Source organism: Streptomyces sp. NBC_00448 (genome assembly GCF_036014115.1).
Taxonomy (GTDB): domain Bacteria; phylum Actinomycetota; class Actinomycetes; order Streptomycetales; family Streptomycetaceae; genus Actinacidiphila.
Genome location: NZ_CP107913.1, coordinates 4165770 through 4223440, shown reverse-complemented (window position 1 = coordinate 4223440; position 57671 = coordinate 4165770). Strand labels below are relative to the sequence as shown.

At 73.9% G+C, this 57671-nt stretch carries 46 protein-coding genes and 2 pseudogenes (2 of these 48 cut by a window edge); 24 read left to right on the top strand and 24 right to left on the bottom strand.

Annotated elements, in window-relative coordinates:
- Window positions 1-1419, bottom strand: the 5' portion of a protein-coding gene (locus OG370_RS17860) for a phosphocholine-specific phospholipase C (RefSeq protein ID WP_328465430.1). The gene continues 987 nt to the left of window position 1, outside the view; the window shows 1419 of its 2406 coding nt (coding positions 1-1419); its start codon is at window positions 1417-1419; its stop codon lies off the left edge, out of view.
- 349 nt (window positions 1420-1768) lie between these two features.
- Here OG370_RS17860 and OG370_RS17855 point away from each other — a divergent pair, with 349 nt between their 5' ends.
- The gene (locus OG370_RS17855) at window positions 1769-2827 is read left to right on the top strand and encodes a zinc-binding dehydrogenase (protein ID WP_328465428.1); all 1059 of its coding nucleotides are present in this window, start codon (window positions 1769-1771) and stop codon (window positions 2825-2827) included.
- 60 nt (window positions 2828-2887) lie between these two features.
- On the opposite strand, the gene OG370_RS17850 is transcribed toward OG370_RS17855, so the two are convergent.
- Complete coding sequence (locus OG370_RS17850) at window positions 2888-3616, bottom strand: GntR family transcriptional regulator (protein ID WP_328465426.1); 729 nt, start codon at window positions 3614-3616, stop codon at window positions 2888-2890.
- A 433-nt stretch (window positions 3617-4049) separates the two neighbouring features.
- Between OG370_RS17850 and OG370_RS17845 the strand changes: the two genes are divergently transcribed.
- Complete coding sequence (locus OG370_RS17845) at window positions 4050-5465, top strand: MFS transporter (RefSeq protein WP_328465424.1); 1416 nt, start codon at window positions 4050-4052, stop codon at window positions 5463-5465.
- Window positions 5466-5484: 19 nt separating this feature from the next.
- On the opposite strand, the gene OG370_RS17840 is transcribed toward OG370_RS17845, so the two are convergent.
- The 3 genes from OG370_RS17840 to OG370_RS17830 form a co-directional block, all read right to left on the bottom strand.
- The gene (locus OG370_RS17840; RefSeq protein WP_328465422.1) at window positions 5485-6162 is read right to left on the bottom strand and encodes a GOLPH3/VPS74 family protein; all 678 of its coding nucleotides are present in this window, start codon (window positions 6160-6162) and stop codon (window positions 5485-5487) included.
- Between the two features lie 155 nt (window positions 6163-6317).
- Complete coding sequence (locus OG370_RS17835; protein ID WP_328465420.1) at window positions 6318-8882, bottom strand: ABC transporter permease; 2565 nt, start codon at window positions 8880-8882, stop codon at window positions 6318-6320.
- Window positions 8876-9610, bottom strand: coding sequence for an ABC transporter ATP-binding protein (locus tag OG370_RS17830; RefSeq protein WP_328465418.1), 735 nt, complete (start codon window positions 9608-9610; stop codon window positions 8876-8878). The genes OG370_RS17835 and OG370_RS17830 overlap by 7 nt, the downstream gene beginning before the upstream one ends.
- 264 nt (window positions 9611-9874) lie before the next feature.
- On the opposite strand from OG370_RS17830, the gene OG370_RS17825 reads away from it, so the two are divergent.
- Window positions 9875-11173 (top strand): sensor histidine kinase, encoded by a 1299-nt coding sequence (locus OG370_RS17825; RefSeq protein WP_328465416.1) that lies wholly within the window; start codon window positions 9875-9877, stop codon window positions 11171-11173.
- A complete protein-coding gene (locus tag OG370_RS17820; RefSeq protein ID WP_328474207.1) occupies window positions 11173-11805 on the top strand; it encodes a response regulator transcription factor in 633 nt (210 codons plus the stop codon). The genes OG370_RS17825 and OG370_RS17820 overlap by 1 nt, the downstream gene beginning before the upstream one ends.
- Before the next feature lie 62 nt (window positions 11806-11867).
- Here OG370_RS17820 and OG370_RS17815 read toward each other — a convergent pair whose 3' ends face one another.
- Both OG370_RS17815 and OG370_RS41500 read right to left on the bottom strand, forming a co-directional pair.
- Entirely contained in the window at window positions 11868-12938 is a 1071-nt protein-coding gene (locus OG370_RS17815) for an LLM class flavin-dependent oxidoreductase (RefSeq protein WP_328465414.1), read from the bottom strand.
- Between the two features lie 223 nt (window positions 12939-13161).
- Window positions 13162-13404: a putative leader peptide gene (locus tag OG370_RS41500; RefSeq protein WP_443060696.1), complete on the bottom strand. Its 243-nt coding sequence runs from the start codon at window positions 13402-13404 to the stop codon at window positions 13162-13164.
- A 91-nt stretch (window positions 13405-13495) separates the two neighbouring features.
- On the opposite strand from OG370_RS41500, the gene OG370_RS17810 reads away from it, so the two are divergent.
- On the top strand, window positions 13496-14140 hold the full coding sequence (locus tag OG370_RS17810) for an RDD family protein (RefSeq protein ID WP_328465412.1): 645 nt from the start codon (window positions 13496-13498) through the stop codon (window positions 14138-14140).
- A gap of 55 nt (window positions 14141-14195) precedes the next feature.
- Here the strand turns inward: OG370_RS17810 and OG370_RS17805 are convergent, their stop codons facing one another.
- Window positions 14196-14849, bottom strand: a complete 654-nt coding sequence (locus OG370_RS17805) for a TMEM175 family protein (RefSeq protein WP_328465410.1) — start codon at window positions 14847-14849, stop codon at window positions 14196-14198.
- Window positions 14850-15039: 190 nt separating this feature from the next.
- On the opposite strand from OG370_RS17805, the gene OG370_RS17800 reads away from it, so the two are divergent.
- Both OG370_RS17800 and OG370_RS17795 read left to right on the top strand, forming a co-directional pair.
- Window positions 15040-15564 (top strand): hypothetical protein, encoded by a 525-nt coding sequence (locus OG370_RS17800; protein ID WP_328465408.1) that lies wholly within the window; start codon window positions 15040-15042, stop codon window positions 15562-15564.
- A gap of 200 nt (window positions 15565-15764) precedes the next feature.
- Window positions 15765-16550, top strand: a complete 786-nt coding sequence (locus OG370_RS17795) for a COG4705 family protein (protein WP_328465406.1) — start codon at window positions 15765-15767, stop codon at window positions 16548-16550.
- A 71-nt stretch (window positions 16551-16621) separates the two neighbouring features.
- Here OG370_RS17795 and OG370_RS17790 read toward each other — a convergent pair whose 3' ends face one another.
- From OG370_RS17790 to OG370_RS17765, 6 genes and pseudogenes are all read right to left on the bottom strand, one after another.
- Entirely contained in the window at window positions 16622-17449 is an 828-nt protein-coding gene (locus tag OG370_RS17790; protein ID WP_328465405.1) for an SDR family NAD(P)-dependent oxidoreductase, read from the bottom strand.
- A gap of 185 nt (window positions 17450-17634) precedes the next feature.
- Window positions 17635-19323 (bottom strand): MDR family MFS transporter, encoded by a 1689-nt coding sequence (locus tag OG370_RS17785; protein WP_443060695.1) that lies wholly within the window; start codon window positions 19321-19323, stop codon window positions 17635-17637.
- Complete coding sequence (locus tag OG370_RS17780; RefSeq protein ID WP_328465404.1) at window positions 19324-19956, bottom strand: MarR family winged helix-turn-helix transcriptional regulator; 633 nt, start codon at window positions 19954-19956, stop codon at window positions 19324-19326.
- A gap of 241 nt (window positions 19957-20197) precedes the next feature.
- Window positions 20198-20917: an MgtC/SapB family protein gene (locus tag OG370_RS17775; RefSeq protein WP_328465403.1), complete on the bottom strand. Its 720-nt coding sequence runs from the start codon at window positions 20915-20917 to the stop codon at window positions 20198-20200.
- Between the two features lie 37 nt (window positions 20918-20954).
- Window positions 20955-21887, bottom strand: coding sequence for a non-homologous end-joining DNA ligase (gene ligD, locus OG370_RS17770; RefSeq protein WP_328474203.1), 933 nt, complete (start codon window positions 21885-21887; stop codon window positions 20955-20957).
- A 185-nt stretch (window positions 21888-22072) separates the two neighbouring features.
- Window positions 22073-22870: pseudogene (locus OG370_RS17765) on the bottom strand (DNA polymerase ligase N-terminal domain-containing protein); the annotation flags it as partial.
- 336 nt (window positions 22871-23206) lie between these two features.
- Here OG370_RS17765 and OG370_RS17760 point away from each other — a divergent pair.
- The 3 genes from OG370_RS17760 (at window position 23207) to OG370_RS17750 (ending at window position 25982) form a co-directional block, all read left to right on the top strand.
- Entirely contained in the window at window positions 23207-24532 is a 1326-nt protein-coding gene (locus OG370_RS17760) for an MFS transporter (protein ID WP_328465402.1), read from the top strand.
- A gap of 105 nt (window positions 24533-24637) precedes the next feature.
- A complete protein-coding gene (locus OG370_RS17755) occupies window positions 24638-25354 on the top strand; it encodes a TetR/AcrR family transcriptional regulator (RefSeq protein WP_328465401.1) in 717 nt (238 codons plus the stop codon).
- A 163-nt stretch (window positions 25355-25517) separates the two neighbouring features.
- A complete protein-coding gene (locus OG370_RS17750; protein ID WP_328465400.1) occupies window positions 25518-25982 on the top strand; it encodes an SPW repeat protein in 465 nt (154 codons plus the stop codon).
- A 192-nt stretch (window positions 25983-26174) separates the two neighbouring features.
- Here OG370_RS17750 and OG370_RS17745 read toward each other — a convergent pair whose 3' ends face one another.
- The 3 genes from OG370_RS17745 to OG370_RS17735 all read right to left on the bottom strand — a co-directional run bounded on the left by OG370_RS17745 (window position 26175) and on the right by OG370_RS17735 (window position 29007).
- Window positions 26175-26915 carry a response regulator transcription factor gene (locus OG370_RS17745; RefSeq protein WP_328465398.1) on the bottom strand — a complete coding sequence of 247 codons (741 nt, stop codon included), beginning with the start codon at window positions 26913-26915 and terminating at the stop codon, window positions 26175-26177.
- On the bottom strand, window positions 26912-28141 hold the full coding sequence (locus OG370_RS17740) for a sensor histidine kinase (RefSeq protein ID WP_328465396.1): 1230 nt from the start codon (window positions 28139-28141) through the stop codon (window positions 26912-26914). Before OG370_RS17740 ends, OG370_RS17745 begins: the two co-directional genes overlap by 4 nt.
- A gap of 110 nt (window positions 28142-28251) precedes the next feature.
- Complete coding sequence (locus tag OG370_RS17735) at window positions 28252-29007, bottom strand: hypothetical protein (protein WP_328465394.1); 756 nt, start codon at window positions 29005-29007, stop codon at window positions 28252-28254.
- A 348-nt stretch (window positions 29008-29355) separates the two neighbouring features.
- Between OG370_RS17735 and OG370_RS17730 the strand changes: the two genes are divergently transcribed.
- Window positions 29356-29892: a hypothetical protein gene (locus OG370_RS17730; protein WP_328465392.1), complete on the top strand. Its 537-nt coding sequence runs from the start codon at window positions 29356-29358 to the stop codon at window positions 29890-29892.
- 183 nt (window positions 29893-30075) lie between these two features.
- Window positions 30076-30972 carry a sigma-70 family RNA polymerase sigma factor gene (locus OG370_RS17725; RefSeq protein ID WP_328465390.1) on the top strand — a complete coding sequence of 299 codons (897 nt, stop codon included), beginning with the start codon at window positions 30076-30078 and terminating at the stop codon, window positions 30970-30972.
- 76 nt (window positions 30973-31048) lie between these two features.
- Here the strand turns inward: OG370_RS17725 and OG370_RS17720 are convergent, their stop codons facing one another.
- Window positions 31049-32713, bottom strand: a complete 1665-nt coding sequence (locus OG370_RS17720) for an MFS transporter (protein ID WP_328465388.1) — start codon at window positions 32711-32713, stop codon at window positions 31049-31051.
- 175 nt (window positions 32714-32888) lie between these two features.
- The gene (locus OG370_RS17715; RefSeq protein ID WP_328465386.1) at window positions 32889-33443 is read right to left on the bottom strand and encodes a MarR family winged helix-turn-helix transcriptional regulator; all 555 of its coding nucleotides are present in this window, start codon (window positions 33441-33443) and stop codon (window positions 32889-32891) included.
- A gap of 50 nt (window positions 33444-33493) precedes the next feature.
- Here OG370_RS17715 and OG370_RS17710 point away from each other — a divergent pair, with 50 nt between their 5' ends.
- The 3 genes from OG370_RS17710 (at window position 33494) to OG370_RS17700 (ending at window position 35507) form a co-directional block, all read left to right on the top strand.
- A complete protein-coding gene (locus OG370_RS17710; RefSeq protein ID WP_328465384.1) occupies window positions 33494-34273 on the top strand; it encodes a dienelactone hydrolase family protein in 780 nt (259 codons plus the stop codon).
- Between the two features lie 7 nt (window positions 34274-34280).
- Window positions 34281-34547 carry a DUF6295 family protein gene (locus OG370_RS17705; RefSeq protein WP_328465382.1) on the top strand — a complete coding sequence of 89 codons (267 nt, stop codon included), beginning with the start codon at window positions 34281-34283 and terminating at the stop codon, window positions 34545-34547.
- 297 nt (window positions 34548-34844) lie between these two features.
- Complete coding sequence (locus tag OG370_RS17700) at window positions 34845-35507, top strand: hypothetical protein (RefSeq protein ID WP_328465380.1); 663 nt, start codon at window positions 34845-34847, stop codon at window positions 35505-35507.
- A 16-nt stretch (window positions 35508-35523) separates the two neighbouring features.
- On the opposite strand, the gene OG370_RS17695 is transcribed toward OG370_RS17700, so the two are convergent.
- A complete protein-coding gene (locus OG370_RS17695; RefSeq protein ID WP_328465379.1) occupies window positions 35524-38889 on the bottom strand; it encodes an AfsR/SARP family transcriptional regulator in 3366 nt (1121 codons plus the stop codon).
- Window positions 38890-39373: 484 nt separating this feature from the next.
- Here OG370_RS17695 and OG370_RS17690 point away from each other — a divergent pair, with 484 nt between their 5' ends.
- From OG370_RS17690 to OG370_RS17680, 3 genes are all read left to right on the top strand, one after another.
- Window positions 39374-39706, top strand: a complete 333-nt coding sequence (locus OG370_RS17690; protein WP_328465378.1) for a cupin domain-containing protein — start codon at window positions 39374-39376, stop codon at window positions 39704-39706.
- Window positions 39707-40168: 462 nt separating this feature from the next.
- Window positions 40169-40450, top strand: a complete 282-nt coding sequence (gene tatA, locus OG370_RS17685) for a Sec-independent protein translocase subunit TatA (protein WP_328465377.1) — start codon at window positions 40169-40171, stop codon at window positions 40448-40450.
- A 311-nt stretch (window positions 40451-40761) separates the two neighbouring features.
- A complete protein-coding gene (locus tag OG370_RS17680) occupies window positions 40762-41820 on the top strand; it encodes a PucR family transcriptional regulator (RefSeq protein ID WP_328465376.1) in 1059 nt (352 codons plus the stop codon).
- Between the two features lie 740 nt (window positions 41821-42560).
- Here OG370_RS17680 and OG370_RS17675 read toward each other — a convergent pair.
- Window positions 42561-43112, bottom strand: coding sequence for a MarR family winged helix-turn-helix transcriptional regulator (locus tag OG370_RS17675; protein WP_328465374.1), 552 nt, complete (start codon window positions 43110-43112; stop codon window positions 42561-42563).
- A 106-nt stretch (window positions 43113-43218) separates the two neighbouring features.
- Here OG370_RS17675 and OG370_RS17670 point away from each other — a divergent pair, with 106 nt between their 5' ends.
- The 4 genes from OG370_RS17670 (at window position 43219) to OG370_RS17655 (ending at window position 52097) form a co-directional block, all read left to right on the top strand.
- Complete coding sequence (locus OG370_RS17670; protein ID WP_328465372.1) at window positions 43219-43770, top strand: YceI family protein; 552 nt, start codon at window positions 43219-43221, stop codon at window positions 43768-43770.
- A gap of 333 nt (window positions 43771-44103) precedes the next feature.
- Window positions 44104-44889: a hypothetical protein gene (locus OG370_RS17665; protein ID WP_328465370.1), complete on the top strand. Its 786-nt coding sequence runs from the start codon at window positions 44104-44106 to the stop codon at window positions 44887-44889.
- Between the two features lie 99 nt (window positions 44890-44988).
- Complete coding sequence (locus tag OG370_RS17660; protein WP_328465368.1) at window positions 44989-47184, top strand: SPFH domain-containing protein; 2196 nt, start codon at window positions 44989-44991, stop codon at window positions 47182-47184.
- The gene (locus tag OG370_RS17655) at window positions 47181-52097 is read left to right on the top strand and encodes a DNA repair ATPase (RefSeq protein WP_328465366.1); all 4917 of its coding nucleotides are present in this window, start codon (window positions 47181-47183) and stop codon (window positions 52095-52097) included. Before OG370_RS17660 ends, OG370_RS17655 begins: the two co-directional genes overlap by 4 nt.
- A gap of 438 nt (window positions 52098-52535) precedes the next feature.
- Here OG370_RS17655 and OG370_RS17650 read toward each other — a convergent pair whose 3' ends face one another.
- Together OG370_RS17650 and OG370_RS17645 are read right to left on the bottom strand one after the other, a co-directional pair.
- Window positions 52536-53132 carry a phosphatase PAP2 family protein gene (locus OG370_RS17650; RefSeq protein ID WP_328465364.1) on the bottom strand — a complete coding sequence of 199 codons (597 nt, stop codon included), beginning with the start codon at window positions 53130-53132 and terminating at the stop codon, window positions 52536-52538.
- Window positions 53129-53842 (bottom strand): DedA family protein, encoded by a 714-nt coding sequence (locus OG370_RS17645; protein WP_328465362.1) that lies wholly within the window; start codon window positions 53840-53842, stop codon window positions 53129-53131. The genes OG370_RS17650 and OG370_RS17645 overlap by 4 nt, the downstream gene beginning before the upstream one ends.
- 117 nt (window positions 53843-53959) lie before the next feature.
- Here OG370_RS17645 and OG370_RS17640 point away from each other — a divergent pair.
- Window positions 53960-54337, top strand: a pseudogene (locus OG370_RS17640) (BlaI/MecI/CopY family transcriptional regulator); the annotation flags it as partial.
- A gap of 104 nt (window positions 54338-54441) precedes the next feature.
- Window positions 54442-55362, top strand: coding sequence for a M56 family metallopeptidase (locus OG370_RS17635; RefSeq protein ID WP_328465358.1), 921 nt, complete (start codon window positions 54442-54444; stop codon window positions 55360-55362).
- 198 nt (window positions 55363-55560) lie between these two features.
- Here the strand turns inward: OG370_RS17635 and OG370_RS17630 are convergent, their stop codons facing one another.
- Window positions 55561-57671: the 3' portion of an AfsR/SARP family transcriptional regulator gene (locus OG370_RS17630; protein WP_328465356.1), read on the bottom strand. The gene runs 811 nt beyond the window's last position; only the last 2111 of its 2922 coding nucleotides appear in the window; its start codon lies beyond the right edge, outside the window; its stop codon occupies window positions 55561-55563.

Genomic DNA, 57671 nt, shown 5'->3' with positions numbered 1-57671 from the left:
GAAGACGTAGCCCAGCGGCTGCGCGGGGCGGTCGCCGGACTCCTGCGCGGGCAGCGCGCCGGTGGCGGGCAGCGCGGGGGCCGGCAGCGACTTCTGCCGGTCGGCCGCCGCGACCAGGGCCGCGGTGTCGGGCAGGCCCGTCGGGAACGCGACGGGACCGGTGCCGAAGGTGAAGGCGCTGGTGAGGTCGCCGCTGACCGCGCGCCGCCAGTCGGAGATGTTGACGCAGCGCACGCCGGTGACCAGTTCGGCGAACCGCACGGGGGAGGTGTGGTCGAACACCTGGGAGCAGACCCGGCCGCCGGTGGACCAGGGGGAGATGACGGTCATCGGGACGCGCGGGCCCATGCCGATCGGGGTGCTGCCGACGAACTCCGCGGCGGTGCCGGGGGCGGGGACGGGTGGCGCGACGTGGTCGAAGAAGCCGTCGTTCTCGTCGTAGTTGTAGAAGACGACGGTGGAGTCCCAGGTGGCCTGGTCGGCGGCGATGGCGGAGAGCACGCCGCTGACGAAGTCGGCGCCGTCGGCCGGGCGGTAGGCCGGGTGTTCGGACTTGGCGGTGGGGGCGACCACCCAGGAGACGGTGGGGAAGGTGCCGGCCGCGATGTCGGCGCTGATCGCCGAGGTGATGCTCGCGACCCGGGCCATGCCGCGGGTGTACAGCGGGGAGGTGGTGGGGGCGTTCACGAACTGGGTGAACCAGGCGAGCGGGTTGCAGTCGTAGTTGTCCGCCTCCTGGTAGACCCGCCAGGAGACGCCGGCGTCCTGGAGCATCTCCGGGTAGGTGGTCCAGGAGCAGCCGCTCTCGACGTTGACGGTGACCGGGCCGCCGGCCGTGCCCGCCGGGTCGATCATCCCGGTCCACAGGTAGAGCCGGTTGGGGTGGGTGGGGCCCTGGACCGAGCAGAAGTACTGGTCGCAGATGGTGAAGGCGTCGGCCAGCGCGTGGTGGAAGGGCACGTCGGCGCGGGTGTAGTAGCCCATGGCGTAACCGGACTTGTTCGGGACCCAGTTGTTGTTCAGGCCGTTGTTCCAGGCCGCGTGGGTGCCGGACCAGGAGTGGTCGAGGTCCTTGACCTGCTGGGCGTCGCAGACCGAGGTGTCGAGGTGCCAGGGCTGGAGGATGCCGCCGCCGCCCGCCGAGCCCTTGGTGTCCTGGTTCCAGACGTTCGAGCCGCTCGGGAAGCGCAGCGGCGAGGTGTCGCCGAAGCCGCGTACGCCTCGGAGGGTTCCGTAGTAGTGGTCGAACGAGCGGTTCTCCTGCATCAGGATCACGACGTGCTTGACCGAGGAGAGCGAACCCGATCCGGTGGAGGCCGCCATGGCCTTCTGGACGCCGAGGGGCAGCCCGCCCAGCGCGGTGCCCGCGCCGACGGCGGCGGCCGAGCCGAGCAGGGTTCTGCGGGTGATCGGGGACATGGACAGACCTTTCGTCGGGCAGCGCGGGGTGGGGTCCCGCGGCTGCTGGGATCTGGCTATGCAGAACTTGGCGCATCACACCGTCACCTGTCATGACACATCTGTTGTCCGGCAGGTGAACGGCTGTCGACGGGATGGCCGCCACGAGCGACGTCAATTCCGTTGCTGGGCACGGTTTACCACCATTGGTCATGGTGTGGCGGGGCTCGGCGGTGCGTGGCGGCGCATGGCGGGCGAGCGGGGGATTGAGGCGGTCCGGTGCTGACAGGGTGAACAATAAGCCAAGCTGTAGCTATAGGTCTTTGATTTCTACCTCCCGTCATGACAAGTTCAGTCCATGACGTCTTCGATGGATACCGTCCCGGTCCGCTATGCCCGCTGGGACGGGGTGGGGAGCCCGTTCTCCGTGGTCTCGGACCGCACCTCCGTCGTTCCGGGGTCCGGAGAGCTGCTGGTGCGGATCGACCTGGCCACGGTCTGCGGCAGCGACCTCCATACGGTGTCGGGCCGGCGTCCCTCCCCGGTGCCCGCGCTGCTCGGCCACGAGCAGGTCGGCACGGTGCTCGGGGTGGGCGCGGGAGGCGTGCGCTGCGTGGACGGGTCGCCGGTGACGCCCGGCATGCGGGTGGTCTGGTCGGTCACCGCGTCCTGCGGCGGCTGCGAACGCTGCGCGCGGGGACTGCCGCACAAGTGCCTGAGCCTGCGGAAGTACGGGCACGAACCGCTGGTCGAGAGCGCGCCGTTGACCGGCGGGTTCGCCACCCACTGCGTCGTCCTGCCGGGCACGGCGGTCGTCGCGGTGCCCGCCGACCTGCCGGACGAGGTGGCCAGTCCGGCGTCCTGCGCGACCGCGACCGTCGCCGCGGCGATCGCCGCCGCGGGCCCGCTGGGGGGCCGGCGGGTGCTGGTGACGGGAGCCGGGATGCTCGGTCTGACGGCGGTGGCCATGGCCACCACGGCGGGCGCGCGGGTGGCCGCGGTGGACCCCGATCCGGCCCGGCGCGACCAGGCCCTCACCTTCGGTGCGGCCGAGGTGCACGACGGCGCGTCCACCCCGGGGGAGGCCGACGTCGCGATGGAGTTCTCCGGGCATTCGACCGCGGTGCAGCGGTGTTTGGACGCCCTCGCGGTGGGCGGTACGGCGGTGCTGGTCGGTTCGGTGTCACCGGGCGCGACCGTGGCGCTCGACCCCGAGCGGGTGGTCCGCGGGCTGCACACCGTGGTCGGCGTGCACAACTACCGCCCGGTGGACCTCGCGGACGCCGTACGGTTCCTCGCCGCACACCACCGCGGCTATCCGTTCGCCGACCTGGTCGGGGGAACGTACGGGCTGGACCGGATGGACGCCGCGCTCGCGGCCGCCCGCGGAGCCGCGGCGCCGCGGCAGGCCGTGGCGCCGCGCCTTTGAGGTGGTTCGCGCCCTACCCGTGGACGGGGGCCCCGGCGCCGAAGCCGGGGACCCGCGCGGTCAGAGCCTCGCGGTGCGCGTACTACGGGTGTTGGTCACCGTCACGGTGGCCACGTCCGGCCGGTAGCGGTCGTCGGACCACTCGATCGGCACGCCCTGGGAGTCGGTGGTCAGACGCCGCTCCCGCAGCAGCGCCGACCCCGGTGCCACGTCGAGCAGTTCGGCGTCGGTGGCGTCGGCGGCCACCGCGTCGAAGGTGTGCCGGGCCGAGGCGAGATCCGTACCCAGCTCGGTGAGCAGCGCGTAGATCGAGCCCGCGTCGAGATCCGCGCTCATCAGCGGCCGTCCGACCGACTCGGTGTAGGTCATCCGCTCCAGCATGGCCGGCCGGCCGTTGAGCAGGCGCAGCCGCAGGAGTTGGACCACCAGCTCGTCGGCGCCGATCTGGAGGGCGGCGGCCACCGCCCGGTCGGGGCGGCGCAGGGCGATCTCCTGGAGACGCTGGCCCGGGACGTGTCCGGTGAGCTCGGCGCGCATGGTGAAGGACAGGAACGACCCGAACGGCTGGGACGGCACGGCGTCCAGGACCATGGAGCGCTTCCCCTGGCCGCCGCTGATCAGGCCCTCCTCGCGCAGCGTCGCCAGCGCCTGCCGTACCGGGGTGCGCGAGGCTGAGAACTCCTCGCAGAGGTCGGCCTCCGAGGGCAGCGACTCCCCGACCCCGATCTCGCCGCTTCGGATGCGCCGACGCAACTCGGCTGCCATGGCGCTGTGCAGAGACTCCTTCACACGCCTGACCCTACAGGCGGGCGAATTCTCCCGATCCGTGGCCCCGGAGCGCCAGCGTAACCGATCTTGTCATCATAGGGCGAAGCGTCGCGCGCGATCGGTGTGATCCACGTGGCCGATGGGGTCGATTGGTCCGGATTCATCGAGTCGGTTCCAGGTGAACAGTCGATGACTTGTAAGTACAAGCCGTTGACGCCCTTCTGGGCCGCTGCGACAGTCCTACTCAACCGCGAGCCGGCGCACCCCGTGACCGTCCCCGCCCGCAGTCCGCGGCCTCCGCACGCGAAACCACCACCTCGCGCACACCACCACGAAGGACGACTGTGCGAACTCCGCTCCCACCGGCCTGCCCCGACCGCACCCGCACCCACCTCCGCGACAGCGTGGCGGACCTGCCCGCGCTCATGGACGCTCATGACCAGGGGGACACGCTGTGACCTCCGCCGCCACCACGACCGTCGCCCGCCCCGCCGGCGTCCAGAAGACCCTGGACGACGCCCCGCTCAGCACGTTCCACCTGAAGGCCGCCGTGGTCGCCGGCGCCGGCTTCTTCACCGACTCCTACGACCTGAACGTGATCGGCACCGTGATGCTGCTGGTCAAGCCGCAGTTCGGGCTCGACTCCGGCCAGGTCTCGCTGGTCACCAGCTCCACCCTGCTGGCGGTCGCGGTCGGCGCCCTCGTCTTCGGCCGCCTCGGCGACCTCCTCGGCCGGCGCCGGATCTACGGGCTCGAAGCGGTGCTGATGATCGTCGGCGCCCTGGTGTCCGCGTTCGCCCCGAACTTCGCGATCCTGCTGGCCGGACGGCTGATCCTCGGCCTGGGCATCGGCGGCGACTACCCCGCGAGCGGCGTGATCATGACCGAGTTCGCCAACCGCCGCAACCGGGGCCGGCTGGTCGGCACGACCTTCCTGTTCTACGTGCTCGGCCAGGTCGCCGCCTATCTGGTGGCGCTGCTGATCGTCGCGGTCGGCACTCCCGACCACATGGCCTGGCGGATCGTGCTGGGGCTGGGCGCGCTGCCCTCGCTCTTCGTCCTGTGGAACCGCAGGCACATGCCCGAGTCGCCCCGCTGGACGCTGAACGTGGCCGGCGACGCGGCGCAGGCGGCCGACGACCTCGCCGACTACTCCGGGCACACCGTGGCCCGCGAGACCCGGGACTCCGGCACGCCGCGCCCGTCCCTGACCTCGGTACTGCGCGGCCGGCGCTTCCTGCTCGCCCTGCTCGGCACCGCCGGCGCCTGGTTCTTCTTCAACGTCGCCGTCTACGGCAACTCGGTCAGCCAGCCGCTGCTGATCGCCAGCATCACGCCGCAGGCCACCACCATCCGCAACATCGCCATCAACGCGGTCCTCGTGGTCTGCTTCAGCCTCACCGCCGCGATCGTCGGCCTCGCGCTGCTCGACCGGATACCCCGGCGCCGGCTCCAGATCATCGGTTTCGGATGCAGCGCCCTGTCGATGCTGCTGATCTCCGCCATCGGCGGGCTCACCCACACCGTCGTCCCGTTCGCCCTTGTCTTCGGGATCTCCCTGTTCGGCATCGCGCTCGGCCCGAACTACACCACCATGCTGCTCGCCGCCGAGAGCTACCCCACCGCCGTCCGCTCCACCGGCCACGGCCTGTCCGCGGGCATCGCCAAGATCGGCGCGTTCCTGGGCGCGCTCATCACCCCGATCGCACTCGACCACTACGGGCTGCGGGTGGTCACCCTGATCGCCGGCATCTGCTTCGTCCTCGGGATCGCGACCACCCTGGTGCTGCGCGAATCGAAGGACCTGGCCCTCAGCGACCTCGACGAGACGCCGGCGGGCCGTCCCGAACCCGAGCCCGTACCGAGCTGAGCCGGGCGGCCGGCGCACGTCAGTTGTTCGCCGCCTGGGCGGCGCGGGCCGAGGAGAGGGCGCCGGTGACGCCCTTCGTGACCGCCCGGACGGCCTCCCCGACCGGTTCGCTCGCCCAGGGACCCGCGGCGAACTTCCGCAACCGGTCCTTGCGGGTGCGCCGGTCGATCCGCGGGAAGACCCGCGCGGACAGTTCGGAGGCGTCGACGAGCAGGACGAGGGCGACGGTGCGTTCGTCGGCGTCGCCACCGCTCACCGCCCGGGCGACGCGGTCGCGGATCTCGACGGCCGGCACAGGGTCCGCCTCGGTCCAGCGCGTGGCGGGGAACAGGCCGAGGACACGGCGGCGTTCGGCGTGCACGATGCCGCGGTCGCGGAGCCCGGTCCGCACTTTCTGGTACGCCTTGTCGTTCCTGGCGGAGCCCACCCACCGTGCGGCCCGCCGCGGGCGCCGCTGCTCGCGGATGCGCTTCCACAACTCCTCCGCCGGCGGCCCGGCCTGGCGTACGGCGAGCGCGCCGGACCCACCGTCGAGCGCGACCACCCGGTTGTCGCGCACCCCGATCCGCCCGTCCAGCGCCAGTTCCATCAGCACTGCCCCCGCCACGCCGAACGACACCGCCTCGCTGGCGGCGAGCCGACCGGACTGCTCGTTCCTGGAGAGGAGCAACAGCTCTTCCGCCAAGGTCAGTTCCATCTGTTCCGCCTCCCCTGGAATAGCTTGGACGCCTTCCGAGGGGCGCCCGGTTCGCCGCGCACGGCACCCGTTTCGCCGTACCCGCCGTACCCGGCACCGGCACCCGGTACACCGCACCCGCGTCGCCCCGCGAGGGCCCGCGGACCCGCTCCGGATCACTCGCGGGTCCCGGCCGCCCCGACCGCGCCGCGGCGCAGCAGGACCGCCGCCGGGACCAGCGCGGACACCACGGTGAGCACCGCGCACGCCCCGGCCACCGCCCCGACCGTGCCCCACGGCACTACCACGGCGGACCGTACCGACAGCAGCGCGAGGGCCACCCGGACGCCGGCCAGGTCCAGGCCCGTCACCAGGCCGCCCAGCAGCACGCCGGCGGCGACCACCAGCAGCGACTCCGCGGCCAGAAGCCACAGCACCTGCCGTACGGTCGCGCCCGCGAGCCGCAGCGCCGCGAGGTCGCGGAAACGGTCGGCGGTCGCCATCACCGTCGTGTTCGCCAGCGCGATGCCGGTGTAGAGCAGGGCGATGCCGAGCACCAGCCAGAAGCCGATCAGGGTCTGCCGGCCGGTCCGCGGGTACCGCGCCGACGTCCACCGGTCCGCCGTCCGTACCAGCCCGCCGGCCGGCGCCACCGCGTCCCGCAGCGCCGTCACGACGGTGGCGCGGTCCGCGCCGGGCCGCAGCCGCACGTCGATCCGCCGCACAGCGGAGCCCGCACCGTTCGCGGGCGTGACGTACACGCCGTTGTCGCCGGTGCCCTGCCGCAGCACCGCCGCGATCCGCAGCGACCTGCGCGTGCCGTCGCCCAGCCACACCCGCACGCGGTGACCCACCGTGTGGTCGGCCCACTCCTGGTTGACGACGATCGAGCCGTCGTCGAGCGCCGCCAACCGGCCCGCGACGACGGGCGGACGCGCCACCGCCGCCAGCCCCGCCGGGGAGACCGCCTCGGCCCGGTCCGCGACGAGGGCCACCCCGTCCTCCAGGGTGTGCACGGTGGACGGGGCGAACGCGGCCGTGTCGGCGCCGGGCACCGCGGCGACCCGGGCGACGGTCGCCGGGGCGAACCCCGCGCCGTCGGCGGCGGTGACCACGAAGCCGGCGGCGCTCTGCCCGCGCGCCTCCGCCGCCTTGGCCGCGTCGACGGTCGCGGCCGCGCCCAGCAGCGACCCGGCCAGCGCCACCGACATCAGCACCGGCGCCGCGAGGGCCGCGCTGCGGCGGACGGCCGCCGCGGCGCTCTCCCCGGCGAGCATCCAGGTCGCGCCGGGCAGCCTGGCCGGCAGCCACGCCAGCAGCCGGACCAGCGGTCGCACCACCGCCGGCGCGAGCAGCGCGACCGCGGTGATCAGCACCATCGGCTGCACGGTGTACGCCTTGCGGTGCAGCGCCCCACCCGGGTCGGACACCAGACCCGACACCAGGAGCCAGCCGCCGCCCAGCAGCAGCGCGCCGCCCGCCACCAGGCGGCCGGGCGCCATGACCCGGTGGTCGAGGGCCGCGTCCCGCAGCGCCTCGGTGGGCGCGACCCGTCCCGCCCGCCGCCCGGCCGCCCACACCCCCGCCATGACGACCAGCAGGCCGGTGCCGAACGCCGCCCCGTACGGCCAGGCCGCCCCGCCGATCGCGAACCACCCCGGCGCGACCCGCTGCCGCACCAGGGTCCGGGCCAGCCACGGAGCGCCGTATCCGCCGAGCACGCAGCCCGCCGCCGACGCCGGCACCCCGACCGCGAACGCCTCGGCGAACACCATCCGCCGGACCTGCCGCGGGGTTGCCCCCGCGGTCCGCAGCAGGCCGAACTCCCGCCTGCGCAGGGCGACGGAGAACGCGAACGTCGACGCCACCACGAACACCGACACGAAGCCGGTGACCCCGCCCGCGGTGCCGAGCAGGGCGTAGACGGCGACCATCGCCTCGTGGTCGCCGTCCCGGTCGGGGTCGGCCAGTCGCCGCCGGTCGCCGGTCAGCACCTGGACGCCGGCGGCCGCCGGGTCCGCGGCGACCGCCGAGACCACCGCGCGGGCGGGCGCCGCCACCACCACGTCGTGGACGCGCGGCGAGAGCCGGGCCGCCTCGGCGCCGGTGAAGAACACCGCCCGCTCGAAGGGAAGAGCGGCGACCGTGCCGACCACGGTCCTGGTCCGTACGCTCCCGGCCGCGCGCATCGCGATCCGCTGCCCCGGGCGGGCCCAGGCGCCGGAGACGACGACCTCGTCCGGCGCGGCCGGCGCGCGGCCCGCGGTGAGCCGGTAACCGGCGAAGCCGGCGGAGGCCCAGGGGTGGCCGGTCAGTTCGGTCGGGCCGGTCGGGTCGTCAGCGCCGTCAGTTCTGTCGGGGCTGCCGGAGTCGTCGGGGAGGCCGGGGTGGTCGGCGCCGGCCCGGCCGCGCGCGGCGCTCACCGCGAACGACCGGTCCGCGGTGACCGTGCCGAGCTTCGCCAGCGCGGTGATCAGGCCGGCCGGCACCGGCCGGGGCTGCGACAGTTCCGCGGTCCGCACCCCGATCGGCGTCGGCACCCGCAGGGTGTCGGCGCCGTGCACGACCACCGGCGCCGAGGGGGACGCGAACCGCTCCGGGCCGCGGTGCGGGGCGTGCGCACCGGACGCGAGCGCCAGGCCCGTCGTCGTGATCAGGCCCACCCCGAGGGCGAGGGCGACGAAACTGCCGGCGAAGGTGACCCAGCGGGCCCGCAGGGTCCGCAGCGCGGTGCTCAACACGCCGCCGCCTCCAGCCGGGCCATGCGGGCGGCGACCGACTCGGCGGTGGGGGAGGCCAGTTCGCCGCTCGGCCGGCCGTCGGTGAGGAACAGCACCCGGTCCGCGAAGGAGGCCGCGACCGGGTCGTGGGTGACCATGACGACGGTCCGGCCGTCGTCGACCATGGCCCGCAGCATGGCCAGCACCTGGCGGCTCGCCGCGGAGTCCAGCGCGCCGGTCGGCTCGTCGCCGAACAGTACCTCGGGCCGGGTGATCAACGCCCTTGCCAGCGCGACCCGTTGCTGCTGGCCGCCGGACAGCTCGGCCGGGCGGTGCCGGGCCCGCTCGGCGAGGCCGACCCGGGCCAGCGCCTCCAGCACGGCGCCCTTCGCCGGGCGCCGCCCGGAAAGCCGCAGCGGCAGCGCGACGTTCTGCTCCGCGGTCAGCGCGGGCAGCAGGTTGAACGACTGGAAGACGAAGCCGACCCGCCGGCGGCGCAGCAGCGTCAACTCCGTCTCGCCCAGCCCGGTCAGGTCGGTACCGCCGAGCAGCACCGCCCCGGACGTCGGCCGGTCGAGCCCCGCCGCGCACTGCAGCAGCGTCGACTTGCCCGACCCCGACGCGCCCATCACCGCGGTGAAGGTTCCCGCCGGAAAGCCCAGTGTCACGTCGTCGAGCGCGGTGACCCGCGCGTCCCTCGACCCGTATGTCCTGCTCACCGCGCGCAGTTGGACCGCCTCGTTCGCCATGCCCTCACCCAAGCGCCGGGCGCGGCCGGGCGCAGGAGGGCAGGACCGAGTCCTGGGGTGGGCCCAGACCCACCGGACAAGGCCATACGGCTGGTAGTACGGCTGGTCGGGGTGGGCCGGACAGACCCTGAACGGAGGGGAGTCGACGGCCAAGGGCGGTCGCACGGCGCGTGGGCGGGCCGGGTCCGGGGTAGTGCAGGCACTACCCCGGAGTTCGGTCCAGCGGGATCGCCTGGCCATGAACCGCTCTTCTACGGTGGGCGGATGCGCTCCCGCAACGTCTGGCAGGCCCTGGCCCGGCCCGACTACCTGCTGACCTCGTGGCCCTGGCGGGCGGCCGGCTACCTGCTGAGCAGCGCTCCGGTGGGGCTGGCCGCGCTGGTGGTGATCGCCGGGTACGCGGTGGTCGCCGGCGGGCTGACCCTGGTGCTGGTCGGTCTGCCGCTGCTGGCCCTGCTCGGCCTGGTGGGCATTCCGGTGGCGGCCGTCGAACGGTGGCGGCTGCGGCTGATCGACGCCGACCCGGCGCCGAGCGGCCACCGGCCGCCGGGCCGGCCGGGCGTCGTAGCGCTGCTGCGCACCCGGTACCGGGAGCAGGCGACCTGGCGGGAGTTGGCGTACACGCTGCTGTTCGCGGTCGTGCTGTGGCCGCTGGACCTGCTGGCCGCGGGCGTCGCGCTGGCCGTGGCGCTGGGCCTGATCGCCACCCCCGTCCTGATGGCGACGGTCGGCCACGGACGCCAGTACAGGGTGCTCAAGACGTGGAGCGTGTCGTCGTATCCCGAGGCGCTCGGGGCGGCGCTGCTGGGGGTGGTGCTGCTCGGCGTCGTCGGATACGTGCTCGGCCCGCTGGCCGGCGCACGTGCCGGGCTCACCCGGCTGCTCACGTCGCCGCGTGACGACGCGCTGGGCCGCCGGATCGTGGAACTCGCCAGCTCCCGGGGCCGGTTGATGGACGCCTTCGAGGCGGAGCGGCGCCGCATCGAGCGCGATCTGCACGACGGCGCCCAGCAGCGGCTGGTGGCGCTGACCATGACCCTGGGCCTCGCCCGCCTGGACGCCCCGCCGGGCCCGGTCGCGGACCTGATCGCGAAGGCGCACGACGAGGCCGGCGAGGTCCTCCTCGCGCTGCGGGAGTTGATCCGCGGCATCCACCCCAAGGTGCTGGCCGACTACGGCCTGCCGGCCGCGATCCCGGATGTCGCCGACCGGTCGGCGGTGCCGGTGGACGTCTCCCTCGACCTGCCGGGCCGGCTGCCCGACGCGGTCGAGGCCACCGCGTACTTCGTGGTGTGCGAGGCGCTCACGAACATCGCCCGGCACAGCGGCGCGACCCGGGCCGGCGTGGTGGGCAGGTACGCCGCGGGCCGCCTCACGGTCGAGGTCGGCGACAACGGGCGCGGCGGCGCCTCGGCCGGCCGGGGTTCGGGTCTGATCGGCCTCGCCGACCGGGTATCGGTGCTGGATGGAAGACTCGAACTGTCCAGCCCTCCCGGCGGACCGACCCTGCTGCGAGTGGAGCTGCCGTGCGAGATGACGCCGTCGACCGTCCGCTCCGGGTAGTGCTGGCCGAGGACAGCGTGCTGCTGCGCGAGGGGCTGACCGGGCTGCTGGCGCGCTTCGGCCACGAGGTGGTCGCCGCGGTCGGCGACGGCGACGCGCTGCGCTCCGCCGTCGCCGCGCACCGCCCGGACGTCGTGGTGACCGACGTCCGCATGCCGCCCGGCTTCACCGACGAGGGGCTGCGCGCCGCCGTCGCCCTGCGCCGCGCGACGCCCGCGCTCCCGGTCCTCGTGCTCAGCCAGTACGTCCAACGCACCTACGTCACCGAGCTGCTGGAGACCGGCGACGGCACCGGCGTCGGTTACCTGCTCAAGGACCGGGTCGGCCGGGTCGAGGAGTTCGTGGCCGCCCTCCACCAGGTCGCCGATGGCGGCACCGTGGTGGACCCCGAGGTGGTCCGTCAACTGCTGCGCCACCGCCGCGATCCCCTGGAACGCCTCACCCCGCGCGAACGGGAGGTCCTCGCGTTGGTCGCCGAGGGCCGCTCCAACGCCGCGATCGCCCGCGGGCTCGTGGTCTCCGAGGCCGCGGTCGGCAAGCACATCGGCAACATCCTCGCCAAGCTCGACCTGCCCCCGGCCGAGGAGACCCACCGCCGTGTCCTGGCGGTCCTGGCGTTCCTCCAGTCCTGACGGCCTTCCCGCTCACCGTCCTGACGGCCTGCCGCTCGTCCGCCGAACCGGAGCGGGCCGGCTCAGACCGCGCTGGGCTGCCGGAGCCGGCCGAGCAACCGGTCCCCGATACGGGACACTTCCGAGCGGTACGGAGTGTCGGACAACACGAAGTGGGTGATGCCGAGTTCGCCGTACCTGCGCAGCGCCGCGGCCACGTCGTCGGGCGAGCCGACCAGCCAGCTGCTGCCCGCGCCGACGCCGCCGGCGCGGCCGGGCGCGGTGTACAGGCAGGAGTCCAACACCTCGCCTCGCTCGGTGAGTTCGCGCAGCCGGCGCTGCCCGACAGCGCTGTGCCAGTGGGCGGTCGTGGTGTCGGGCCGGTCCGCCATCGCGGCGACCTTCGCCTCGGCGTCGTGCCACGCCTGCTCGGTCGTGTCCCGGATCAGCGTGGTGATCCGCAGCCCGAACTCCAGCGGGGCGTGCCGCCGTTCGAGCGAGGCGCTCAGTGCCTTGAGCCGGTCGATCCGCTCGGCCAGGCCGTCGAGCGGCTCGCCCCAGAAGAGCTGGACGTCGGCCTCGGCGGCCGAGACCCGCTCGGCCGCCGCGGAGGCGCCGCCGAAGTACAGCCGCGGGGTCCTGCCGTCCTCGGCACCGTACGGCGGCGGGCTCACCGTGGAGTCCTCGACGCCGAAGAATTCGCCGCGGAAGGTGACGTTCTCCTCGGTCCACAGCCGGCGTACGAGCCGCAGGAACTCGCGGGTGCGGTCGTAGCGGCGGGCCGGGTCGCTCTCGCCGTCGCCGTACGCGGCGGCGCTGTCCAGGCCGCTGACGATGTTGACCAGCAGCCGCCCGCCGCTGAGCCGGTCCAGGGTGGCCGCGGAACTCGCGAAGTGCGCGGGCTGCCAGTAGCCGGGGCGCACCGCCACCAGCGGTTTGAACGTGGTGGTGCGGGCGGCCAGCGCGGTGGCCACGGTGAAGGTGTCCGGCCGTCCCCACCCCGCGCCGATGAGGGCGCCGCCCCAGCCGTGCTCCTCGGCGGCGAGGGCGAGTTCGGTGGAGAACTCGAGCGTGCCCCAGCCGGTCGTGGTGTCGTCGCCGCGGTGGCCGGGTTCGACGGTGTTGGGGATGTACCAGAGGAATTCCGAACTCACGGCGGGACTCCGATTCATTGCGTCATCGTGCGTTTCCGCGCGCTTCTATGTGGAGCGGCGACGGGGCCGGCGGGATTCCGGGAAAGTCCTTACGGGGCACCGGAATCGGCCCGGGCGCGGGTGGGTGCGTTCTGCAGCCGGGGCGCCGCGGCTGCCGGGGACGGGAACATCTCGGAAGCGCGGGCGCGGGCGCGGCCCGGGACGGGCGAAGGGGGCTGCCTGCCTAACGACACAACGCGCTTGCCGACCGCAACAGGTCGACGTACACGCGGGTCACCAGCCTCGTCCTTTGCCGCACACCCGCCAAGCTATGCGCCCCGCGGACCGCTGGCAATGCGCGCACGCGTGACGGCTGTGTGACATCTGGGCGCGGTACCCGGCGAAGCGCCCCCGGGCCGCCGTGACGGCACCGGCGCCTCTTTGGTTCCCCGATGATGGCGAGTCGGCGCAGCCTTGGTGAACTCATGGTGTGGTCATTGCGAAGATCATGTCAGGATCTCCCCGCCGACAACGCGGTGCGAGGCGCGCACCGCCGTGCACGTCAAGGGCGGGAAACGATGCAGACGTTGGAGGGCGGCCGTACCGCCGCGGGCGCGATGGACCGGGCCGCGCGGCGCGAACGGGCCCGCGAGGCGCAGCGCATGAGGCACCCGCTCACGGCCGAGCCTCCGGAGGGCTCCCGGACGGCGTACGCCTGTGCGGGTCTGGCCGGCCGGGCACCCGTCGGCGGCGGCGAGGTCGCGACCGTCGAACTGGCCTCCACCGGACGGCGGTTCGCCGCCATGGTGATCGACCTGGCGATCGCCGCGATCTCGCTCGCCGCGCCGGGAACGCTCGCGTCCGGAATCCAGTACGCGGTGGACCCGGACGGCCAGGGGTACTTCCTGCTCGCGTTCTGGCTGCTCGGGTGCGTCTGGCTGACCTTCTACGGCGCCGTGTTCGTGGCCCTGTGGGGCGGCACCCCCGGGCTGCTGCTCACCGGGCTGCGCGTGGTCCGGCTCTGGGACGGCCACGAGCGGCCGACCTGGAAGCAGTCCTTCCGGCGGGCGCGCTTCCTCGCGGTCGTGGGCTGGCTGATCCCGCTGGTGAACCTCGTGGCGTTCCTCAGCCGGCCCCTCCGCATCCTCACCGAACGCCCCTACCACCACAGCGTGGTCGACATCACCGCCCATACGGCCATAGCCCGCCGCCCGGCTCGCTGAAGTCCCCGGCTCGCTGAAGTCCCCGGGCCGCCGAACCCCCGGGCCGCTGACCTCCTCATCCCTCCGAATCCCCCTCGTCCTCGGCGGCGTTGGCGCTGGCGATCGCCTTCCGGTAGCGGAGGTTCACCGCCAGCATCAGGGGCACGATGCCGATCCACACGTAGGTCGCCGCATCGGTGTCGAACGGTGCGAGGGCGGCCGACGCGGCCAGCGCGGCGGACACCGCGAGGGTGCGGGCGAGGACCCAGCGGCCGTAGGCGATGGGGAGGTAGTCGGTGAAGTGGCCGACGTGGCGCAGCCGTAGCCAGAGCAGCACGAAGACCGCGGCCACGGCGAGCACGGCGAGGTTGAAGAAGACCACGGCCGCCGCGTTGGAGCCGTACCGTCCGACCAGGGCGGAGGGGAACGGCAGGAACGCGATCAGCAGCAGGAAGAGGGAGTTGAGGCGGCCCACCCATTCGTCGTGCCAGGCGGAGAGGTGGAAGAGCCGGCGGTGCTGCTGCCAGAAGGCGGCGATGATGACGAACGTGGCCGCGTAGCTGAGGAACTGGCCCTCCAGACGGGACAGGGCGGTGCGCATCTGCCGGGCGGAGCCGCTGTCGGCGAGCCGCGGCACGGGGATCTGGAGCACCAGGACGGTCAGGGCGATCGCGAAGACCCCGTCGGTCAGGGCCGTGAGCCGGCCCAGGGAGTGCCTGTCCTGCGCCACGCCACCGCCTTGCTCGCACACCGGTTACCTGGGAGAACCAGAGCTTCCCGTGCGAGCGGCCCGGGTCCGGCCCATTGGTCCGTACGCGGCGTGTCACCGCGGGTCGGCGCGGGGTGGCGAGGACCCTGCGGCGGCAGGGGCCCGTGTGCCAGACTGAGCCGCACTTTTCATACCGGGGGGTTGAGCGTACGTGTCCCTGTTCCGCGGCCGCCGCAAGGTCCGCCTCACCCGACACCGCACCGTCGACAGCCCGTTCGGGCAGCTCCGGATCAGCTACGACGGCTGGCCGTCGGTCATCGCGGTGCTCGACGGGCCGAACGTGCCGACGGTGACGACGCTGCCCGGCCGCGACCTCGGTGGCATGACCTTCGACGGCCGGCCGATACCCCTCCAACGCGCCGGCCGGGCCTGGTCGATGAGCCGCGCGAGCCGTACCCGCACCGCCCTGGTCGGCGACCGCGGCTACGAGCTGCGGCCCACCGGCCTGCGCCGCGCCCTCCTCCTGCGTGACGGCACGCCCATCGCCGCCGCCCACGGCACCCTGCGGTCGTACTCGCCCTTCCGGGAGATCCCCGGGCTCGACGCGCGCCTGCGCTGGCAGCCCGGCATCGACCCGACCGACGTGGCGATCGGCCAGGCCCTGGTGATCGCCTTCGGCGCGGGCGCCCCGGGCGCGCTGGCGAACGTCTTCCTCTTCTGGCTCGACTGGATCTAGGACCGTCCCCCGGAGGGCGCAAGGGGGTCCGACGGGTTCCCGGGAGGCCCCCGGGAACGAGCGCCGAGGCATTCCCGTCTACAGTCCTGTAGTCAGACATGGATCGTAGGGCGGCGCCCGCGTGGCGCCAGGAAGGCGGCGGCTTCGTGAAGCGGTCCCGACACGGCGGCGGTGGCGCGGCGAGGGCGGCCGGCGCGGCCATGAGCAAGGTACCCGAAGTGACCGTGCTGTTCTGGCTGACGAAGGTGCTCACCACCGGTATGGGTGAGACCACCTCGGATTTCCTGGCCCGGGTGCTGAGCCCGGTCGGGGCCGGAGCGATCGGGCTGCTCGGGCTGGTCGGCTCGCTGATGCTCCAGTTCCGCGCGCCCCGCTACTCGGCCTGGACGTACTGGTCGGCGATCGTCATGGTGAGCGTCTTCGGCACGATGGCCGCCGACGTCGTGCACGTCGTGGTGGGCATCCCGTACGCGGTCTCCACCGCGGCCTTCGCGGTGATCCTCACGGCCGTGCTGATCGCCTGGTACCGCAGCGAGGGCACCCTGTCGATCCACAGCATCCGCACCCGGCGGCGCGAGAAGTTCTACTGGGGTACCGTGCTGGCCACCTTCGCGCTGGGCACCGCCGTCGGCGACCTCACCGCGGGCGGTCTGCACCTCGGCTACTTCTCCTCCGGCGTGATGTTCGCGGCGCTGATCGCCGTACCCGCCGTCGCCTGGCTCGGCTTCCGGCTCAACCCGGTCGCCACCTTCTGGGCCGCCTACGTCCTGACCCGCCCGCTCGGCGCCTCCTTCGCCGACTGGATGGGCGCCTCCACCGCCCACGGCGGCCTCGGTTGGGGCACCGGCCCGGTCAGCCTGGTCCTCGCCGTCCTCATCGCCGGCCTCGTCGCGTGGCTCGCCGCCCGCCAGCGCTCCACCGTCCCCACCGACCAGCCCCACCACTCCACCGAGACCCCCGCCCCGGCCTCCGCTCCCACCCGCTAGTGCCGTGACCCTTCACCGGAGATGAGCCGGACTCTCCGGCGCCGCGGCGCCGGGGATCGGTTCGCCGGGAGTCAGTTCCTCGGAGGTGCCGGGAACGGGGCGCCGGTCAGCCGTTCGCTCAACTCGCGCAGCCGGCGCCGCGCCTCGGGGTCGTAGGCGTCATGGGCGGCGCGGGTGTGGCGGGCGCCGTCGAAGTACTGGCCGGAGACGCCGTCCAGGGCCGGATCGGTGATCAGGCGCAGCGTGTTGCGCATGCCCTCTTCGAGGGTGCTGTGCGGGGCGACGCCCATGAGGATCTTGGTCGGCATGAAGGTCGCGGGGTGCAGCGCGTTGGCCGTCACGCCCTGGGGCGCCAGCGCCTCCGCGAGGTCCACGGTGAGCATGATCTGCGCCAACTTCGCCTGGCAGTACGCCTGCATCACGTCGTAGCCGCGGGTCAGCATCGGGTCGGCGAAGTCGATCGGCGCCTGGCCGGCGGAACTGACGTGCACGATGCGGGCGGGGGCGGAGCGGGCCAGCAGCGGGGCGAGGCGCACCGCGAGGACGTAGCCGGCCAGGTAGTCCACCTGGAACGTCAACTCGTGGCCGTCCGCGCTGACCTGGCGGTCGGGGGAGGCGATCCCGGCGTTGTTGACCAGCACGTCCAGCCGGTCGAGCCCGGCCGCGCGCTCGGCCAGCGCGTGGACGTCGGCGAGGTTCGCGAAGTCCGCGCGCAGGAAGCTCAGCCGGTCGTTGCCGGTGGCCGCGCGCAGCTCCGCGAGGAGGTCCTCGCCCTTCCGGTCGCTCCTGCCGTGCAGCACCAGCGTGGCGCCCTGCGCGGCGAGTTCACGGGCCAGCGCCCGGCCGAGGCCGTCCGTCGCCCCCGTGATCATGATCGTCTGCTGTTCGATGGCCCGCATGGTCCCGAGCCTACTCCTGTTTCGAGACTTTCCGTCTCGGATTTACGGGGTGCGCGGATGGTCGAGGGCGCGCCCCGCGAACGCGCGGCACTCCGCGAACGCGCGGCACTCCGCGAACGTGCAGTTCCCCGCGCCCCCTTCCGAAAGGGTGCGCGGGGAACCAGGACGACGGGACGCCCGAACGCCTACGACTCCGTGGTCGCCGCCGACTCCGCCTCGGCCTGCGCGCGGGCCTGCGCACCCGAGAGGCTGCGCAGCGGCACCTCCTTGATGGTGAGCATCAGCAGGAACGCCAGCAGGGCCACACCGGCGACGATGATGAACACCAGGTGCATCGAGTCGGCGAAACCCTGCTTGAAGGGCGCGGCCAGCGCGGGGTCGAGGTGCTTGAGGAACGACGAGTCGGTGACCACGGACTTCGCGCTCTGCGGCGACAGCGCGTGCGGATGCGCGGCGACGGCCTTCTGGAAGTCCGGGTGCGACTTCGCCTTGCCCAGCGCCGTGGTGATCTTGCCGCCGACCGTGCTGAACAGCACCGACAGGAAGATCGCGGTGCCCGCGGTACCGCCGAGCTGCCGGAAGAACGTCGCCGACGCGGTGGCTGTGCCCATGTCCTGCGGCGGCACCGCGTTCTGCACGGACATCACCAGCGTCTGCATGGTCAGGCCGAGCCCGACCCCCATCAGCGCCATGAACGCCATGGTCTTGGGCAGCGGGGTGTCCCACTGCACCTGGTAGTGGAAGAGCAGCATGGTGATGAACATCAGCGCCGTGCCGACCACCGGGAAGATCTTGTAGCGCCCGGTCCTGGAGGTGGCCTGGCCGGCGGCGATGGAGGCGACCATCATGCCGAGCATCAGCGGCAGCATCTCCAGGCCGGACCTGGTCGGGCTCGCGCCCTTCACGATCTGGAGGTACTGCGGGATCATCAGCAGCCCGCCGAACATCACCATGCCGACGATCAGGCTGAGCAGGCTGGTGCGGCTGAAGACGTTGTTGCGGAACAGCCGCATCGGGATCAGCGCCTCGTCGCCCATGCCGCGCTCGACGAAGATCCAGGCGGCCACCCCGATCACGCCGACCGCGTAGCAGAGCACCGCCCGCGCGGAGAGCCAGCCCCACGCCTCGCCCTGCTCGGCGATGAGCAGCAGCGGCACCAGGCCGATCACGATGGTCACCGCGCCCCACCAGTCGATGCGGTGATTGCGCTTGACGTGCGGCACGTTGAGCACCCGGGCGACCACGAACAGCCCGATGATGCCGATCGGCACGTTGACCAGGAACACCCAGCGCCAGCCGGCGATGCTCAGGATGGTGGACTGGCCGGCGAGGAAGCCGCCGATCAGCGGACCGGCCACGCTGGACGTGGCGAAGACCGCGAGGATGTACCCCTGGTACCTGGCCCGTTCGCGCGGCGGCACGATGTCGCCGATGATCGCCAGCGCCAGTGACATCAGACCGCCGGCCCCGATGCCCTGGAAGGCGCGGAAGACCGCCAGTTCCACCATCGAGGTGGAGAAGGTGCACAGGACCGAGCCGACGATGAAGATGCTGATCGCGGCGATGAAGTACGGCTTGCGCCCGTGGATGTCGGAGAGCTTGCCGTACAGCGGGGTGGCGATGGTCGACGTGATCAGGTAGGCGGTGGTGGTCCACGCCTGCTGGTTCAGGCCGTGCAGGTCGTCGGCTATGGTCCGGATCGCGGTGCTGACGATGGTCTGGTCGAGCGCGGCCAGGAACATGCCCAGCATCAGACCGCTGAGGATGGTCAGGATCTGACGGTGGGTCAGGCCGCCCGGTGCGATGTCGGCCGCGGGGGCCGCGGGTTCCGGGGCGGCCCCTGACGATGGCGAGGTCCGGCTGCTACTGCTCACTTAGGTGGTCTCCTGGATCTGACCCGGGGTGCGGGCCCGGCGGTGGTGCGGAAGTGGGAGGGGGGCGGTCGCGCCGCCCGGTGCGTCGGCGCCGTGTCCGGCTGCCGGGTCGCGGTCGTGGCCCGAGGGGCCCGAGTGGGTGTGGCCGTGCGGGTCGCCGTGGCCGTGCCCGTGGGCGTGGCCGTGTCCTTGCGCGGGAGCGCACACCGGCCGCACGTGCCGTTCGGCGAAGTCGTCGTTGAAGCGGGCCAGCAGGCGGCCGAGGTCCCGGCGGTCCGGGCCGGGCCAGGCGGCGAGCGCGTCGGCCAGCTTCTGGTCGCGCTGCGCGCGGTAGCGCTCCACCGCGGCGAGCCCCTGCTCGGTCGGGGAGAGCAGGGTGCCGCGGCCGTCCTCCGGGTCCGGTCGCCGCTCGACCAGGCCCCGTTCGACGAGCGAGCGGATCTGCCGGCTCACCGTGGACAGGTCGAGCAGGGTGTCGGCGGCGAGGTCGGTGGCCCGCCGCGGGCCGCCCTCGGCGAGCCGTCCCAGCAGCAGCCGGTCGCCCCACCCCTCGTCCCGCACCCGGTGCTTCCACGCGCCGACCAGCCGCATCAGCCGCGACAACTGGTCGCCGACGGTGGCACTCTCCAGCACGACCTCGGTCTCGTGCGTGGTGTGCGCGGCGTGCGTCGCGTCCGCCGGGTGCGCTGCGTCCGCCGGGTGCGTCGCGTCCGTCCCGTGCGTCGCGTCAGTCCCGTACGCGACGCCGTCGGTCGCGGGTACGGCCTCGATGTCCGTCGCCCTCGCCCCCTGTTGTCCGATAAGCAGTTGTTTGCCTTCAGCAACTTATATTACTTGCTGGAGGCAAGCAACTGATATCGGGGGCGTGCGGAAGCTACTCGATCGCGTCGTCCTGGGTCGTGCTCACCCGGTGCACGCCGTCGATCTCCGCGAGCGCCGACGCGAGCTCCACCACCGGCCGCGGACCCTGCACGGTCAGATGCACCGTGACGGTGCCGCGGTGCTCGGGTTCGTGGTCGTGTTCCGCGGACAGGTCGACCACGTTGAAGCCCATCTTCGTGCAGGACTCCAGGGCGGATCGCAGCACCCCCCGACCGTCCTCGTAGTCCAGCCGGAGCCAGGCGGGGGAGCGGGTCGAGCCGGGGATACGGGCGGCCAGCGGCGCGAAGCCGAGCACGATCAGGAAGTGCGCGCCGGCCACCACCAGGGCCAGCACCGGCAGCCCGGCGCCCGCCGCCATGCCGATCGCGGCCGTCATCCACACCACGGCCGCGGTGGTCAGGCCGCGCACCACGTCCTGGCGTACGAAGATCAACCCGCCGCCGATGAAGCCGATCCCGGAGACGATCTGCGCGGCCACCCGCGACGGGTCCAGCACGGTGTCGTGGCCGAGCACATCGCTGAAGCCGTACTTCGACACCAGCATGATCAGCGCGGCGCCGAGCCCGACGAGCGTGTGGGTACGCATGCCCGCGCTCTTCTGGCGTACCTCGCGCTCCAGCCCGATCGCCGCCGACAGCACGAACGCCAGCCCCAACTCGCCGATCTGCGACCAGCCCTGGCCGGTCGCTTCGCCCCACATCGCCAGTTCCATCCCAGCCACTGTAGTCACCGGCCGGTGCGCCGGGCCGTCAGCCGGGCGGCGCCTCGCGGACCACGTCGGCGGGGTCCTTGTCGTCGCGCAGCCCCAGGAAGCGGGGGTGGCGCAGCATCCCGTCCCTGGTCCACTCGGTGAAGGCGACCTGCGCCACGAGCACCGGCTCGGCCCAGTGCGCGGCGCGTTCGCGCACCGGGTCGGCGAACGGCGACGCCGGCCGGGCGAGCGCGTCCAGGCGCGCCCGCACCTCCCGCAGCACCCGGTCGCGGTACCCGGTGCCCACCTTCCCCGCGTAACGCAGCGCGCCGTCCGCGTCGTGGTAGCCGACCAGCAGCGCGCCGAAGCCGATCCGCGAACCGGCCGGCTCGGTGAAGCCGCCGACCACGAACTCCTGCCCGGCCGCGCACTTCAGCTTCAGCCAGTCGTGCGAGCGGCGCGGCTGGTAGGCGGCGTCCGCGCGCTTGGCGATCAGCCCCTCCCAGCCCCGCGCGCAGGCGTCGGCGAGCAACGCCGGGGTGTCGCCCGCGTAGTTGCGGTGCGGGGTGAAGCGCAGCGGCCCGCCGTACGCCAACGCGTCGCGCAGCAGCGCCTTCCGGGTCCGCTGCGGCACCCGGGAGGTGTCCCAGCCGGCCAGTGCCGGCACGTCGAACACGTAGTAGTGGACCTCCACCGGGCTGGCCCGCACCGCCCGCGGATCGGTGAGCCCCATCCGCTGCTGGAGCAGCGCGAAGTCGGTGCGCCCCGCGCGCATCGCCACCACCTCGCCGTCGACCGTGAAGTCCGCGCACTCCTGCGCCGCGAGCGCCGCCACCACCTCGGGATAGGTCGCGCTGACGTCCCGTCCGGTGCGCGAGAGCAGCCGCACGCCGTCCGCGTCGCGTACGGCCAGCACCCGCACGCCGTCGAGCTTCCGCTCGAACAGCCACCTCCCGTCGAACGAGCGGCGGTCGGTGGGGGTGGCGAGCATCGGGAGGACCGGGAGGCCGGCGCGGTGCGCGGGGACCGGGCGCAGCAGGCGGGCGGGTACGGCGGAGGGGCTCAAGGCGGCGGAGGTGGGGGAGCCGGGGGAGCGGCCGGTCGAGGCGGTGCGGGGAGCCGCACCGCGAGGGGCGGTGCCGCGGCGGGAGCCGGGCGAGGGGCCTCGGGAGGCGGTCAACGGTCCGAGTGCCAGGTCGGTCCGCCCGCCGCGGCCACCTGCGCGAGGGTGCGGCCGGTGCGCGCGCTGCGGGCCAGATGCGGGTCGGGGGTGCCGCGGCCGCGGGCGGGCTCGGCGGCGTCGCCCGGGTCCGCGCCGTGCGGGTCCGGGTCGGCCGCGCGCCGGCCGTGCGCGCCGGGACCCGGCCCGGTGGCGGCCGCTCCGCGCGCCCGGCCGCGGCGGGCGGCGGCACGTCCGCGTCCACCGCCGCGGCGGCCCTCTTCCGCGGACCTGACCAGCAGCCACGCCTCGCCCCTGGCGTGCCCGCTGTCGTCCTCGGTGCCGGGTTCGCCCGCGCGGAAACGGGTCAGCGACCAGCGGCCGCGCAACTTGCCGCCGACCAGCCGGAAGGACGCGTGGCCGTGCGCCAGCGCCTCGGCGAAGGGGACCTCGCGGCCGGACCGGTCGGTGCTCGCGTTGCGGTAGCCGCCCGCGTCCCAGACGATCACGGTCCCGCCGCCGTACTCGCCCGCCTCGATCACGCCCTCGAAGTCCCGGTACTCCATGGGGTGGTCCTCGGTCGGCACCGCGAGCCGCTTGTCCCGCGGATCGGTCGAGGGGCCCTTGGGCACCGCCCACGACTTGAGCACGCCGTCGACCTCCAGCCGGAAGTCGAAGTGCGTCCGGCTCGCGTCGTGGATCTGCACGACGTACACCGGGCCGCCGTCCGCGGAGGCGTGCGTCCCGCGCGGCTCGGCGGTACGTCCGAAGTCGCGCTTGCGGTGGTACGTGGCGAGCCGGTCGCGGCGGTCCTTGCCGCGGGCGGCGCGGCGCCCGGGCCGGCCGCGGTCCGGGGCGTCCGGTGCGGGAGCCCGCGGGTCGTCCGTGCTCCCGGCGGTCCCGCCGTTCCCGGCGCTCTCCGGGGTGTCCGGGGTACCTGAGGTGTCCGATGCGGCCACGGCGCCCTCCTCGCTGCTGCGGCTTGCCCTTCGCCCCCGGCCCCGGCCCCGCCCGGTCCCCACCCAGCCTCCCCCGACGGGTCACCACTCGGACGGAGGACAAACCTCGGCTTGACTTGGGTAGACCTGTCTGTCTAGCATCAGAAATCCGAAGTAGACAGGTCTGTTCAATCATCCATCGAGGGAGCAGCCATGCCCGTCCCCCCGGCCAGTGAGGCCGTCGCCCGCCGAAGGCGCACGACGAGGTCCGCGCCTTCCGGCGCCCCCGGCACTGCCGATGCCGTCGGCCCTGCCGGCCCCGCCTCCGCGGGCGGCCGGAGCCTCGGCCCCACCGCCGCGCTGATCCTGCTCGCCTCGATCATCGTGTCCCTGCTCGCCGCCTCCAGCGCCCCGACCCCGCTCTACGCGGTGTACCAGGGCGAGTGGGGCTTCTCGCCGATCACCACCACGGTCGTCTTCGGGGTCTACGCGGTGGCGGTGCTGGTGTCGCTGCTGATCTTCGGCAAGATCTCCGACCACATAGGCCGCAAGCCCGTGCTGTTCGTCGCGCTCGCCGCGCAGGCGGTCGCGATGGTGGTGTTCGCCACCGCCGGCGGGGTCGACGTGCTGATGGCCGGCCGGGTGGTCCAGGGGGTCGCGACGGGCGCCGCGCTCGGTGCGATAGGCGCCGGCCTGCTCGACATCGACCGGATCAAGGGCTCGGTCGCCAACTCCTTCGCGCCGCCGATCGGCACCGCGGTGGGCGCCCTCGCCTCCGGGCTGGTGGTGCGGTTCCTGCCCGCGCCGACCCACCTCGTCTACTACCTGCTGCTCGGCGTCTTCGCCCTCCAGGCGCTCGGCGTGACCGCGCTCAAGGAGCCGGTGACCCGCAAGCGGGGCGCGCTGGCCAGCATGGTTCCCGAGATCAAGCTGCCCCGCGCCGCCCGCGGTTCGATCGCGGTCGCCGCGCCGGTGCTCTTCGCGGTCTGGTCGCTGGCCGGGTTCTACGGCTCGCTGGGTCCGGCGATCACCAGCCGTCTGGTGCACTCCGACTCGGTGGTCTACGGCGGGCTGGGCCTGTTCGTGCTGGCCGGCGCCGCCGCGCTGTCCGTGCCGCTGCTGCGCGAGACGCCGACCCGCACGGTGATGGTGAGCGGGGTGAGCGCCCTGATCGTCGGAGTCGCCGTCACCGTGCTGTCCATCGGTTCGGGCGCGGGCGGCACCGGTTCCGAGGTCGGCTTCTTCGCCGGCAGCGCGGTGGCCGGGTTCGGCTTCGGGGCCGGCTTCCAGGGCGGCATACGCCTGGTGCTCCCGCTGGTGCAGCCGCACGAACGGGCCGGCGTGCTCTCGCTGTTGTACGTGGTCTCCTACCTCGGCATGGGTGTGCCCGCGGTGATCGCCGGCGTCCTGGTCGTCCACGGCGGCGGCCTGCTGGACACCGTGCGGGAGTACGGCGCCGCGGTGATCCTGCTGGCCGCGGCGGCGCTCGTCGGGCTGCTGCTCGGCCGCCGCGCTCCCCAGGCGGTGCGGGAGAGCTAGTGCGTGCCCTAAGGTCTGGCTCCGAGTCGAATCCCCGTTTCCGAGTCATATCTCCGATACGGTGCCCGCGTTAGACTAGACAGGGTTGTCTGAGAGGTGATCGGGATGGTGCAGAGGACCGTGCCCGGGGTGCCGGCGAAGGCGTCCAAGGCGCCTAAGGTCTCCGCGCGGGAGCGCCTGCTCCTGGCAGCCAACGAGTTGTTCTACGCGGAGGGCGTGCAGTCGGTCGGCATCGATCGCGTCATCGAGCACGCCGGCGTGGCCAAGGCGTCCCTCTACAACTGCTACGGCAGCAAGGAGGGCCTGGTCCGGGCGTACCTGGACTACCGGCGCGAGCGGAGCGTCGACCGGATCACCCGGGTGCTGACCCGGTTCCGCACCCCGCGCGAGCGGCTGCTGGGCATGTTCGACGCGCAGGGCGAGCTGATCACCTCGCCGGACTACAACGGGTGCGCGTTCGCCGCGGCCAGCGCCGAGGCGCCGCGCGGCGGCTCTGTCGAGCAGGCGTCCGACGAGTACCGCGCCTGGATGCGCGCGCTGTTCGCCGAGCTCGCCGCGGAGGTGGGAGTCGCCGACCCGGAGGGCCTCGCCCGCCAGTTGCACCTCCTCTACGACGGTGCCACCTTCAGCTCCAAGATGGACCACGACCCCACGGCCGCGTCCGTCGCTCGCGAGGCCGCCACCGTGCTGGTGGACGCGGCGCCGATGGCCTCGACCGGGGGCAGGGAGCCGGGCGCGGCTGACGGCGCGGCGGCCGCGAATATCGCAAAACATGCGATTGAGGCGGATTTGGGGAGTGTTCGACCCCCTGTGCATGGGTAGAGGGACGAAAGAACCGCCAATGCGGGCAAACCGTCCCGGCGTCGGGTGGCCATAAGGCTGCCAGGAGTTTTACTCTGAGTAAGGATGCGGCAGCTTCGGAATGGAGAACCGAAGGACATCCGGCGTCAGAAGCGACTGCTCTTGCGAAAGGGAGGTGGCTTACATGGCCACCGATTCGAGCCATTCGCCGACTTCTCCGTCGACGCGCTCCACCATCGAGGAACACCCGGACATCATGTCCCTGAGGGACCGGTATGCCGCGGTGTCGGATAAGCCGATGGCCGGCCTGATCGAGGGTCTGTGCCTCCTCACCGGTCTGTACCTGGCCATCTCGCCTTGGGTGGTGGGCTTCACCGGCCTCACCAGCCTGCGGGTCACCAACCTGGTGGTGGGTATCGCGCTGGCCGTGCTGGCCATGGGGTTCGGCTCCGTCTTGGAGCGGACCCACGGACTCGGCTGGGTCGCGATTGCGATCGGCGCATGGACGATAGCGGCTCCTTGGGCGGTGTCGGGCCATGCCGACATCCACAAGGCGATCGTGAACAACGCGATTGTCGGTGGTGTTGCCATCCTGCTTGGGCTGGCCACGATGGGCCTGGGCCTGATGAAGCGGAGGGTCCGTCGGTGACGGACTGACGCTTTACCGGGCACCAGGGAAGTACCAGAGCACGAAGAGAAGCGCGGGCGACCTCTCCGTCACCGGAGGGGCCGCCCACGTGTGTGTCCACGGCGAGGCGGCAGCCGGAAAAGCCGTCAAGTAGGCAGGCGGGGCAGGGGTGTCGGGCCGCGGGCGGCCAGGCCGGGCGGTCCGTTCAGACGGTCAGTCCAGGCCGTGCCGCTGGGCGTAGCGGGTGGCGGCGGCGCGGTCGCGGGAGCCGGTCTTGGCGAAGATCCGGTTGATGTGGGTCTTGATGGTGTTGCCGCTGAGGAAGAGTTCGCCGGCGATCTCGGCGTTGTTCCGGCCGCGGGCGATCAGCGCCAGGATCTCGGCCTCACGCCGGGTCAGCCCGTCCGGGAGTTCGGGGCGAGGGGCCGGCTCGGCAACGGAGTTCGGGCCGGAACCCGCCGGGTCACCGAACGTCCCCCTGGCGCCGGCGTGCGTCCCCCGGTCGGGTTCGGCGGCGGCCAGCAGCGTGGCCTGCACCTGCGGGTGCAGCACCGTCAGCCCGGCGGTGGCGCTGCGCAGCGTCTGCGCGATGTGCAGCCGGTCCGCGTCCTTGGTGAGATAGCTGCGCGCGCCCGCCCGGAGCGTCTCCAGCACCGACCGGTCGTCCGCGTAGGTGGTGAGCACCACGATGGCCACGTCCGGGTGTTCGGCGGTGAGCCGGCGGGTGGTCTCGATGCCGTCCATCACCGGCATGTGCAGGTCCAACAGGATCGCGTCCGGCTGCTGTTCGGCGACCACCGCCAGCGCCTGCCTGCCGTCGGCCGCCGAGCCGACCACGTCGATACCCGGCAGCAGGTCCAGCAACAGCACCAGCCCTTCGCGCACGGCGGCCTGGTCGTCCGCGATCACCACCCGCAGGGCGGGTTCTCCGGTCGCCGGGGGAGTGGGGTTCACGCCGCTGCCCGCCCGTTCCTCGGCACGCGCGCGGTCACGTTCCAGCGACCTTCCGCCGGACCCGCGTCGAGGGTGCCGCCGAGCAGCAGCAGCCGCTCGCGCATCCCGGTCAGGCCGTAGCCGCCGTCGACGGTGGCGAAACCGGTGGCCCGCCCGGCCGGGGAAGCGCCCGGCGCGTCCGGTGTGTCCGGCCCGTCCGGTGTGTCCGGCAGCGGCTCGGCGGGCGGCGGGGTGCCGCGGCCGAGCGGATTGGTGAGGGTCAGTGTCACGTCCTGGTCCCCGTAGCGCAGATCGACGGTCACGGGCCGGTGCGGCGCGTGCTTGGCGGCGTTGGTCAGCGACTCCTGTGCGGTGCGCACCAGGGCCAGTGCCTGGTCCGGGGGCAGCGGCTTCGCGCCGCCGACCACGGTCAGCGTCACCGTACTCCCGTGCCGTTGCTCGTGGGTGGCCGCCATCCGCGCCAGTTCCTCGGCGAGCGGCGGGGTGTCGGTGCGCAGGGCGTGCACCGCGCGGCGGGTCTCGGACAGCCCGTCCGAGGCCATCCGCTGCGCGGTGGTGAGCACGTCGATCGCCCGGTCGGTGTCCTGGTGGTCGGTCAGCAGGGCGCGGGCGGCCTGGATCTGGATGCCGAGGGCGCCGAGCGAGTGGGCGAGCACGTCGTGGATCTCGCGGGCGATCCGGGTGCGCTCGTCGAGCACGGCGACCCGGCGCTGCTCGGAGCGCAGCCGCTCCGCCTGGTCGAGCAGCGCCTTGCTCTGCTCGGCCTGGACCCGGTAGGAGCGGCGGTTGAAGCCCGCCAGCAGGGCGAAGGCGAACAGCAGGGGGACGCCCTGCGCGGCCTTCGGGTCCGCGCTGCTGAACAGCAGACCCACCTCCGCGGCCAGCGCCCCCGCGCCGAACACGCACCAGCCCTCGGCCCGCCGGATACCGGTGCCCGCGTCGATCGTGGCGATGAAGCCCACGCCCACGAGCGTGGTCGCGCCCGGCTGCACCGCCACCGCGCCGGAGATCGACGCGAGCAGCGCCAGCACGGTCGTCCGCTGCGCCGAGGTGCCGCCGTCGCCGACGTTCAGCAGCGCCCACAGCACGAGCAGCACCCCGGACAGGCCGTACGCGATCGCGACCGCCGGATGTTCCACCGGACCGTACGCGCGGTGGCTGAACAGGTCGGTCCCGAACAGGGCGTAGGCGACCGCCCGGATCAGCCAGGACACGGAAGTCAGCACCCCGGCACGATAGCCCTGGTCGTGCTCGGAGCCCGAGCCGCGCGTCCGGCCGGTGGCCCCCGGCCCGCGGAGCGCCGTACGGCTCCCGCGCGCGACCGCGGGCGTCGATGTCACCGGTACCGCCGCGAGGCCCGGCGGTCGGTACGGTCACGGCGGGCGGCGTCGCCCCGGTCGTACGTGTCATACGCGTCGTACCGGTCATCCCGGTCGTAGGTGTCCCGGCGGCGGTAGCGGTCGTCCCGGCCGTAAGCGTCGTACGTGTCGTACCGGCCGTCGCCGGCGCCGTCGCGGCCGGGGTGAGGGTGACCGCCCTGGCCGCTCTGCCCGCCCTGCCCGTTCTGGCCGGTGAGGCGGGCGCCCAGGCCGGAGAGCTGGTCGGAGAGGAAGACCGAGCCGTCCTTCTCGCGGGCGAACGGGATGCCCATCGCCAGGGCGCGGCGGGTGATGAGCGCGGCCTGGCCGAGCCGGTTGACGCCCAGCATCAGCACGATCGGTGCGGTCGAGGCGGCCACATGGGCGCCGAGCGCGCTCGCCAGGACCGTCATGGCCACCCGGGAGCCGACCAGGGCGACCCACAGCAGCAGGCTGCGCGGCGGCATCCGCCCCCACAGGCCGCCTTCGCGGTTCTCCAGCCGCATCATCGCGCCCTGCCCGGCGCCGATCGCCGCCGCGATCACGCCACTGGCGACCAGGCACGCCACGTCCACCGGGCGCACATGGTGGCCGCCGCCGCCCAGCCGGGTCAGCCCGACCACCACCAGGATCGCGGGCAGCAGCAGCACCCGCTTGCCGCGCAGCGACTCGCCGAGCAGTTGGCGGCCGATGACGTAGACCACGATCGCGATCACGGCCAGTACCTCGAGCACGGGAAGCTCCTCCGGTCAGCGGCGGCCCGGTCCGGCCTGCCACCAGCGACGTTACGGAGCCGGCCGGGCGCGGGCGTCACACCGCGGGGTGAGCCGCGGGGTGACGTCCAGGGGTGAGGCACGGGGTGACCGGGTGACGGGCGGGCGGCGCGGATCACCCCGGGAATCGCCCCGTGCTACGGCGCGGTCGTACCGGTGCGGAGCCGACGCTGTGGGGGTCGGGTGGTACCCCCCGGCGCCCGGCGCTCCGAGGCCGAGCCGGCCGACATCGCCACCAACCCGAACCACGTCCACCGTCCCCGGCCACCCCGAACCACCTCCGCGCACTCCGAGACAGGGACTCCGCTCATGTCCACGCTCACCCAAGCCATGGTGATCAACGCCGCCGTCCTCTTCGCCGTCCTGGAGGCGGATCTCGGGCCGCACCGCAAGATCGGCGCCTTCCGTATCCTGCGGCCGCTGTTGACGTCGGGCGCGATCGTCCCGCTGTTCCTCGCGTCGCCCGCCACCCACGGGGACGGCCTCGGCATGGAGCTGGTCGCCGTCGTCGCCGGGGTCGCCGCCGGGCTGGCCGCGGCCGGCCTCACCCACGTCTATGCCAGCCCCCGCACCGGAAAGCCGGTCAGTCGTACCGGCGTCGCCTACGCGGGTCTGTGGGTCGCCGTGATCGGCGCCCGCGCGGCCTTCTCCTACGGCTCCGAGCACTGGTTCTCCGCGCAGCTGGGGCACTGGATGATCCACCACCAGGTCACCGTGGACGCGCTCACGGACTCGCTGCTGCTGATGGCGGTGGCGATGACGCTGACCCGTACGCTCACGCTCGCCACGCAGGCGGCGGCCGTGCGCCGGCGGAACCGGGGGCCGGCCGTGGCGGCCTCGGCCTGAGCGCGGCGGCCCGGGCCGTACCCGGCGGCGACCCGGTTCGTGCCCGGCGGCCCGTCGTGCCACGGGATCGGTGCCGGGAGGGGACACAATGCCGGGCATGGACGGGGAAGCGGTGGCCGGCGGCGGGGACGGGCAGGGCGGTCACATCCGCGCCGCCCGTCCCGTCAGAGAGGTGTGAACCCTTTGACGACGAGCGATGACAGCGACGACGCGAACCTGCTGGCCCGCCACTTCGAGGAGTACCGCTCCCATCTGCGGTCGGTCGGCTACCGCATGCTCGGCTCCTTCAGCGAGGCCGACGACGCGGTGCAGGAGACGTGGCTGCGGCTGAACCGTACCGACCCCGACGGCATCGACAACCTCGGCGGCTGGCTCACCACCGTCACCGCCCGGGTCTGCCTCGACATGCTGCGCTCGCGTGCCGCGCGCCGCGAGGACTCCCTGGACACGCACCTGCCCGACCCGCTGGTGAGCGCGGCGGACGACGTCGATCCGGAACAGGAGGCGCTGCTCGCGGACTCGGTCGGTCTGGCACTGCTCGTCGTGCTGGACACCCTCGCCCCGGCCGAGCGCCTCGCGTTCGTGCTGCACGACATGTTCGCCGTGCCGTTCGACGACATCGCGCCCGTCGTCGGCCGGAGCTCGGCCGCCGCGCGCCAACTCGCCAGCCGGGCCCGGCGGCGCGTCCAGGGTGCCGAGGCCACGCCCGATCCCGATCCGGGCCGGCAGCGGGCGGTGGTGGACGCCTTTCTCGCCGCCGCCCGGGACGGCGACTTCGACGGGCTCGTCGCCGTGCTCGACCCCGAGGTCGTGCTGCGCGCGGACGTCGGGGCGGGAGGGCGCGGCGTCTCCCAGGAGGTGCACGGCGCCGCCGATGTCGCCCGCCAGGCACTGCTGTTCCGTGGGGCGGGAGCCGCGCCGCGCCCGGTCGTCGTCAACGGCGCCCCGGGCACCCTCACGGTGGCCGGCGGCTTCCCCCGGGCGCTCGTCGCCTTCACCGTGCGGAACTCCCGCATCACCCACATCCACGTGCTCGCCGACCCCGACCGCCTGGCCGCACTGGACCTCCCTACGGACTAGGGCCGTGCAAGCGCCGGGCGGCGGGCGCGGGTGTCGGGCGCCGCCCGCCGCCGTGGGGTGCTCCCCGCCGCTCCGGCTACTCCGCGCTGCTCGGCGTGCCGCGGAGCGCGGAGGCGATGGCCGCGAGCAGGGACATCCCGGCCGCGGTCGCGAAGACGATGACCAGGCCGTGGTGGAAGGGCGAGGAGATGAGGTTCGGGAAGAACTCCTTCCCGGTGAGGACATCGCGGTTGTGCGCGGGCAGCTTCGCCAGCGTGCCGGACGGCTTCAGCAGCGTCTCGACCGGGTTCACCCCGAGGAACGCCGAGAACACCGTGGACACCGGTGGGAGCGTCGCCGCGTGGTGGGCGACCCCCGCCGGCACCCCCTGGGCCCGCAGCCCCGCCTGGAGCGTGCTCGGCAGGCGGTCCGCGAGCCCGACGATCAGCAGCGAGAAGAAGACGCCGATCGACAGCGACGTCCCCGAGTTCTGGAACGTGGACCGCATCCCGGAAGCCGCCCCGCGGTGCGTGGCCGGCACGCTCGACATGATCGCGGACGTGTTGGGCGCGGAGAACATCCCCGAGCCCATCCCGTTGAGCAGGATGAGCAGCGCGAACGCCCAGTAGGGGAAGTCGATCGGCAGCAGGAGCAGACCGACGAAGCTGGCACCGAAGAGCAGCAGCCCGCCGGTGGTGAACCAGCGCACCCCGAACCGGTCGGAGAGCGTCCCGGAGACCGGCCCGGCCAGCAGGAACCCGGCGGTCAGCGGCAGCAGGAAGATGCCCGCCCACAGCGGCGCGTCCTCGAAGGCGTAGCCGTGCAGCGGCAACCAGATGCCCTGCAGCCAGATGATCAGCATGAACTGGAGCCCGCCGCGAGCGATGGAGGCGAGCAGCGCGGCGGCGTTCCCCGCGGCGAAACTCCGGTTGCGGAAGAGCCGGAGGGCGAACATCGGCTGCTCCACCCGGGTCTCGATCAGCCCGAACACGACCAGCAGCACGGCGCCGCCGATCAGCCCGGTGAGCACCTTGGGGCTGGTCCACCCCATGGTGTGGCCGCCGTAGGGCTGGATGCCGTAGGTGATGGAGACGAGGATCAGCCCGCAGCCCAGCGCGAAGGTGAGGTTGCCCCACCAGTCGATCTTCGCCGGGTTGCGCGCGGAGATCTCCCGCAGCGAGCGGTACGCCCAGATGGTGCCGAAGATGCCGACGGGGACGTTCACCCAGAACACCGCGCGCCAGTCCCACGCGGACAGCAGCCCGCCGAGCACCAGTCCGATGAACTGCCCGGACAGGGCCGAGATCTGGTTGATGCCGAGGGCCATGCCGCGCTGGCGGGCCGGGAAAGCGTCGGTGAGGATCGCCGCGGAGTTGGCCATCAGCATCGAGCCGCCCAGCGCCTGGACGATCCGCCAGCAGATCAGCCACAGCGCGCCGTTCGTGCCGTGCGCCGGGTCGAAGGAGAGCGCGATGGAGGCGAGCGTGAAGATGACGAAGCCGAGGTTGTAGATCTTCACCCGGCCGACGATGTCGCCCAGCCGCCCGAGGCTCACCACGAGCACCGCGGTGACCAGCAGGTAGCCCATGATCATCCACAGCAGGTAGATGATGTTCCCGGCTGCGAACGGGTCGAGGTGGATGCCGCGGAAGATCGCGGGCATCGAGATGATGACGATCGACGCGTCCACCGTCGCCATGAACATTCCGAGGCTGGTGTTGGACAGCGCCACCCACTTGTAGCGGTCGGGGCGTTCACCCATGGGGCCGGACGGATCGGCGGTGACGGTGGCGGCCGTCCTGCCGCCGGGACCGCGGGGACGGCCGCCCCCGCCGCTGCCCCGACCGCCGCCGCTCCCGCCATCGCCGGCTCCGCCTCCCGCACCGTCGCCCGGACCTCGGCCGGGTCCCCCGTGGGAACTGCCGGACGGCGGCTGCTCAGACACGTCGGGTGATCCTCTCCAGCAGTGGGATCGCGGCCGCCAGCTGCTCCTGCTCGCGCGGGCTCAGCTCCTCGCCGATGGCGAGGGTGAGCCGGCGGGCCCGTTCGCGGCGGGCGCCGTGCAGGCCGTCGCGGCCGCTGTCGGTGAGCGATACGACGATCCGGCGGCCGTCGTGCGGGTCCTGCGCGCGGGAGACCAGGCCGCGTTCGGCCAGCACCCCGACGATCGTGCACATCGACTGCGGCCTGATCCCCTCGCGCGCGGCCAGCTCCGACGCGGTGGCCGGGCCGTCCCGGTCCAGCAGCACCAGAGCCGAGGTCTGGGACAAGGTCAGTTCGCCGTCCGGCTTGACGGTGCGCAGCCGCCGGGTCAGCGGGCCGAGCGCGGCCCGCAGGTCCGTGGCGATACGGGCCGGGCCGGTGGGCGGTGCCTCGGCGGGGGCGGGGTCCGGACCCTGAGCGGACGCCAGGGCCGATGCCGTGTGCGGCGGCGGGTCCGGCGGCGGCTCCTGCGCTGGGGTCGCGGTCGGAGGACCGCCGGTTGATGACATGATCTTCAGTATAAACTGATCAGTCCAGCCTTATGGTATAGCTGACGCCCATGAGCGATTCCCTCTCCGGACCTTCCACCGGCTCGTTGACCGCGACCACCGTCACCCTCGCCGGTCACGGCGGCGACGCGATCGAGGCGTACCTCGCCCGCCCGGAGGGCGACGCCCGCCGCGGCGGTGTCGTCGTCATCCACCACATGCCCGGATACGACCGGCAGACGAAGGAGATGGTCCGTCGCTTCGCCGAGTTGGGCTACGACGCGGTCTGCCCCAACCTCTACACGCGGGAGGCCCCCGGCGCGGCCCCCGACGACGCGGCGGCCGTGGCCCGTGCGCAGGGTGGCGTGCCCGACGAGCGGCTGATCGGCGACGTGGCCGGCGCCGCCGCGTATCTGCGGGCGCTGCCTGCCTCCAACGGCAAGATCGGTGTCATCGGGCACTGTTCGGGTGGCCGCCAGGCCGTGCTCGCCGGCTGCGCCACGGACATGGACGCGGTGGTGGACTGCTACGGCGCCTTCGTCATCGGCCTGGTGCCCGAGGGCTCCCCGATGAAGGTCACCAGCCTCGTGGACCGGCTCCCCGACCTGAGGGCGCCGCTGCTCGGCCTCTTCGGCGATGAGGACACCCACCCCGGCCCGGCCGAGGTCGCCGAACTCGGCCGCCTGCTCACCGAGTCGGACAAGGTATTCGAGTTCCACACCTACCCGGGCGCCGGCCACGGCTTCTTCGCGGTGAACCGCCCCAACTACAACGTCGCTGCGGCGAACGACGGTTGGGAGCGGATCGAGGAGTTCTACGGCCGACACCTCACCGACGGCGAGCGGAGCTGACCCGGCCATGTGCACCTACACCACCGTCAAGGACGTCGTCGACGGCAGCGCCAAGGGGCCCGGCAGCCCGTGGTTCCACGTCACCGACGTGACCGTCTACTTCGACCACCCGGTCCACGCGATGGCCGAGCACACCCTGAACGTCGACTTCGCCGATCCGGCCAAGGGGCCGTCCGCCCGGGTGGCGTTGGAGCTGACCGCGGAGTCCGCGCGCACGCTGGTCGCCGCGATCCAGGAGGCGCTGGCCGCGGTGCCGGCAGAGATGCAGCTCTGACCGGTTCTGCCCGGCAAGTCGGCCCGGGCGCGGGCCCGTTCCCGCGCCCGGGCTCCTTTCTGTCCCGAGCCCCCTTCCGCGCTCCGTCCGAGCCGACCGACGCGGCCGTTGGCGATCTTCCTGTGATGATTGTCGTGACGCGTGTGGCGTTGCGCCACGGGGCTGTAACAGGCGCTGACTTGGGAAGTTGTCCATGTCAAGGTCGTCATGTCCGCGGGTGGTCGCCCCGTCCGGGGGCGGGATCGAACCCGTCACCACCGCGGCGGACGACAGCGTCGAGAGGGAAAGAGGAACAACATGCGTACCAGGGCTGCTCGTTGGGGTCTGTCCACTGCCGTGCTCGTGGCCGCGGGGCTGGCGTTGACCGCGTGCGGACCTGACAACGGGAACTCCGCGGACGGTTCGTCCACCACGTCGCCGGTCGCCACGGGTTCCACACAGGCCACCACCCCGCCCACCGCCACGAGCGGCCAGGGCTCTTCGCAGGCCACGTCGCCGGGGTCGGGCACCGCCGGGAAGTCCGGGGTGAAGTGCACCGACCGGATCGACTACGCGGGCGATCCGCGGTCCAACGCCGAGATCAACAGCATCGGTGAGCAGACCGGGAGTTGCCCGTCGCCGTCCCCCGCCACCGGCAGCGGTGGCGCCACCGCGGACAACGCGCGCACCATCGTCGGCACCCTGGAGTACCTCGCGCCCGGCAAGCTGATCGTCAAGCCGCAAGGCGGCGGCACGGATCAGGCGTTCTACGTCTCCAACGCGACGACGATCCTCGGCGCGGCCGCGATCTGCTCGGGTCCCGACGGCAACGTGACCATCGGCAGCGACGACTACGGCACCACGAAGTGCACCGAGGGCCAGCTGGAGACGGCCGCGAAGATGAGCAGCGTGACCGTCCGGGTCACCCTGGACCGCACGTCCGGCGGAGCCGACACGGTCGCCGAGCGGTACCACCCGTAAGGCCCGCCGCCGGACCCTATTCCGTGTCGAGTCCGGCCAGGCCGCGCAGCGCGGCCTCCTCCTCCGCCGGCAGCCGGTGCGCCCGGGCGAGGCCCAGCGACTCCTCCCAGCACGCGCGGGCCGCGGCGCGGTCGCCGCGGGCCAGGTGCGCGCGGCCGAGGACCTCCAGGACGTCCGCCGCGGTGGCGCGGTCGCCGAGCCGGTCGAGCAGGGCGAGCGTCTCCTCAAGAGCGTCGATCGCCTCGGCGGGACGGCCCCGGGCGAGCCGGGCCTCGCCGAGACTGGTCAGGGTGCGGGCGATGCTGACCATCGAGCCGCGGGTGCGCCAAGCCGCGAGCGCGTCGCGGAAGCACTCCTCGGCGGCCACCGGGTCGCCCGCGTACAGGTGGGTGTCGCCGAGGTTGCCCAGCACCGTGGCCACCCGGTCGAAGTCGCCCAGCGAGCGGTGCAGTTCGAGCGACCGGTGGCCGTATTCCAGCGCGAGGCCGTACTCGCCGGTGCCGCGGTGCAGGGCGGTGAGGTTGGTGAGGATCGCGGCGACCCCGCGCTGGTCGCCGGCCGCCTCGAAGCGCGCGCGGGCGACGTGCAGATGGCCCAGGCTCACGTCGTACCGCTCGGCCATGCCGTGCGCGACGCCGAGCCTGCTGTGCATCCACGCCTGCCCGAGGACGTCGCCGTGCGCGGTGACGCAGGCCATCGCCTCCTCCAGGCAGGCGGTCCACTCGCCGGTCCACCAGTACGCCTGCGCGTAGCCGAACAGCCCGGCCGCGGTGCGCCAGGCGATCTCCGGCCAGCCCTGGGTGATCGCGGTGGCGATCGTCTCCTTGATCGCGGGCAGTTCGCGCACGCACCAGCGCAGCGCCTCCTCGTCGCTGGTGAACTCGGCCACGGGCAGCGCCGGTTGCTCGTCGAGCGGCGGCAACGGGTGCCCCTCGGGGGCGAGTACGGCCAGCGCGGCGGCGACGGTGGCGGCGTACCAGACGGTGATCCGGCGCAGCGCGGACCGGCGTTCCGCCGCGGTGAGTTCGGCGAGCGCGCAGACCGCGGCGTACTCGCCGACCAGGTCGTGGAAGCTGTACCGGCCCGGCTGCGGCGCCTCCAGCAGGTGCGCGTCGACGAGCGCTTCGAGGACGTCGTCGGCGGCGCCGGCGGACGTCCGGCCGAGCAGTGCCGCGGCCGCCGACGGGTCCAGCCCGTGCCCGGGCCAGACCCCCAGCGTCCGGAACGCGCGGGCAGCCGCGCGGTCCGCGGCGAGCAGGCCGTCCCGCATCGCGACATAGCTCATCGCGAAGGTGTCCTGGACCGCGAGGCCGCCGGTGGAAAGGGCGTGCAGCCGAGAGCCGCCCGGGCCGTCGAGACGTTCGGCGAGCGCGGTCAGCGGCCAGTTGGGGCGGGCTGCCATCCGGGCGCCGGCGATCCGCAGCGCCAGCGGCAGCCCGCCGCACGCGGCCAACACCCCCGCCGCCGCCTCGGGTTCGGCCGCCACCCGTTGCCTGCCGCAGAGCGCGACCAGCAACTCCCGCTGCTCCTGGGCGGAGAGCGGCTCCAACGCCAGCCGCGCGGCGCCGGGCAGTTCGCCGAGGGTGCGGCGGCTGGTGACGACCACCGCGATGTCGCCGCCGCCCGGCAGCAGCGGCACCACCTGCGCCGCGTCGCCCGCGTTGTCCAGCATCAGCAGCACGCGCCGGACGTGCAGCGCGTCACGCCACAACACCGCCCGGTCGTCCGGGTCTTCGGGCAGCGGCTGGCCGTCCGCGCCGAGGTCGCCGAGGAAGCGGGCCAGCAGGTCGGCGGGACTGCGGGCGCCACCGGCGCCGAACCCGCGCAGATCGGCGTAGAGCTGGCCGTCGGGGAACTCTGCCCGCAGCAGGTGGGCGGCGCGCACCGCGAGCGCGGTCTTGCCGACCCCGCCCATCCCGGAGACCACCGCCACCCGCGGGCCGCGGCGTTCCGCACCGCCCCGCAACGCGGCCAGCAGCGTGCCGAGTTCGGCGGCTCGGCCGGTGAAGTCAGGCGTGTCTGCGGGAAGTTGGGCCGGTGCGGGGCGGCGGTGGGCAGCGGGCGGAAGGCCCGCAGGGGCCGCCGCCTGGACGGCGGCCGCGGGCCGGTCGTGGGCGCCGGGACGGTCCCCGTCGCCGCCCCCGGGCCCTTCACCGGCGTCACCCGAGCCCTCGGTACGGTGCGTGGCGCGGTCCTGCCCGGGCCGCGAGGACGGGCGCCCGGCACCGGCCTGCTCCGGCGCCGACCGGTCCCATCCGGGCACGGACACGGGTACCGGCAGCACGGGCGCGGACGCGCGCACGGGTACGGATACGGCGCCGCCCGGCGTCGCGGCGACGGTGCCGGGCGGTCCGGACGCCCCGGCCGGGCGCGCGGGCGGTCCGGGCACCGCGGGCACGCCCCCGGGGCCCGAGGTGCCGTCGGCCGCTTCGGCGGTCGCGCCGCCGGAGGAGCCCCGGCCCGTACCCGGGACCGTCACACCGGCGGCCGCGCCGACCGCGCCCGTACCGCCACCGATGCCCTCGGCGGGTTCGCCGACCGGGGCTCCGGGCGCGGCCCGGGTCTGCGCCGGCTCGGCCAGGATCTCCTGGTAGGTGGCCTGCACCGCGGAGTCCGGCTCCACGCCCAACTCGTCCACCAGGGTGCGGCGCAGCCCGTGGTAGACCGCGAGCGCCTCGGCCTGCCGATGGGTGCGGTGCAGCGTGAGCATGAGCTGCCGGTGGAAGGTCTCGCGCAGCGGGTACGCGGCGGCCAGCCCGGCCAGCTCCGCGGCCATGCCCTGGTGCCGGCCGAGCGCCAGCTCCGCGTCGAAGCGCCACTCCATGGTGAGTAACCGGGCCTCGGTGAGGTGCGCGGCGAGTGCCCGCAGAACGTCGGAGCGCAGCGGTACGTCCGACAGCGGGTCGCCGCGCCACAGCGCCAGCGCGGCCCCGCACTCGGCGAGCACCGACGCCCAGTCCCCGGCACGGTGCGCGGTGCGGGCGGCCGCGTGGTGGCCGAGGAAGATCCAGACGTCGAACTCGTCCTCGTCGTCGGCGACGTCCAGGACGTAACCGGGTGGTGCGGCGCGCAGCCGGGAGACGTCCCGGCCCTCCTCGTGCAGCACCCGGCGCAGCCTGGCCACGTGGTTGTGGAGCGACGCGGTGGCGGTGATGGGCGGGGCGTCGCCCCACAGCGCGGACTTGAGGTGGTGCAGCGGCACGGCGCGGCCGGGGGTGGCCAGCAGCGCGGCGAGCAGTGCGCGGACCTTCGCCGACCCGACCGGCCGGGGCAGGCCCTGGCCCGTGTCACCGCCCGCGTCTCCGCCCGTGCTCCCGCTCATGCCTCCGCCCGGGTCGCCGTCGGCGACGACCGTGACGGTGCCGAGCAGGCCGAACCGCATCCGTGGGCCTCCCTGGCCGGATCAGTCGCGAACGTGCCCGCGGCGCCGGATGCCGATGTCGCGCCACCTCGCGCGTGCCTTCGCCGCGTTCCGTGCCGTCGCGCGCATCCTCGGGGCGGTGGCTCCTGGGCGGTGGACCGCCCGCTGTCCTACCCGGGTCGGCCGCCGGGTGCGCCCGCCGGACGTCCACCGTGGCGCGCGACGACGCGGCACCGGGTCGGAACTGAGGGGACGGCCGACGCTGTGGGGACGAAGCGTTAGCCATATGTTAGCGGTCGGTTGGCGCCCTTCCGCATGATGACGGAGTCGGGTTCGGCCGCCGCGGGTGTGCGTGGAAGCCCACCTTCCGCGAACGGGGGCACTCTGTGTCGCGGCCGGACCCACATCCCGGACCCGCATCCCGCACCCGCCCGCCGGCCGCTCGCCCCGCGCCGTCGGCATGGCGTTGCGGGCCGCCGGTCCCCGCCGCTGCCAGACTCGGGGAATGCGTAAATTCTCCCTGGACGCCCAGGTACGCGAACATCTCCGCCAGGCCGCCGAGGCTTCCACCGGCCGCAGCGCGGAGACCCTCTACGGCGGCCACGAGCGGGCGCTGCGCCAGACCCTCATCGCGATGACCGCGCACACCGCCCTGGCCGACCACGAGACCCAGGGCGAGTCGACGCTGCAGGTGCTGCGCGGCCGGGTCCGGCTGACCTGCGGCGACGACGTCTGGGAGGCGATGGCCGGGGACCTGCTGGTGCTGCCGCACGCCCGGCACGGCCTGGAGGCGCTGGAGGACAGCGCGGTCCTGCTGACGGTCGCGACGCTCCGCTGACCGCCTGACCGCCTGACCGCCTGACCGCCTGACCGCCTGACCGCCTGACCGCCTGACCGCCTGACCCGGACAGGCCGACCGGCCGCCCTGGACACGGCTGACGGCCTGACCTGGACCGGCGCTACGAGCCGCCGCCCCGGCCCCGGCCGGCCCCACCGCTCCGCCGGACGGCCGCCTCGCCCGGCCCCGCCCTGTCCGATTGGGGTGGATTCGCGGCGCCGCTCGCCGCCGTTGCGGAAACCCGCCGTCCGGTCGGGTACGAGCGCTTTCGCGCAGGTCGGAGCACGGGTGACGGGGTGGGGCGAGGGTGTCCGGTACGCGGGACAAGGGGGTCTGGGTCTTCCCGTTCACCAGCTTTTTGCGCATGCTTTGAGTACCCGGGTAGCCGTCGGCAACGGTGGCCGGGTGACAATGCGACACTAGAGAGCTGTGAGTCGGCCATAACGAAACGAGGATCATCCCATGTTGCGAAACGGGTTGGAGCCGTGGCACCTGATCGTGGTGGCGATCGTCGTCATCGTGCTGTTCGGTTCCAAGAAGCTGCCTGAGGCCGCCCGCGGTCTCGGCAAGTCGATGCGCATCCTGAAGTCCGAGGCGAAGGCGATGAAGAGCGACGACGCGACGCCCGCCGGCGGCACGCCCAACGCCTCCACCACCCCGGCGCCCGAGGCGATCACCCCCAGCGACGTGGTGACGGCCAACGAGGCGCAGACGCAGGAGCCCGCGACCGGCTCGGTGAAGTAACGGCCCGGGGTGCGGGCGCACCCCAGGCCGTGACCGCCGGCGGCGGAGCGCGGCGCCGGCACCGGACGCGCCCCGCGCGCTCCGGCAGGTCCCCGCGCCCGTGACAGGCCCCCCGCTTCCGGGACCCGGCAGTCTTGGTACGTTCAGGACGTCCGGGTGCGGGAAGCGAAGCGAGGGGGCCTGTTGTGTCGTCGGGGGCGGGTACGAACACGGGGCACGGCAGCGGGGACGGGCCGGGGCACCCAGGCGGTTCGGGGCGCGCGGGTCGGACCGGGCACGCGACGGGCGACGGGGCCGTACCCCCGGAGTTCGTGGCCGGCTTCCCCGAGACGCTGGCCGAGATATCCCGCAGCTGCCGCACCCTCACCCGCGCCGAGCGGGAGAGCCGCCGCGTACTCGGCGAACACGCCGCCGACTCCGGGTTCGGGCTGCGTGAACTGACCGCCGTCCACCTCGCCGAGGCCCGGCGGGCCTGGCCACACCTGCCGGGCGTGGCCGCGGCGCGCGACGCGGGCGAGCTGCGCCAGGTCGGCGGCGCCGTGCTCGCCGCGCTGGAGACGGGGATCGCGGCCCTCGCCGAGGGGCACGCGCGGGCCCAGCGGCACGCGGTGCGCCGCGCCGAGGCGGCCCGCCGGACGTTCATCGACGACCTCCTCTACGGCCGCAGCGATCCCGGCCGGATCGCCGAGCAGGCCGAGGGCTTCGGGCTGCGGCTGGCCGACCGCCATGTCGTCGCCGTCGCCGCGCCGCCCGCCGACGAGCCGTACCACGAGACGCACCCGCTGCTGCACCGCGTCGAGCGCGAGCTCGCCGGGCGCTTCGGCGACCACGACCTGCTCGTCGCGTCGAAGGACGGCCGGCTGGTCTGCGTGGCCCCCACCGAGCAGCGGCCCGCCCTCGACGCCTTCGTCAAGCTCGCCGCCGCCGGGCGGGTGGCCGTCAGCCGCCCGCACAGCGGCGCCGCCGGAGTGGTCCGCTCCTACGAGGAGGCGCTCAGCGCGCTCGACCTCGCGGACCGGCTGGGCCTGACCGCGTCCGTGCTCAACTCCGCGGACCTGCTGGTCTTCCCCGTCCTCATGCGCGACCGCGCCGCGATGTCCGACCTGGTCCGCACCGTCCTCGGTCCGCTCGTCCACGCCCGCGGCGGCGCTCAGCCGCTCGTCGAGACCATCTCCGTGTACGCCGCCGCCGGTTACGTCAACGCGGAGGCTGCGCGCCGGCTCGACCTCAGCGTGCGCGCGCTGTCCTACCGGCTCGAACGCATCGCCTCTCTCACCGGCTTCGACCCGGACGACGCGCTCCAGCGCTACACCCTTGAGACCGCGGCCCTGGGCGCCCGCCTCCTCGACTGGCCCACCCGCACCCTCTGATCCCGCCCCTGACCCCCCGGGGTGCCCCCGTTCTGTCGGCCCAGGGACCCCCGGCCGGTGGTGGGTCGTGTGCCCCTTCGGTTCCCCGCCGTCGGGGTGCCGGCCCGTTCCCGGCTGCGGCTCGGTGGCCTGCTGGTCGCGCAGTTCCCCGCGCCCCCCTGCGGGGTGGCTGCCTCGTCCTTGTCTGACGGCCCGGTCGTGGCGGATGGGGGTACCTCCCAGGCGAAGCGCTGGGGGAGCGCAGTTCCCCGCGCCCCTGGGGGTGCTTGCTCGCCGTCCCACAGTGCCGCCGCATTGTGGCTGGTCGCGCAGTTCCCCGCGCCCCTGGGTATGTGCGGCTGCTCCGCAGCGCACAGGCGCCCGTACCGGGCAGGGGGAACGGACACCCGACAACGGCGAGCAACCCCCCACAGGGTCGCGTGGGGGTACCTCCCAGGCGAAGCTCTGGGGGAGAACGGAGCGAGCAACCACCCACGCACCGCAAGGTGAACGACCAACCGGAAGGGGCACGCACCCAGGGGCGCGGGGAACTGCGCGAGCAACCCACCACCGGGCCGTCAGACGGGGACGAGGCGGCCACCCCGCAGGGGGCGCGGGGAACTGCGCGAGCAACCCACCACCGGGCCGTCAGACGGGAACGAGCCGAAACCGTGGCGGCGGGGAGCCCGAAGGGGCGACCAGCCGTAGCGCACCGCAAGGTGGACGACGACCGTAAAGGGCACCCACCCAGCGGGGCCGGCTCAGCCCCGGCAGCCGTCCGCGTCAGCCCCGCCGCGGCCAGCGGCTTCGCACGCTTCCGCTTCCGCCTCCGCCTCCTCCGCCCGCGCGGAATCGCACTCCGTGCGCAACCCCGCACTGATCGCGCGCCCGATCCCGCGCAGAGCATCGAGCTGCTCGGGCGTGAGGACGTCGAAGAGATGCTCGCGCACCGCGGTGACATGCCCGGGCGCGGCAGCGGCGAGGGCGTCGAAGCCGGCCGGAGTCAGCTCGCAGACCCACCCGCGGCGGTCCGCGTCGGCGGGACGCCGTCGCACCCAGCCGTTCTTCTCCAGCGCGGAGACCGCATGCGAGAGACGGCTGCGCGAGGAGAGAGACGCGTCCGCCAGCTCACTCATCCGCAGGCACCGCCCCGGCGACTCCGAGAGCCGGACCAGAATCTCGTAGTAGGCCATGGGCATGCCGGAGTCCCGGCGCAACTGACGATCGACATACGCGGAGAACTCCACGCTCGACGTCATGTAGGCCCGCCAGACCTCCTGCTCCTCTTCGGTCAGCCAGCGCACGTCGTCCATACGATCCAGCATACGTGTGGTTGAACTTTCAACACCAGAGCAGTATGGTCAGTGAAAGCTCAATGATCTCGCATACATCCCAGTTCCGTTTCGAGGAGCCTTCCCCATGAGCACGCAGACCGAAGTGATCGACGGCTACGTCGCCGGCACCTGGAAGATCGACACTGTGCACTCGGACGTGTCGTTCTACGTCCGCCACCTCGGTGTCTCGAAGGTCCGCGGTCACTTCGCGGCCTTCGAGGGCACCATCGTCACCGCCGAGAACCCGCTGGAGTCCACGGTCGAGGCCGTGATCAGGACGGACTCGGTGAGCACCAACAACGAGGGCCGCGACGCCCACGTGCGCGGCGAGGACTTCCTCCACGTCGAGCAGTTCCCCGAGCTGACGTTCACCACCACCGGTATCCGGGCCAAGTCCTCCGAGGTCTTCGAGGTCGACGGCAACCTGTCGCTGCGCGGTGTGACCAAGCCCGTCACCCTCGCCCTGGAGCTCAACGGCTTCGGCGCCGGCTTCGACGGCAACGCGGTCGCCGGTTTCTCCGCGGCCACCGAGATCAGCCGTGGCGACTTCGGGGTGACCGGCGGCGCCGCCGGTGCCGCGGTCGGCGACAAGATCCGGATCGCCCTGGAGATCGAGGCCGCGAAGGTCGAGGCCTGAGGCACCCCTGATCCGGCCGGGCGTTGCTGATCGTTCCGGGCAACAGCCGCTGAACCGGGCCCACTTCACCACCGGGCCCGCCGCCGGACCACCCTCGATCCACCCTTGATCCACCCCGATTCACCCTCGTTCCACCCAGGTTCCACCTTCTGACGACGGCCGTTGTGGGCGCTTGATCCGGCGCCTACGACGGCCGTCGCGTTTCGGTTGCAGGTGGACCAGGACATCTGAAGGCCGCCAAGTCTGCCGGGATGCGGAAATGCCGTACCCGCCCGCGCGCTGCCACGATCTGTCCGGCAGGACGGAACGGCAGAGGGGGGAGGCGCACCCGGCATGGGGGAGTTCGTCGATGTGTGCCTCGGCTTTCCGACCGTCCTGTTCGGGGGGGCGCTGGTGGTCGTGGTCGGCTTCTGGGGCCTGGTGCTGGTCGGCGCTGCCGACTCGCACGGCCCGGGCCACCACGGCGCCGACGGCGGCCACTCCATGGGACACGGGGGGTCCCATGGAGCGGCCCCGGCCGGTGGCGACGGGCTCGCGGGCCACGGCCACGCGGGCGGCGGCGCCCACGACGGCGGCTCCCACGACGGCGGCGACCGCTCCGCCGACTCCGGCCTGCTGGCCGCCGCCGGGCTCGAGGGCGTACCCGTCACCGTGGTGTTCTCGCTGCTCATCGCGCTCGGCTGGTTCCTGAGCCTGGCCGGCTCGGCCGCCCTGAACGGCGCCGGGCTGCACGGGCCCGGCCGCGCCGTCGCCGACGCCGCCCTGATCGCCGCCGCGCTGGTCGGCGCCTGGCTGCTCACCTGGGTCCTGGTACGGCCGCTGCGCCGCCTGTTCCCGTACGAACTGCCGCCCTCCCGCGCGGACTTCGTGGGCCGGATCTGCGTGGTCCGCACCGGCACCGTCACCAGCCGGTTCGGCCAGGCCGAGGTGACCGCGCCCGACGGCTCCACCGCGATCGTCCAGGTCAGGCGGCCGGAAGAGGATACCGGCGGCCCCCTCGCGGCCGGCAGCAGCGCGCTGCTCTACGACTACGACCCGCAGGGCGAGTTCTTCTGGGCCGCACCCTACGAGGACCCGGCCGCCGGACCGCCGCCGCCGGGTGCCCGGTCCCTGACCTGACTCGACCTGTCCCGTCCGGTCCTGACCGCGGCGCGCCACGTCCCGCCGCACATCTGACACTCACTCATATCCGCTTCACCGCATCGAGGTTGGTCCGTCATGGATGCCACCGTCATCGGGATCGGCGTGCTCGTCGCCGTCCTCCTGCTCATCGCCCTGGGCGTGGTCGTCACCGTCACGAAGCTGTTCAGGAAGGTCTCCCAGGGCCATGCGCTGATCGTCTCCAAGTCCAAGCACGTGGACGTGACCTTCACCGGCACCGTCGTGCTCCCGGTGCTGCACAGCGCCGAGTTGATGGACATCTCGGTGAAGACCATCGAGATCCAGCGCACCGGCCGCGAGGGCCTGATCTGCCAGGACAACATCCGCGCCGACATCCATCTGACGTTCTTCGTCCGGGTCAACAAGACCAAGGAGGACGTGATCAAGGTGGCGCAGGCGATCGGCACCGAACGCGCCAGCCACCAGGACACGTTGCAGAAGCTCTTCGCCGCGAAGTTCTCCGAGGCGCTGAAGACGGTCGGCAAGCAACTCGACTTCGTCGACCTCTACACCCACCGCGAGCACTTCCGCGACCAGATCATCCAGGTGATCGGCACCGACCTCAACGGCTACCACCTCGAGGACTGCGCGATCGACTTCCTGGAGCAGACCCCGCTCACCCAGCTCGACCCGGCCAACATCCTGGACGCGCAGGGCATCCGGAAGATCACCGAGCTGACCGCGATCGAGCACGTGCGCACCAACGAGTTCCAGCGCACCGAGCAGAAGGAGATCACCCGGCAGAACGTCGAGGCCCGGGAGACCATCCTGGAGCTGGAACGCCGCCAGTCCGAGGCCGAGATCAAGCAGCGCCGCGAGGTCGACACACTGCGGGCCAAGGAGGAGGCGGTCACCGCCAAGGTCCAGGAGGAGGAACGCCTCAGCGCCCAGGGCGCGTTCCTGCGCACCGAGGAGCAACTCGGGGTGCAGCGGGAGAACCAGGCCCGTGAGGTCGCCGTCGCGCAGAAGAACCGCGAGCGGGTCATCGCGGTGGAGAACGAGCGGATCGAGAAGGACCGGGTGCTGGAGGTCATCGCCCGCGAGCGCGAGACCGAACTGGCCAGGATCTCCAAGGAGAAGGAGGTCGAGGGCGAGCGCCGGGACGTCGCCGACGTGGTGCGCGAGCGGATCGCGGTGGACCGTACGGTCGCCGAGCAGGAGGAGTCGATCAAGCAGCTCCGTATGGTGCAGGAGGCCGAGCGGGAGCGGCAGGCGCTGATCATCACCGCGGAGGCGCAGGCGCAGGAGCGGCTGGTCAAGGACATCAAGGCCGCCGAGGCCGCCGAGCAGGCCGCCCAGCACAAGGCCCGCGAGTCGCTGACGCTGGCCGAAGCCCGCAAGCGCGCCGCGGACCTGGACGCGGACGCCAAGGTGCGGCTGGCCGAAGGGCTGCGCGCGGAGGCGGCGGCCCAGGGGCTGGCCGAGGTCGAGGTGCGCGAGCGCAGCGCGGCCGCGATCGCCAAGGTCGGCGCGGCCGAGGCCGAGGCGACCACCGCCCGGCTCAAGGCCGAGGCCGAGGGCGCCCGCGCCAAGTCCCTTGCCCAGGCGGAGGGTACGGCCGCGCAGGCGACCGCGGACGCCGCGATGATCGGCGAGCGGCTGAAGGCGGAGGCGGCCGGGCTGACCGAGAAGGCCGCGGCGATGGCGGCCCTCGACGACGCCTCGCGCGGACACGAGGAGTACCGGCTGCGGCTGGCCGCGGAGAAGGACGTCCGGCTGGCCGGGCTCGACACGCAGCGGCAGATCGCCGAGGCGCAGGCGACCGTCCTGGCCACCGGGCTGGAGAAGGCGGACATCAGCATCGTCGGCGGTGACGACGTCTTCTTCGACCGGCTGCTCGGCGCGGTCAGCGCGGCCCGCTCGGTGGACTCGTTCGTCGCCAACTCCCAGACGGTCCAGGCGGTGGCGGCGCCCTGGCTGGACGGGTCGGAGCGGTTCACGCAGGACGCCACCCGGGTGCTGTCCTCGCTCGGCGGGGGGATGGGCGGCATGAGCGTGGCCGGCCTGCTGAACCGGCTGATCGCGGGCGGCGGCCCGCAGGCCGGCGGGTTGCAGCAACTGCTGGACCAGGCACGGGCGATGGGGATCGCCGACACCTCCCTGGCGGGCGTCGCGGGCGCAGGCGCCTCCGGTTCGGGCACGTCCGGGTCCGACGCCGCCGGCACCGCGGTACCCGTTGCCGCCGGTGCCGCGGTGAACGGCACCTCGGGCGCGGCCGGCGGCGCACAGGCGAACGGACTGGCGAAGAAGTGAGCGAGCAGGTCTCCATGGCGGACGCCGGCCCCGGACCGGAAACGGCCGGGCCGGCCGGCGACGCCTACCAGGTGCTGCGCACCCGGTTGTCCGGCACGGCAAGGGAGTTGGCCCGCCGGGCCGAGGCGCTCAACGCGGCCCGGCAGGAGGTCTTCGGCTCCACGGAGCTGCGGCTGGCGGGCGCCGAGCGGTTGCGCACCGCCCGCCCGGCGCTGCCCGCCGACATCGCCCCGGTCGGGCCCTACCTGCTGTTCGCCGCGAACCCGGCCGAAGTCGAGGACGTCGCCGACGTGTTCCGGGTGCGCCGCGCGGACGACCTGGACGGCGACGGGACGGGCGCCGGTGCGGCCGGCGCCGCTACGGCCGCGTCCACCGCGCCGGACACCGGCCCGGCCGGGCTGCTGGACGACCCCGGCTTCGTCCGCGACTTCCACGAGCTGTACCGGTATTACCGGCAGACCCGGGTGGTGCGGGTGCGGGTCTGGGAGGGCCGGGTGCTGGCGGTCTTCCGCACCGGCGCCGGCGCCGACGACGTGAAGGCGCTGGGCTGGCGGATCGGCCGCGACGGCCGCTGCGCCTACGAGGGCACGGCCCGCGAGGAGCCTGCCGAGCCGCCGGAGACGGTGCGCTGGAGCGCGGTCGGCAGGGAGGCGTACGTCCCCGGCCGCCGCCCGCACATCGCGCTCGCCGCGCCCGACGGCGGCACCCTCACCCTCGACACCACCGGCGGCGCCCTCGCCCTGCGCACCGGCGGCGCCGTCCACGAGGAGCCCGTCGACGACGCCCTCCAGTCGCTGGCCGACGCCGACGTCGCGCTCGCCGGCGCCGGACCGCTGGTGCTGCTGCGGGTGCGCCCGTACCGGGAGTCCGCCGACCGGCACTTCGCGGTCAACACCCGCACCGAGCAGATCGAGCGGATCGACGCGCTCGGCCAGGTCTGCCTGCGGCTGCCCGACGACCAGGGCGTGGTCTTCCCCGGCGGCTACGTCCTGGCCACCGGCGGCACCCGTACCTTCGACCTGGCCGACCTCGCCGGCCGGGCCGAACCCGCCGGCGATCCCGGAGCGCCGCCGGCCGGCGAAGTGGCCCCCGCCCGGCTGGAGTTCGAGCGCGCGGTGCGCTCGGCCAACGGCGAGGACGTGCTGTACGTCTTCCACGCCCCCGCCGACGGCCACCGGCTGCTGCTGCCGTACAACCTCATCCGCAAGGAGGCCGCCGCCCCGCTGCACGTCCAGGGCAGCGCGCTGTACGAGGACGGCACCCTGATCACGCTGCGGCCCGCCGAGGGCGGCGAGCCCGGCCGGGTGCACACCCTCCAGCGCTGGCACACCCCCTTCCTGTCCGACACCTACGCCGCCGCCCGCCCGGTCGGTGACGGCCCGCTGGCCCGGATCGGCAACCCCGACCTGGTCCGGGCGGTCTCCGACGCGCTGTCGGTGGCCCGCGCCGCCCTGGAGCCCGAGCCCGCCGCGGCCGTCTACGAGGCGCTGACCGCCGCCGCCGAGCGCGTCCTGGACCGCCACCACTGGCTCGCCGACCCGGCCGCGCAGGACCTGGCCGGACCGCTGACCGAGGTGCGCGACACCGCCCGCCAGGTGCTCGCCGAGTACGCCCGGGTACGGGAGTCGGCCGCGCGGGCCGCCGCGGCGGCCGACGAGGCGGAGGCGCGGATCACCGCGCTCGGCCGCCGGGTACGTGGCGAGGCCGCCGCGTCCGCGGACGAGTGGGTCGCCCGCCTCACCGAACTACGCGGCGCACAGGGCAGGTTGGCCACGTTGCGGGAGATGCGGCAGGCCGACCCGGCCCGGCTGGACGCCCTGGACGCGCTACTGGCCAGGGAACTGGCCGAGGCCGCGGCCCGCGCCGCCGCGCACTTCGCCGACGAGGCCGCCTTCGACGGCTACCGGCAGCGGGTCGCCGACGTGGCCGCGCGGGTCCCGCAGGCCGCCACCGCCGCCGACACCGCGCCGCTGGCCGCGGCCCTCGACGAGCAGGCGGCGGGCCTGGCCACCGTCACCGAGACCGCGGGCACCCTGGAGATCACCGACGCGACCGTACGCACCCGCATCCTGGCCACCGCCGCCGACGTGCTCGGTGCGGTCAACCACGCCAGGGCCGTACTCGGCTCCCGCAGAAGGGAGTTGCTCGCCGCCGAGACCGGCGCGGAGTTCGCCGCGCAGAGCGCGCTGCTCGCGCAGAGCATCGGCGCCGCCCTCGACGCGGCCGGCACCCCTGAGGCGTGCGAGGAGCAACTCGGCCGTCTGCTGGTGCAGATCGAGAACCTCGCCACCCGGTTCGCCGCCGACGAGGAACGGCTCGCGGCGCTCGACGCCCGCCGCGAGGAGGTGCGGGAGACCTTCGCCGCCCGCAAGCAGGCGCTCGCCGACGAACGTGCCCAGCGCGCCCAGCGGTTGACCGCCAGCGCCGCCCGGCTGCTGGACGGCATCCGGCGCCGCGCGGCCACCCTCGGCTCCGCCGACGCGATCCACACCTACTTCGCCTCCGACCCGCTCGCCGCCGAACACCGCAGGATCGCCGAGGAGTTGCGCACAATCGGCGACCCCGCGCGGGCCGCGGAACTCGGCTCCGCGCTCGCCGCCGCCCGCCAGGCCGCCACCGGCGCCCTGCGCGACCGCCTCGACCTGTACGAGGACGGCGGCGCCGCGATCCGGCTGGGTCGGCACCGCTTCGCGGTCAACACCCAGCCCCTCGACCTCGCGCTCGTCCCGCACGCCGACGGCCTCGCCTTCACCCTCACCGGCACCGACTACCTCGCCCCGGTGGACGACCCCGCCTTCGCGGCCACCCACGCCTTCTGGTCCCGGCCGCTGGTCTCGGAATCCCCGCGGCTGTCCCGGGCGGAGTTCCTCGCCGGCGGGCTGCTGCTGGACCAGCTCGCCTCGGGCGCCCCGGCCACCGGCGACGTGCCCGCGAGGGTACGGGCGGCCGTCGCCGAGCGCGCCTCGGAAGGGTACGAGCGGGGGGTGCACGACCACGACGCGGTGCTGCTCCTCACGGCGCTCGCCGAACGCGCCGAGCACGCCGGGCTGTTGCGGTACTCCGCCGGCACCCGGGCGGGCGCCCTGCTCTTCTGGACCTACGGCAGCCGGCCCGCCGAACGTGCCGCGTGGACGGCGCGGGCCCGGTCGCTCAGCCGGGCGCGGACCACGTTCGGCGGGGCGGGCGCCGGGCGGGCGCTGGACGCTCTTGCCACCGAACTCGGCTCTGCCGCACGGGATTTCCTGCTCGCCGCCGACCTGCCGGAACCGGTCCGCCCGGCCCCGGACTCTGCGACCGACGCCTTGCTGCTGGGGGAGTACCTGGTCGCCGAACTCGCCGCCGAGCAGGCCGGTTTCGCGGTCGGCCCCGGTGCCCGGACGGTCGTGGCCCGGCTGACCGACGCGCTGGGCGGCCCGGACGCGGTGCCGTACAAGGAGTTCAGCGCCGATCTCGACGCGCTGGGTGGGGAGTTGGACGCCGGGCTGGGCGCGCGCTGGCAGCTCGCCCGGGCCTGGCTCGGCCCGTTCGCCGGGGAGGCCGACGGTGCGGACGGAACCGAAGGCCCGGGCGCCGGCGACCTGGTGGAGGCCGCGGCCGGACTGGTCTGCGGCGCCGGGGCCGTACGGTACGAAGTGGACGCCGACGTCGAGGTGACGGTGCGCGGGCTGCTCGCGGCGCACCCCAGGGCGGTGGACGGCGCCATGACGCTGCGGGTGGACGAACTCCTCACCCGGGTAAGGCGGTTCACCGCCGAGGAGGTGCCGGCGTACCGCGCGTACCAGCGGCACCGTACGGCCGTGGTCGCCGCCGAGCGGGACCGGCTCGCGCTGGACGGCTACCGGGCCCGCCCTCCGGCCGGCTTCGTCCGCAACCGGCTGCTGGACGAGGTGTACCTGCCGCTGGTCGGCGACAGCCTCGACAAGCAGTTCGGCCCGGCCGGCGGCCTGCTGATGCTCATGTCCCCACCCGGATACGGCAAGACCTCGCTGGTGGAGTACGTGGCGAGCAGCCTCGGCCTGGCACTGGTCGGTGTCTCCGGGCCCGCCCTCGGCAGCGGCACCACCTCGCTCGACCCCGAACGCGCCCCCGACGCCGCCGCCCGGCGCGAGCTGGAGAAGGTGCGGCTCGCCCTGGAGATGGGCTCCAACGTGCTGCTCTACCTCGACGACATCCAGCACGCCTCGGCGGAGTTCCTGCAGAAGTTCATCCCGCTGTGCGACGCGCAGCGGCGGATCGAAGGCCCGGCAGGCGCGTACGACCTGCGCGGCAAGCGGTTCGCGGTGTGCATGGCGGGCAACCCGTACACCGAGTCCGGCGCGCTCTTCCGGGTGCCCGACATGCTCGCCAACCGCGCCGACGTGTGGAACCTCGGGGATGTGCTGACCGGGCGGGAGGACCTGTTCGCCTTCAGCTACGTGGAGAACGCGCTCACCGCGAACCCGGTGCTCGCCCCGCTGGCCGGGCGCGACCGGGCCGACCTCGATCTGCTGGTACGGCTCGCCGCCGACGACCCGACCGCCCGCGCGGCGGACCTGGCGCACCCCTACTCCGATGCCGAGCGGGCGGAGATCCTCGCGGTGCTGCGGCACTTGCTGTGGGCTCGGGACGTCCTGCTCACCGTCAACGCGGCGTACATCGACTCCGCGGGACGGGACGACTCCTCCCGCACCGAGCCGCCGTTCCTCCTGCAGGGGTCCTACCGGAACATGAACCGGCTCGCCGGGAGGATCACCGCGACCATGAACTCCGCGGAGCTCGACGCCGCCGTCACCGACCACTACCGGGCCGAGGCCCAGACCCTCGCGCAGGGCGCCGAAGCGGCCCTCCTCAAACTGTCAGCCCTCCGAGGCACCCTCACCCCCACCCAATCCGCCCGCTGGACCCACCTCAAATCCCCCTACCCCTCCCCCTGAATGCCCCTGCGGGGTGGCCGCCTCGTTCCCGTCTGACGGCCCGGTGGTGGGTTGCTCGCGCAGTTCCCCGCGCCCCTGTGGGGGGGTTGCTCGCCGTTGTCGGGTGTCCGTTCCCCCTGTCCGGTACGGGTGCCTGTGCACCGCGGAGCAGCCGCACATACCCAGGGGCGCGGGGAACTGCGCTCCCCCAGAGCTTCGCCTGGGAGGTACCCCCATCCGCCACGACCGGGCCGTCAGACAAGGACGAGGCAGCCACTCCGCAGGGGGGGCGCGGGGAACTGCGCGACCAGCAGGCCACCGAGCCGCAGCCGGGAACGGGCCGGCACCCCGACGGCGGGGAACCGAAGGGGCACGCGACCCACCACCGGCCGGGGGTCCCTGGGCCGACAGAACGGGGGCACCCCGGGGGGTCAGGGGCAGCCACCCCACAGGGGCACCTCAGCCACGACGGCGCTGGAGCCGCGGACCCAGGGGAACCGTCGGCGTGGGGAGCCGGACACCGAGGCGACGGACCGCGAGCATGAGGAGCCACGCCACGACCCCGCCCAGTACGAACCCTGCCAGGACGTCATGGGGGTAGTGGACGCCGATCCACACCCGGGACGCCCCGAGAAGAAGGGCGAACGGGACCGCGATCCGCCCGAGTCGACGGTCGGCGAGAAGAAGGGCCACCGCCGAAGCCGCCGCGATCGCCGAATGATTGCTGGGGAAGGACCAGTCCCCGAGAGCAGGGCACGCCTCGACCGTGGGAGCGACGTGCAGCGTCTGACAAGGCCGTTGCTCGGTGAAGATCGACTTGACGACGTCGTTCGCGAGGAAGGCGAGGACCACGACCACCGGCACCGCCAGCACCGCGGCCATCCGCGCCCGGTCACCCCCACCCCGCGCCCGCCACCACGCCCAGAGCATGAGGACCGCGAAGACGCCCACCCCGTAATCGCTGAAGAGCCGCACCACGCTGTCGAGCGGACCGGGCGTGTGCTGCGAGAGACGCACGACCCAGCGGTAGAGGCCCGCGTCGAACTCGGCGTTCATGACCCCTCCGGCGGGACGACGGCGTGGCGCCCGCGCGCCTGCTCACGCCGCCCGCGCCGCCATTCCACCGCGAGCGGCACCAGCGACACGACGACCACGACCGCGACGATCGGCAGCAGATAGTGATCGACGTTCGGTACGGACGAGCCGAGCCCGTAGCCGGCCAGCACGAGCCCGACCGTCCAGACCGCGCCGCCGACCGCCTGCCACAGCGTGAAGGTGCGGACGGGCACCCCCAGCGCCCCGGCCAGCGGGTTGAGCACGGTGCGCACCACCGGGACGAAACGGGCCAGCACCACGGCCCTGGCGTGGCCGTACCGGGCGAGCAGGTCGGTCGCGCGCGAAGCACCCTCGTGCAGCCGCCGGCCCCGGGACCTGGCCAGCAGCGCGGGACCGGCTCTGCGGCCGAGCACGTAACCCGTTTGGGCGCCCAGCAGCGCACCGGCGAGCGCGGCGATCAGCACCTGCCAGAGCGTGAGGTGCACCGCGCCCGAGGCGCCCGGCGCGCACAGCAGCCCCGCGGTGAAGAGCAGGGAGTCGCCGGGCAGGAAGAAGCCGACCAGCAGGCCGGTTTCGGCGAAGAGCACGACCGCGATGCCGAGGGCGCCGAAAGAGGCGAGCACGGAGTTGGCGCTGAGCGGGTTCAAGGCGAGGTGCGCGGCCGGTTCGGCCGCGGCATGGGCGACGAGTACGGGCACGGGCAGAGGCATGGCGGTGGAGCCCTCCCATAATGGTTCAGGGGACGCTCGCGGCGACCCCGACCGACTACAGTGATGTAGACGGTCTACAGCACTGTAGACGAATGAGGCGGAAGGGGCGATCGAGCCATGCCGGAGCCGAGCGCGGGCCGCCGCCCGTCGGGCGAGCTGGAGGCGAGCGTCCTGGCCGCGCTGTGGGCGGCCGGCGGCCGCCCGCTCACCCCCGCTGACGTGCAGCGCGAACTCGGCACCGCCCTGGCGCGCACCACCGTCACCACGATCCTGGCCCGGCTGTACGAGAAGGGCTCCGTCAGCCGTGCCCGCTCCGGCCGCGGCTACGCCTACCTGCCGGTCCAGGACTCCCCGGGGCTCGCCGCCCGCCGGATGCGCAGCGAGCTGGACAAGTCCGCGAGCGACGACCGCGGCACCGTACTGGCCCGGTTCGTCTCCGGGCTCGGGCCCGACGACGAGAAGGTGCTGCGCGAGCTGCTGGCGCAGGCCGGCGAGGCGCCGACCGCGGCCGGGGACGGCCACGGAAACGGAACCGGTCGCGAAAGCGTCCCCCGAAACGGCTACCACGCGGGGGATCACACGGGGGACGAGGAGGTCCGGTGAACTTCTCCGTCTGGCTGCCGCTGCTGCTGCCGCTGCTCGCCGCGCCCGCCGCCCGCCGGCTCGCCGACGCGCTGCCGCCGCGCACCGCCGCGTGGCTGCTGGCCGTGTCCGCGGCGCTGCTCGCGATGTGCAGCACCGCCGCGCTCGGGCTGCTCGCCGGGGCGGGCGCGCTGCGGCTGCCGCCGGTGGCCGCGCTCGGCCACCTCGTGCTGCCCGTGGTCGGCGACCAGGTCACCGTGCCGGCCGCCTGCGTGGCCGCCGGGCTGCTCGCCGTCGTCGCGGTGGCGCTCGTCCGGGCGGTACGGCGCCACGTCCTGCTCGCGGACCGGGCCCGGCGCAGCGCGGACGACTCCGGTACGGCCGCGGGCGACCTCACGGTGCTCAGCGACCCGCGGCCCGATGCGTACGCCCTTCCCGGGCGGTTCGGGCAGCCCGGGCGGATCGTCGTCACCTCGGGGATGCTGCGGGCGCTCGACCCGGCCGAGCGGGAGGCGCTCCTCGCCCACGAGCGGGCCCACCTCGCCGGGCGGCACCACCTCTTCCTCGCGGTTCTCGCGCTCGCCTGTGCCTGCCATCCCGCGCTTCGGCTGTTGCGGGTGCCGCTGTCCTACGCGCTGGAGCGGGCCGCGGACGAGGCCGCCGCCGAGGCCGTCGGGGACCGTCGGGTCGCCGCTCTCGCGATCGGGCACGCGGCCCTTGCCGGGCGGGCCGTGCCGCGGCCGTACGCCGCCCTCTCCGCCACCACCGGGCCCGTGCCCCGGCGGGTCTCCGCGCTCCTCTCCCCCCGGGCCGCCCGTGCGCCCCGCGCGGTCGCCGCACTCCTCGCCGGCGCCCTCGCGCTCTCCGCCGGCTGCGCGCTCCACGCCGCCTACGAACTCCACGGCAACATCGAGGTGGCCCAGGGCGAGCCCCGCTGACCTCCTGCGGAGGAACCCGGGCGATTCCCTCCGGGGGCGCCCCCGGCCCGCCGAGCGCCAGGGGCGCTGATCCCGGTTTCGGCCAGGCGCACCCGGCGCGCCTGCGGCCACGCGCTGTCACGGCCGCGGCAAGGCCCGTGGCCGCGGGCCCGAGGCGGCGTCACCCCGCGGACCCTCGGGGGCATGACGTCGTTCACGTCACGGTGACGACGGTGGCGCCGGGGCCTTCGTCCGGCGCATGTCACCGATGGTCTGCCATAACCGCTGCGCCCGTTCCTGGTGCCGGCGTGCGAGGTCGTGGGCACCGGCGGCGGCGTCCAGGTCGCCGATCAGTTGCCAGCACGCGGCTTCGTCGTGGCGGTCGCCGTGCCGGTGGAAGAGTTCGGCCGCGCGTTCCAGCGCCGGGCCCGCCCGGTCCCGGTCGTGCCGGCCGGCGTACACGCGGCCGACTTCCAGCAGCGTGTACGCGGCGCATCGCTCGTCGGCCATGCCCTCGAAGGTGGCCAGCGCCTGCCGCAGGCAGCGCAGTGCCTCGTCCGGATCGCCACGCCGGTCGTGCAGCCGGCTGAACCGCCGCAGCACGACCGCGACCCGATGCCCGTCGTCGAGCGCCCTGGCCAGGCGCAGGGCCCGGCCGAACCAGGACTCGGCCTCGTCGAGCTCACCGTGCATGAGCCGCATCACGGCCATCGAACCGGACAGCTGCGCTTCGAGGTGCCGGTCGCCCTCACTGACCGCGATGGCCAGCGCGTGCTCGACCCGGTCGGCGCCTTCGCCGTAACGGCCCCGCACCCGGCTGATCGTGCTCAGCATGGCCAGCGACAGTGCCTCGCCGCGCCTGTCGCCGCCGTCCTTGCACAGCCTGACGGAGGACTCCAGGGCATCGGTCGCCTTGTCGAAGTCGTCCTGATAGATCTGCAGTTGGCCAAGACCGCGCAGCAGCACCGATGCGCCGCGTGCGTTGCCGGCGGTCTCGGCCGCGGCCAGGGCGAGCCGGTGCCCGTGCTCCCAGTCCTGGTACAGGCACCGGTGGTCGTAGTAGGTCACCGTGCCGGCCGTCAGTTCCCAGGCCAGCTCGTCCAGTTTCCAGTCCACGGCCAGTTTCACCGCGCCGAGCAGGGTGGCGCGTTCGGCGTCGAACCAGCCGACCGGGTCGGCCGTCAACCGGGCCACGACCGCGTCGGGCAGCGACCGGCGCGGCGCGGAACCGGGCTCGCCGACCAGCAGCCCGGCCGGCAGCCGGGCGGTGCCGCGCCCGGCCAGGTCGAGCCAGGTGGACAGCACCCGGACCATCGCGTCGCGCTTGTCCGCCGCCGGTAACCGGGTGGCCGCCTCCACGGCACAGGTCCTGATCAGGTCGTGCAACCGGTAGCGCGGCTGGCCGAGGGCATCGGTGGTGGTGAGCCGCACCAGGCTGGCGTCGACGAGGGCGTCCAGCACCTCGTCGGCGTCCGGGCGGTCCAGCAGCGGGCCGACCACCCAGCCGGGCAGGGTCTGGGCGCCGAGCAGACCCAGCAGGCTCAGCGCGCGCACCGCGTCGGCGGGCAGCAGCCGCAAGCTCAGTTCGACGCTGGCCCGCACGCTGAGGTCCCCGATCCTCAGCTCGGCCAGCCGCCGGGACTCGTCCTCGATCCGTTCCCGGAGCACCCGCAGCGACCAGGCCGGTCGGCCGGTGAGCTTGGCACCGGCGATCCGGATCGCCAGCGGCAGGTTGCCGCAGCAGTCGAGTATCGCGTCGGCCTCCGCCGGTTCCCGCTCGATCCGCCGCCGCCCGACGATGCCGGTGAACAGCTCCCGGGCCTCCGCCGGGCTCAGCACGTCCAGGTCGACGTGCCGGGCGCCGGGAAGGTGCGTCAACAGGGTGCGACTGGTGATCAGCACGGCGCAGCCGACGGCCCCCGGCAGCAGCGGCAGCACCTGGTCGGCGTGCCCGGCGTCGTCCAGCACCACGAGCATCCGGTGGCCCGCCAGCAACGAGCGGAAGAGCGCGGCCCGTTCGGACACCCCGTTCGGGATCGCGCTGCCGGTGACCCCGAACGCGCGCAGCGCCTCCGCCAGCATCAGGGCCGGGTCCCGCGGCTCGTCCGATGTCCCGGCGAGGTCGAGGTAGAGCTGCCCGTCGGGAAAGGAGGCGCTCGCCAGCCGCGCGGCGTGCGTCGCCAGGCAGGACTTGCCGACACCGGGACCGCCCACGACGACGGCCACCGGGGACCGGTCCGGCGCCGACCCGCCGAGTAACCGGGCCACCTCTGCCAGCGCGTCGGCCCGTCCCACGAAGTCGGGTAAGTCGAGCGGCAGTTGGCGCACCG

Excerpts from the sequence above, each read along its gene's own strand:
- OG370_RS17855 (WP_328465428.1), top strand. The coding sequence starts at position 1,769 with ATGGATACCGTCCCGGTCCGCTATGCCCGCTGGGACGGGGTGGGGAGC.
- OG370_RS17840 (WP_328465422.1), bottom strand. The coding sequence starts at position 6,162 with ATGGAACTGACCTTGGCGGAAGAGCTGTTGCTCCTCTCCAGGAACGAG.
- OG370_RS17830 (WP_328465418.1), bottom strand. The coding sequence starts at position 9,610 with ATGGCGAACGAGGCGGTCCAACTGCGCGCGGTGAGCAGGACATACGGG.
- OG370_RS17825 (WP_328465416.1), top strand. The coding sequence starts at position 9,875 with ATGCGCTCCCGCAACGTCTGGCAGGCCCTGGCCCGGCCCGACTACCTG.
- OG370_RS41500 (WP_443060696.1), bottom strand. The coding sequence starts at position 13,404 with ATGAGTTCACCAAGGCTGCGCCGACTCGCCATCATCGGGGAACCAAAG.
- OG370_RS17810 (WP_328465412.1), top strand. The coding sequence starts at position 13,496 with ATGCAGACGTTGGAGGGCGGCCGTACCGCCGCGGGCGCGATGGACCGG.
- OG370_RS17795 (WP_328465406.1), top strand. The coding sequence starts at position 15,765 with ATGAGCAAGGTACCCGAAGTGACCGTGCTGTTCTGGCTGACGAAGGTG.
- OG370_RS17790 (WP_328465405.1), bottom strand. The coding sequence starts at position 17,449 with ATGCGGGCCATCGAACAGCAGACGATCATGATCACGGGGGCGACGGAC.
- OG370_RS17775 (WP_328465403.1), bottom strand. The coding sequence starts at position 20,917 with ATGGAACTGGCGATGTGGGGCGAAGCGACCGGCCAGGGCTGGTCGCAG.
- ligD (WP_328474203.1), bottom strand. The coding sequence starts at position 21,887 with ATGCTCGCCACCCCCACCGACCGCCGCTCGTTCGACGGGAGGTGGCTG.
- OG370_RS17760 (WP_328465402.1), top strand. The coding sequence starts at position 23,207 with ATGCCCGTCCCCCCGGCCAGTGAGGCCGTCGCCCGCCGAAGGCGCACG.
- OG370_RS17755 (WP_328465401.1), top strand. The coding sequence starts at position 24,638 with ATGGTGCAGAGGACCGTGCCCGGGGTGCCGGCGAAGGCGTCCAAGGCG.
- OG370_RS17750 (WP_328465400.1), top strand. The coding sequence starts at position 25,518 with ATGGCCACCGATTCGAGCCATTCGCCGACTTCTCCGTCGACGCGCTCC.
- OG370_RS17730 (WP_328465392.1), top strand. The coding sequence starts at position 29,356 with ATGTCCACGCTCACCCAAGCCATGGTGATCAACGCCGCCGTCCTCTTC.
- OG370_RS17720 (WP_328465388.1), bottom strand. The coding sequence starts at position 32,713 with ATGGGTGAACGCCCCGACCGCTACAAGTGGGTGGCGCTGTCCAACACC.
- OG370_RS17715 (WP_328465386.1), bottom strand. The coding sequence starts at position 33,443 with ATGTCATCAACCGGCGGTCCTCCGACCGCGACCCCAGCGCAGGAGCCG.
- OG370_RS17710 (WP_328465384.1), top strand. The coding sequence starts at position 33,494 with ATGAGCGATTCCCTCTCCGGACCTTCCACCGGCTCGTTGACCGCGACC.
- OG370_RS17705 (WP_328465382.1), top strand. The coding sequence starts at position 34,281 with ATGTGCACCTACACCACCGTCAAGGACGTCGTCGACGGCAGCGCCAAG.
- OG370_RS17700 (WP_328465380.1), top strand. The coding sequence starts at position 34,845 with ATGCGTACCAGGGCTGCTCGTTGGGGTCTGTCCACTGCCGTGCTCGTG.
- OG370_RS17695 (WP_328465379.1), bottom strand. The coding sequence starts at position 38,889 with ATGCGGTTCGGCCTGCTCGGCACCGTCACGGTCGTCGCCGACGGCGAC.
- OG370_RS17690 (WP_328465378.1), top strand. The coding sequence starts at position 39,374 with ATGCGTAAATTCTCCCTGGACGCCCAGGTACGCGAACATCTCCGCCAG.
- tatA (WP_328465377.1), top strand. The coding sequence starts at position 40,169 with ATGTTGCGAAACGGGTTGGAGCCGTGGCACCTGATCGTGGTGGCGATC.
- OG370_RS17675 (WP_328465374.1), bottom strand. The coding sequence starts at position 43,112 with ATGGACGACGTGCGCTGGCTGACCGAAGAGGAGCAGGAGGTCTGGCGG.
- OG370_RS17670 (WP_328465372.1), top strand. The coding sequence starts at position 43,219 with ATGAGCACGCAGACCGAAGTGATCGACGGCTACGTCGCCGGCACCTGG.
- OG370_RS17665 (WP_328465370.1), top strand. The coding sequence starts at position 44,104 with ATGGGGGAGTTCGTCGATGTGTGCCTCGGCTTTCCGACCGTCCTGTTC.
- OG370_RS17660 (WP_328465368.1), top strand. The coding sequence starts at position 44,989 with ATGGATGCCACCGTCATCGGGATCGGCGTGCTCGTCGCCGTCCTCCTG.
- OG370_RS17650 (WP_328465364.1), bottom strand. The coding sequence starts at position 53,132 with ATGAACGCCGAGTTCGACGCGGGCCTCTACCGCTGGGTCGTGCGTCTC.
- OG370_RS17645 (WP_328465362.1), bottom strand. The coding sequence starts at position 53,842 with ATGCCTCTGCCCGTGCCCGTACTCGTCGCCCATGCCGCGGCCGAACCG.